This window comes from Pseudoxanthomonas wuyuanensis, assembly GCF_900215535.1.
GTDB classification, from domain to species: Bacteria; Pseudomonadota; Gammaproteobacteria; order Xanthomonadales; family Xanthomonadaceae; genus Pseudoxanthomonas_A; species Pseudoxanthomonas_A wuyuanensis.
Map to the genome: position 1 here is coordinate 1 of NZ_OCND01000014.1, position 53,660 is coordinate 53,660.

Annotated in this window: 45 protein-coding genes, 1 tRNA gene and 1 pseudogene; 12 read left to right on the top strand and 35 right to left on the bottom strand. The window is 66.5% G+C overall.

Going from position 1 to position 53,660, the window contains the following annotated elements; translation table 11 throughout:
• From CRO39_RS19090 to CRO39_RS19170, 17 genes are all read right to left on the bottom strand, one after another.
• On the bottom strand, positions 1-224 hold a 224-nt coding region (locus CRO39_RS19090; protein WP_141400868.1), incomplete at its 3' end, for a hypothetical protein.
• 110 nt (positions 225-334) lie between these two features.
• Positions 335-1,696 carry an RIP metalloprotease RseP gene (gene rseP / locus CRO39_RS19095; RefSeq protein WP_097123573.1) on the bottom strand — a complete coding sequence of 454 codons (1,362 nt, stop codon included), beginning with the start codon at positions 1,694-1,696 and terminating at the stop codon, positions 335-337.
• A 51-nt stretch (positions 1,697-1,747) separates the two neighbouring features.
• Positions 1,748-2,938 (bottom strand): 1-deoxy-D-xylulose-5-phosphate reductoisomerase, encoded by a 1,191-nt coding sequence (gene dxr, locus CRO39_RS19100; protein ID WP_097123574.1) that lies wholly within the window; start codon positions 2,936-2,938, stop codon positions 1,748-1,750.
• A gap of 1 nt (position 2,939) precedes the next feature.
• Positions 2,940-3,839, bottom strand: coding sequence for a phosphatidate cytidylyltransferase (locus tag CRO39_RS19105; protein WP_097123575.1), 900 nt, complete (start codon positions 3,837-3,839; stop codon positions 2,940-2,942).
• Positions 3,836-4,576: a polyprenyl diphosphate synthase gene (uppS, locus tag CRO39_RS19110; RefSeq protein WP_097123576.1), complete on the bottom strand. Its 741-nt coding sequence runs from the start codon at positions 4,574-4,576 to the stop codon at positions 3,836-3,838. Before uppS ends, CRO39_RS19105 begins: the two co-directional genes overlap by 4 nt.
• A 175-nt stretch (positions 4,577-4,751) precedes the next feature.
• The gene (gene frr / locus CRO39_RS19115; RefSeq protein ID WP_097123626.1) at positions 4,752-5,309 is read right to left on the bottom strand and encodes a ribosome recycling factor; all 558 of its coding nucleotides are present in this window, start codon (positions 5,307-5,309) and stop codon (positions 4,752-4,754) included.
• A 154-nt stretch (positions 5,310-5,463) separates the two neighbouring features.
• Positions 5,464-6,378 carry a cation diffusion facilitator family transporter gene (locus CRO39_RS19120; RefSeq protein ID WP_097123577.1) on the bottom strand — a complete coding sequence of 305 codons (915 nt, stop codon included), beginning with the start codon at positions 6,376-6,378 and terminating at the stop codon, positions 5,464-5,466.
• 258 nt (positions 6,379-6,636) lie between these two features.
• Entirely contained in the window at positions 6,637-7,362 is a 726-nt protein-coding gene (pyrH, locus tag CRO39_RS19125; RefSeq protein WP_097123578.1) for a UMP kinase, read from the bottom strand.
• Between the two features lie 241 nt (positions 7,363-7,603).
• Entirely contained in the window at positions 7,604-9,094 is a 1,491-nt protein-coding gene (locus CRO39_RS19130; RefSeq protein ID WP_097123579.1) for a GGDEF domain-containing protein, read from the bottom strand.
• A gap of 481 nt (positions 9,095-9,575) precedes the next feature.
• Complete coding sequence (gene tsf, locus CRO39_RS19135) at positions 9,576-10,454, bottom strand: translation elongation factor Ts (RefSeq protein WP_097123580.1); 879 nt, start codon at positions 10,452-10,454, stop codon at positions 9,576-9,578.
• A 123-nt stretch (positions 10,455-10,577) separates the two neighbouring features.
• Positions 10,578-11,390: a 30S ribosomal protein S2 gene (gene rpsB / locus CRO39_RS19140; protein WP_097123581.1), complete on the bottom strand. Its 813-nt coding sequence runs from the start codon at positions 11,388-11,390 to the stop codon at positions 10,578-10,580.
• Between the two features lie 266 nt (positions 11,391-11,656).
• Positions 11,657-12,385, bottom strand: a complete 729-nt coding sequence (locus tag CRO39_RS19145; RefSeq protein WP_097123582.1) for a fimbrial biogenesis chaperone — start codon at positions 12,383-12,385, stop codon at positions 11,657-11,659.
• 2 nt (positions 12,386-12,387) lie between these two features.
• Positions 12,388-12,747, bottom strand: a complete 360-nt coding sequence (locus CRO39_RS19150; protein WP_097123583.1) for a hypothetical protein — start codon at positions 12,745-12,747, stop codon at positions 12,388-12,390.
• A gap of 126 nt (positions 12,748-12,873) precedes the next feature.
• Positions 12,874-13,890 (bottom strand): Csu type fimbrial protein, encoded by a 1,017-nt coding sequence (locus tag CRO39_RS19155; protein WP_097123584.1) that lies wholly within the window; start codon positions 13,888-13,890, stop codon positions 12,874-12,876.
• Complete coding sequence (locus CRO39_RS19160; RefSeq protein WP_342351738.1) at positions 13,887-16,202, bottom strand: fimbria/pilus outer membrane usher protein; 2,316 nt, start codon at positions 16,200-16,202, stop codon at positions 13,887-13,889. Before CRO39_RS19160 ends, CRO39_RS19155 begins: the two co-directional genes overlap by 4 nt.
• Positions 16,203-16,206: 4 nt before the next feature.
• Positions 16,207-16,938, bottom strand: coding sequence for a fimbrial biogenesis chaperone (locus CRO39_RS21255; protein WP_097123586.1), 732 nt, complete (start codon positions 16,936-16,938; stop codon positions 16,207-16,209).
• Positions 16,939-16,961: 23 nt separating this feature from the next.
• On the bottom strand, positions 16,962-17,465 hold the full coding sequence (locus CRO39_RS19170; RefSeq protein ID WP_097123587.1) for a Csu type fimbrial protein: 504 nt from the start codon (positions 17,463-17,465) through the stop codon (positions 16,962-16,964).
• 395 nt (positions 17,466-17,860) lie between these two features.
• Here CRO39_RS19170 and map point away from each other — a divergent pair, with 395 nt between their 5' ends.
• The 7 genes from map to CRO39_RS19205 all read left to right on the top strand — a co-directional run bounded on the left by map (position 17,861) and on the right by CRO39_RS19205 (position 26,174).
• Complete coding sequence (map, locus tag CRO39_RS19175) at positions 17,861-18,637, top strand: type I methionyl aminopeptidase (RefSeq protein WP_097123588.1); 777 nt, start codon at positions 17,861-17,863, stop codon at positions 18,635-18,637.
• Positions 18,634-21,273 (top strand): [protein-PII] uridylyltransferase, encoded by a 2,640-nt coding sequence (gene glnD / locus CRO39_RS21260; protein ID WP_484565116.1) that lies wholly within the window; start codon positions 18,634-18,636, stop codon positions 21,271-21,273. The genes map and glnD overlap by 4 nt, the downstream gene beginning before the upstream one ends.
• The gene (gene dapD / locus CRO39_RS19185) at positions 21,191-22,147 is read left to right on the top strand and encodes a 2,3,4,5-tetrahydropyridine-2,6-dicarboxylate N-succinyltransferase (protein ID WP_097123589.1); all 957 of its coding nucleotides are present in this window, start codon (positions 21,191-21,193) and stop codon (positions 22,145-22,147) included. The genes glnD and dapD overlap by 83 nt, the downstream gene beginning before the upstream one ends.
• A gap of 118 nt (positions 22,148-22,265) precedes the next feature.
• Positions 22,266-22,637 (top strand): Spx/MgsR family RNA polymerase-binding regulatory protein, encoded by a 372-nt coding sequence (locus CRO39_RS19190; protein WP_097123590.1) that lies wholly within the window; start codon positions 22,266-22,268, stop codon positions 22,635-22,637.
• Positions 22,634-23,767 (top strand): succinyl-diaminopimelate desuccinylase, encoded by a 1,134-nt coding sequence (gene dapE, locus CRO39_RS19195; RefSeq protein ID WP_097123591.1) that lies wholly within the window; start codon positions 22,634-22,636, stop codon positions 23,765-23,767. Before CRO39_RS19190 ends, dapE begins: the two co-directional genes overlap by 4 nt.
• Positions 23,768-24,105: 338 nt before the next feature.
• Entirely contained in the window at positions 24,106-25,803 is a 1,698-nt protein-coding gene (asnB, locus tag CRO39_RS19200) for an asparagine synthase B (RefSeq protein ID WP_097123592.1), read from the top strand.
• 20 nt (positions 25,804-25,823) lie between these two features.
• Positions 25,824-26,174, top strand: coding sequence for a nuclear transport factor 2 family protein (locus CRO39_RS19205; protein ID WP_238394711.1), 351 nt, complete (start codon positions 25,824-25,826; stop codon positions 26,172-26,174).
• Here the strand turns inward: CRO39_RS19205 and CRO39_RS19210 are convergent.
• Entirely contained in the window at positions 26,162-28,576 is a 2,415-nt protein-coding gene (locus CRO39_RS19210) for a penicillin acylase family protein (RefSeq protein WP_097123594.1), read from the bottom strand. The two genes, CRO39_RS19205 and CRO39_RS19210, sit on opposite strands and share 13 nt — an antisense overlap.
• 230 nt (positions 28,577-28,806) lie before the next feature.
• On the opposite strand from CRO39_RS19210, the gene bfr reads away from it, so the two are divergent.
• Positions 28,807-29,289 (top strand): bacterioferritin, encoded by a 483-nt coding sequence (bfr, locus tag CRO39_RS19215; protein ID WP_097123595.1) that lies wholly within the window; start codon positions 28,807-28,809, stop codon positions 29,287-29,289.
• 92 nt (positions 29,290-29,381) lie between these two features.
• On the opposite strand, the gene CRO39_RS19220 is transcribed toward bfr, so the two are convergent.
• The 3 genes from CRO39_RS19220 to CRO39_RS19230 form a co-directional block, all read right to left on the bottom strand.
• On the bottom strand, positions 29,382-30,044 hold the full coding sequence (locus CRO39_RS19220) for a thiopurine S-methyltransferase (protein WP_097123596.1): 663 nt from the start codon (positions 30,042-30,044) through the stop codon (positions 29,382-29,384).
• 62 nt (positions 30,045-30,106) lie between these two features.
• The gene (parC, locus tag CRO39_RS19225) at positions 30,107-32,350 is read right to left on the bottom strand and encodes a DNA topoisomerase IV subunit A (protein WP_097123597.1); all 2,244 of its coding nucleotides are present in this window, start codon (positions 32,348-32,350) and stop codon (positions 30,107-30,109) included.
• A 249-nt stretch (positions 32,351-32,599) separates the two neighbouring features.
• Positions 32,600-32,686 (bottom strand) — tRNA-Leu (locus tag CRO39_RS19230).
• Positions 32,687-32,888: 202 nt separating this feature from the next.
• Here CRO39_RS19230 and rnr point away from each other — a divergent pair.
• The 3 genes from rnr (at position 32,889) to CRO39_RS19245 (ending at position 39,482) form a co-directional block, all read left to right on the top strand.
• Positions 32,889-35,399 carry a ribonuclease R gene (rnr, locus tag CRO39_RS19235; RefSeq protein ID WP_097123598.1) on the top strand — a complete coding sequence of 837 codons (2,511 nt, stop codon included), beginning with the start codon at positions 32,889-32,891 and terminating at the stop codon, positions 35,397-35,399.
• A gap of 111 nt (positions 35,400-35,510) precedes the next feature.
• A complete protein-coding gene (rlmB, locus tag CRO39_RS19240; RefSeq protein WP_097123599.1) occupies positions 35,511-36,254 on the top strand; it encodes a 23S rRNA (guanosine(2251)-2'-O)-methyltransferase RlmB in 744 nt (247 codons plus the stop codon).
• 246 nt (positions 36,255-36,500) lie between these two features.
• On the top strand, positions 36,501-39,482 hold the full coding sequence (locus CRO39_RS19245; RefSeq protein WP_097123600.1) for a ligand-binding sensor domain-containing diguanylate cyclase: 2,982 nt from the start codon (positions 36,501-36,503) through the stop codon (positions 39,480-39,482).
• Between the two features lie 84 nt (positions 39,483-39,566).
• On the opposite strand, the gene CRO39_RS19250 is transcribed toward CRO39_RS19245, so the two are convergent.
• From CRO39_RS19250 to pstS (CRO39_RS19310), 13 genes are all read right to left on the bottom strand, one after another.
• Positions 39,567-40,556, bottom strand: a complete 990-nt coding sequence (locus CRO39_RS19250; protein WP_162125915.1) for a DJ-1/PfpI family protein — start codon at positions 40,554-40,556, stop codon at positions 39,567-39,569.
• Positions 40,557-40,676: 120 nt separating this feature from the next.
• The gene (locus CRO39_RS19255) at positions 40,677-41,660 is read right to left on the bottom strand and encodes a GlxA family transcriptional regulator (RefSeq protein WP_097123602.1); all 984 of its coding nucleotides are present in this window, start codon (positions 41,658-41,660) and stop codon (positions 40,677-40,679) included.
• A 35-nt stretch (positions 41,661-41,695) separates the two neighbouring features.
• Entirely contained in the window at positions 41,696-42,328 is a 633-nt protein-coding gene (gene rnt / locus CRO39_RS19260; RefSeq protein ID WP_097123603.1) for a ribonuclease T, read from the bottom strand.
• Between the two features lie 119 nt (positions 42,329-42,447).
• Positions 42,448-43,212, bottom strand: coding sequence for an HvfC family RiPP maturation protein (locus CRO39_RS19265; protein WP_097123604.1), 765 nt, complete (start codon positions 43,210-43,212; stop codon positions 42,448-42,450).
• On the bottom strand, positions 43,205-44,056 hold the full coding sequence (locus tag CRO39_RS19270) for an HvfB family MNIO-type RiPP peptide maturase (RefSeq protein ID WP_097123605.1): 852 nt from the start codon (positions 44,054-44,056) through the stop codon (positions 43,205-43,207). Before CRO39_RS19270 ends, CRO39_RS19265 begins: the two co-directional genes overlap by 8 nt.
• A 153-nt stretch (positions 44,057-44,209) precedes the next feature.
• Positions 44,210-44,632: an HvfA family oxazolone/thioamide-modified RiPP metallophore gene (locus CRO39_RS19275; protein WP_097123606.1), complete on the bottom strand. Its 423-nt coding sequence runs from the start codon at positions 44,630-44,632 to the stop codon at positions 44,210-44,212.
• Between the two features lie 289 nt (positions 44,633-44,921).
• Positions 44,922-45,446: an RNA polymerase sigma factor gene (locus CRO39_RS19280; protein WP_097123607.1), complete on the bottom strand. Its 525-nt coding sequence runs from the start codon at positions 45,444-45,446 to the stop codon at positions 44,922-44,924.
• Positions 45,447-45,569: 123 nt separating this feature from the next.
• A complete protein-coding gene (gene phoU / locus CRO39_RS19285; RefSeq protein ID WP_097123608.1) occupies positions 45,570-46,280 on the bottom strand; it encodes a phosphate signaling complex protein PhoU in 711 nt (236 codons plus the stop codon).
• A 145-nt stretch (positions 46,281-46,425) separates the two neighbouring features.
• Complete coding sequence (gene pstB, locus CRO39_RS19290) at positions 46,426-47,238, bottom strand: phosphate ABC transporter ATP-binding protein PstB (protein ID WP_097123609.1); 813 nt, start codon at positions 47,236-47,238, stop codon at positions 46,426-46,428.
• 34 nt (positions 47,239-47,272) lie between these two features.
• Positions 47,273-48,124: a phosphate ABC transporter permease PstA gene (gene pstA, locus CRO39_RS19295; protein ID WP_097123610.1), complete on the bottom strand. Its 852-nt coding sequence runs from the start codon at positions 48,122-48,124 to the stop codon at positions 47,273-47,275.
• Complete coding sequence (pstC, locus tag CRO39_RS19300; protein WP_097123611.1) at positions 48,124-49,095, bottom strand: phosphate ABC transporter permease subunit PstC; 972 nt, start codon at positions 49,093-49,095, stop codon at positions 48,124-48,126. Before pstC ends, pstA begins: the two co-directional genes overlap by 1 nt.
• 115 nt (positions 49,096-49,210) lie before the next feature.
• Positions 49,211-50,311 carry a phosphate ABC transporter substrate-binding protein PstS gene (pstS, locus tag CRO39_RS19305; protein ID WP_097123612.1) on the bottom strand — a complete coding sequence of 367 codons (1,101 nt, stop codon included), beginning with the start codon at positions 50,309-50,311 and terminating at the stop codon, positions 49,211-49,213.
• A 190-nt stretch (positions 50,312-50,501) separates the two neighbouring features.
• Positions 50,502-51,521 (bottom strand): phosphate ABC transporter substrate-binding protein PstS, encoded by a 1,020-nt coding sequence (gene pstS / locus CRO39_RS19310; RefSeq protein WP_097123613.1) that lies wholly within the window; start codon positions 51,519-51,521, stop codon positions 50,502-50,504.
• A 528-nt stretch (positions 51,522-52,049) separates the two neighbouring features.
• Between pstS (CRO39_RS19310) and CRO39_RS19315 the strand changes: the two genes are divergently transcribed.
• On the top strand, positions 52,050-53,345 hold the full coding sequence (locus CRO39_RS19315; RefSeq protein ID WP_097123614.1) for an OprO/OprP family phosphate-selective porin: 1,296 nt from the start codon (positions 52,050-52,052) through the stop codon (positions 53,343-53,345).
• A gap of 194 nt (positions 53,346-53,539) precedes the next feature.
• On the opposite strand, the pseudogene CRO39_RS21350 reads toward CRO39_RS19315, so the two are convergent.
• A pseudogene (locus tag CRO39_RS21350) lies at positions 53,540-53,660 on the bottom strand (hypothetical protein); the annotation flags it as partial.

Consider the following 53,660-nt stretch of genomic DNA (forward strand, 5'->3'; position numbering starts at 1 on the left):
GTGGCCGTCGGGGTCACCGTGTCGCCGCGCTCAATCGGCAGGTAGGTCAGCACCGTGCCGGCCGAGATGCGCTGCAGGCCGTCTATGCGGATGTCGGCGGCGCGGAAGCTGTCGTAGCTCAGCGGCTGCTCGGTATCGGGCGCCGTCGTCTGCGACCAGGCCGGCGGTACGAGGGCCGAGGCCAGGGCAAGAGCAAGCAGGCGGCGGGTAGGCAGTCGCGTCATCATCACATCCGATTGGGGTCGTTCCTGCGGTGCAGGGGTTTGCCGGGGAAGGCGTTTCCTGGAACTGGCAGTTTCCAAGTAACGGGCCGGCGACAGGAAGTTCAAAGGCATCAGCTCACCAGACGGAGAATGTCGTTGTAGAACGCCAGGCCCATCAGCCCGGCCAACAACGCCAGACCCACATACTGCCCGGCGACCATGCTCCGTTCGCTCAACGGACTGCCTTTGACCAACTCTATAAGGTAATACAGCAGGTGCCCGCCGTCCAAGACGGGGATGGGCAGCAGGTTGATGATGGCCAGGCTCAGCGACACCAGGGCCAGGAAGAACAGGAACCAGGCCACGCCCCGTTTGGCGGTCGCATTGGCGACCTGGGCAATGGTGACCGGCCCGGAGATGTTCTTGACCGAGGCGTGGCCGGTCAGCATGCGCCGCATCATGCCCAGCGCATCGGCCGCCATCCGTCCGGTTTCGCGGAACGCGGCGGGGATGGCCGCCACCGGTCCGAACCGTTGTACGGCATCGTGGACCGCGGGCATGGCCGTTTCCGGCGGCGCCAGCCCCAGCGCCCAGTATTCCGGCCCGTCGCCGTTGTCGCGGCGCCGTACCGGTTGCAGTTCCAGCGCCAATCGTTCGCCCTGGCGGTCGACCTCGATCATCGCGCTGCCGCCGCGCTCGCCGAGCGCCTGGATGCGTGGGCCGATCTCGCTGAAGCTGCGGATCCGGTTGCCGTCGATGGCGGTGATGTGGTCGCCGGCCAGCAGCACCCCGTCGGCGGGAAGGCCGGGCACGGTCTTGCCCACCACTGCCGGCGCCATCTGGTGCTGCCAGGCCAGCCCAGCCTCGCGGCCGACGCTTTCCTGGTTGAAACCATCGGCCAGCCTGGACAGCGGCAGCACGCGCGAATGCGGCTGGCCGGCCGCGTCGACCACGGCGACTTCCGCGTCATGGCCGTCGATGGCGGCAGTGGTGAGTATCTGCAGCGCATCCATCCAGGTACGGACCGGACGGCCGTCTATCGACTCGAAACGGTCGCCGACCTGGAACCCGGCGCTGGCCGCCATGCCATCGACCTGGCCCAGTGTGGCCGAATAGTCCGGCCGGCCAATCACGAACATGCCCCACAGCAGCGCCACGCACAGCAGCAGGTTGGCGATGGGGCCGGCGGCGACGATGGCGATCCGCTGCAGCACCGGCTTGCGGTTGAACGCGCCGCTGAGTTCGGAGGTCGCCACATCGCCTTCGCGTTCGTCGAGCATCTTGACGTAACCGCCCAGCGGAATTGCGGCGATGGCGAACTCGGTGCCGTGGCGGTTGCGGCGCGACCACAGCGGCCTGCCAAAACCGACCGAGAAGCGCAGGACCTTCACCCCGCAGCGGCGCGCGACCCAGTAATGGCCGAATTCATGAAACGTGACCAGCACGCCGATGGCGACAATCATCCACCAGACCGAACCCAACAGGTCATTCATGGACGCGGGCCCGGGGAAGGGTGCGCACGGGGCGCTGGCGGAAATCTGCACTCATGCACGGGAACGGTGGCCTGCTATCGCTTGTTCGGTGAGACGGCGAGCCTGTGCGTCCGCAGCCAGCAGCGCGTCCAGCGATTCGGCGGGCGCGGCAGGTTGCGCGGCGAGAGCATCCTCGACCAGCGCAGGGATGGATAGGAAACCGATTTGGCCCTGAAGAAAGGCTGAAACTGCGACCTCGTTGGCAGCATTGAGCACCGCCGGTGCGGTGCCGCCGGCGGCCATGGCCTGCCAGGCCAGGCGCAGGCACGGGAAAACCCCGGTGTCCGGGGCCTCGAAATCCAGCCGGCCCTGCGCCAGCAGGTCCAGCCCGGCGACCCCGGACTCGATGCGCTCTGGCCAGCCCAGGCCGACCGCCAGCGAGGTGCGCATGTCCGGCAGGCCCATCTGCGCCAGCGTGGAGCCGTCGACGAACTCGACCAGCGAATGCACCAGGCTCTGCGGATGCACCAGCACCGACAGACGGTCGCCGCCGACCCGGAACAGGTGGTGGGCTTCGATCAGCTCCAGGCCCTTGTTCATCAGCGTGGCCGAGTCGACCGAAATCTTCGGGCCCATCGACCATTTTGGGTGGGCCACGGCCTGCTCCGGGGTCACTCCGGCCAGCGCATTGCGGCTGTGGCCGCGGAACGGACCGCCGGATGCGGTCAGCACGATCCGCCGCACATCGTGCTGAGCCTGCCGTGAACGCAGGCACTGGAAGATGGCGTTGTGCTCGCTGTCGATCGGGATGATTTCGGCGCCGGCGGCGTCGGCCGCGCGGGTCAGCAGTTCGCCGGCCAGCACCAGCGACTCCTTGTTGGCCAGCAGCAGGCGCTTGCCGGCGCGCACGGCCGCCAGCGTAGAGGACAGGCCGGCGGCGCCGACGATGGCCGCGACCACGGTATCGCAGGCCTCGCTGGCGGCCAGAGCCTCCAGCGCCTCGTCGCCGGCATGGGCCTGCGTGGCCAGCCCGGCGTCTTGCAAGCCGGCCTGCAGTTGCCGGAAACGTCCGCCATCGGCGATGACGGCATGGTCGGGACGGAATTTCGCGCACAGCGCGACCAGCGCATCGACCTGGCTGCCGGCGCTCAGGACGCTGGCGCGCAGCCGCTGCGGATGGCGGGCGATGACGTCCAGGGCCGAAGCGCCGATCGAACCGGTGGCGCCCAGAACCGCCACCGCGCGGGGAAGAGGCTGGCTCATGTCAGAACCCGAACAGTTCCTTGCCCAGCGCGAACGCCGGCAGGGCCGCCAGCACGCCGTCGATGCGATCGAGGACGCCGCCGTGGCCGGGGATCAGAGCGCCGGAATCCTTGGCGCCTACATGGCGCTTGAGCAGGCTTTCGAACAGATCGCCTACCACCGAAAACAGCACCGTGACGATGGCCACGATCAGCACGCCGGGCAGTTGCGCCGCTCCGCCGCCGGCCAGGAACGTGCCGGCGACGGCCACCAGCGCACCGGCGAGCAGGCCGCCCAGCAGCCCTTCGATGGTCTTGTTGGGGCTGATGCGCGGCGCCAGCTTGCGGCCCGCGAACAGTTTGCCGCCGAAACGCCGGCCGGCGAAATAGGCGCCGCTGTCGGCGGCCCAGACGATCGCCAATGCGACGAACAGCCACAGATGGCCCTGGGTCGGACGCAGGCCTTCGGCCTGCATGGCCTGGAAACTGCCGGAATGGATCAGGCTCAGCGCGCACCAGGCCGGGACCACCGCCAGGGTGCCGGCGGCCAGCTTGAACGCGCGCGCATAGGTCTGGTGATTGGAGGCGAAGCCGAAGAACCGCAGCCATAGCAGCGCCAGCAGCCACCACACCACGCCGACCAGGGTGACGATCTGGAACAGCACCGGCGACAGCCCTGCACTGGTGCGCGAGGCCCATACCAGCAGCACCATCAGCAGCAGATTGGCGGTCAACAGCACCGTGCGCGGCAGGGTGTCGTCGATTTCGGCCAGCTTGAACCATTCCCACAGCCCGACCAGGAACACCAGGGCGGCCAGCGCCGCCAGCCACTGGGTGGGCAGCAGCAGAATGGCGCCGATGGCGAACGGCGCCATGATCAACGCGGCGATGACGCGGGTGCGGGTGCCGCTGGGCTTGCTCATGCGGATGTATTCTCCATCGCCTGGCCGGCGATCTGGGCGCCGGTCAGGCCGAAGCGCCGTTCGCGCTGGGCGAAATCCTCAAGCGCGCGTTGCAGGGTGGCCGCATCCAGCTCCGGCCACAACAGGTCGGTGAACCACAGTTCGGTGTAGGCCAGCTGCCACAGCAGGAAATTGCTGATGCGGTGATCGCCGCCGGTGCGGATGAACAGGTCCGGCGCCGGCAGATCCGCCAGCGACATCCGGGCCGCCACCGCCTGTTCATCGATCTCGTGCAACTGCAGCCTGCCCGCGGCGACATCGGCGGCGATGGCGCGGGCGGCCTGGGCGATGTCCTGACGGCCGCCGTAGCTGGCCGCGATGACCAGGTTCAGCCGCGTATTGGCCTGGGTCTGGCGTTCGGCCGCGTTCATCCGCTCGCTGATGGCGGCGGAAAAACGTTCGCGTTCGCCGATGAAACGCACGCGCACGCCGCGGCGGTCCAGTTCATCGACTTCGCGCTCCAGCGCGCCCATGAACAGCTTCATCAGCGCGCCGACTTCCTCTTCCGGCCGGCCCCAGTTTTCGCTGGAGAAGGCAAACAGGGTCAGCGCCTCGATGCCGCGTTCCAGGCAGAAATCGATGCAGACGTTGACCGCGCGCGCGCCGGCGCGATGGCCGATGGCGCGCGGGCGCTTGCGGCGTTCGGCCCAGCGCCCGTTGCCGTCCATGATGACGGCGATATGGCGGGGAATTGTCATAAAGCAGGGCGTGGGGAGTGGGTGACGGGGACTGGGAAAAAGCGGAGCGTTGCGGCGGCGACAGCGCGGATGCGCCATGCATGGCGGGCCGGAGAGCCTGATGCCGATCTCCGTTTGGCCACCTGCGTTGCGGCGCCGTTGCGATTCCCCATTCCCGGTCCTCTCTTCCGTTCCTTCAGACCGCCATCAGTTCCTGCTCTTTGCCCTTGATGACCTCGTCCACTTCCTTGATCGACTTGTCGGTCAGTTTCTGGATTTCTTCCTCGGTGCGGCGCTCTTCATCCTCGGTGATCTGTTTTTCCTTCAGCAGGTCCTTGACCTGCTGGTTGGCGTCGCGGCGGATGTTGCGGATGGCGATCTTGGCGTTTTCGCCTTCGCCATGGACGTGCTTGGCCAGTTCCTTGCGCCGCTCTTCGGTCAGGGCGGGGATGTTGATGCGGATGGTGGTGCCGGCGGTGTTGGGGGTCAGGCCCAGGTCCGAAGCCAGGATGGCCTTTTCCACCGCCGAAACCATCTGCTTTTCCCACGGGGTGATGGTCAGCGAGCGCGCGTCGCTGACGACCACGCTGGCGACCTGAGTCAGCGGCATGTCCGAGCCGTAGTAGTTGACCTTCAGGTGATCCACCAGCGCGCTGCTGGCGCGGCCCGTACGCAGCTTGGTCAAATCGTGGCGCAGCGCCTCGATGCTCTTGGTCATGCGCGCCTGCGCGTCTTTCTTGATTTCGTTGAGCATCGTGCTGGTTCCGTCAATCGCAAACCCCCGATTATAGGGCGAACCGGGCGGTTTGCGGGTTGCGGACAGGGTGGCCGGGATGGCCCGGGTGCGGCGCAAACCCCGCTCGCGGCGCAAGGCGGCGGCCGCCGCCGTGCCCGCCGGCAGCAACGGTTCAATGCGAATGGTGCGGCGCGGCATCGTGCCGGTCGTGCTCGCAGGCACTGCCGCGTTCGATCTGCAGGGTCGCGTGATTGATGCCGAAGCGCTGGTTCAGCGCGTCGATGGTGGCGTCGATGAAGGCGTCGTGATCCTCGTCATCCGGCCGCACCAGATGCGTGGTCAGGGCGATTTCGCCGGCGCCCAGCGACCAGATGTGCAGGTGGTGCAGCGCGGCCACGCCAGGTTGCGCGGTCAGGAAGGCTTCGACCTCGGCCTGGTCGATGCTGCGCGGCACCGCATCCATCGCCGCACCGAAACTGTCCTTCAACAGTCCGTAAGTGCCGACGGCGATCACCACGCCGATCAGCAGGGCGATGGCCGGGTCCAGCCAGGTCCAGCCCAGCGCCAGCATGCCGAGGCCGGCGACCACCGCCGCCAGCGATACCGCCGCGTCGGCCATCAGATGCAGGAAGGCGCCGCGACGGTTCAGGTCCTGCGCATGACCTTCGCGTACCAGCCAGGCAGCGCCCAGGTTGACCAGGATGCCCAGGCTGGCCACAACGATGACCGGCATGGCGGGAACGGCAGGCGGCGCGCTGAACCGGCGGATGGCTTCCCAGCCCAATGCGCCGGAGAACACCATCAGCAGGATGGCGTTGGCCAACGGCGACAACAGGGTGGCGCGGCGCCAGCCGTAGGTATGGCGGCCACTGGGCGGACGCCGCGCCAGCACCGCCGCCGCCCAGGCCAGGCCCAGCCCGAGCACGTCGCCCAGGTTGTGCAGGGCATCGGACAGCAGCGCCAGCGAATTGGTATAGAAGCCGTACCCGGCCTCCAGCGCCGTATAGGCCAGATTGATCAGCGTGACCAGCGCGAACGCGCGGGTGTTGGAGCCGTGATGATGATGAGGGCCGTGCGAATGTGCCATGGGGCGTCAGGTTGCCGGCTACCGCGAGGGGACACTATTACAGCTTGGAATCGGGAGTCGGAAGTCGGGAGTCGGGAGTCGGGAGTCGGGAGGCAGCGTCAGGAGCAGGCCCATTCCTGAGCCGTTGGGTAACAGCCCTTTTGCGGCGCTCTGACCAGCCATCCGGCTGTTGAAGAGCGTTGCAAAGGGGGAGGCAAGGCCTGAGCCTTCTCGTTTCTCGTTTCTCGTTTCTCGTTTCTCGTTTCTCGCTTCCCGCCCTCAGCCGCGTCCCTTCACCAGCGTGCCGATATTCTCGCCGCGCAGGATGCGCATCAGGTTGCCCGGCACCGACAGATCGTAGATGCGCAGCGGGACGTTGCTGTCGCGGCACAGCGCGAACGCGGCGGTATCCATCACCTGCAGATCGCGGGCCAGGACTTCGTCGTAGGTCAGCTGGTCGAAGCGGACGGCGTCGGCGTGCTTGCTGGGATCGCGGTCATAGACGCCGTCGACCTTGGTCGCCTTCAGCAGCAGGTCGGCGCCGATTTCGATGGCGCGCAGCGCGGCACCCGAGTCGGTGGTGAAGAAGGGATTGCCGGTGCCGGCGGCGAAGATCGCAATCCGGCCTTTTTCCAGGTGGCGCACGGCGCGGCGGCGGATGTAGTCCTCGCAGACGTCGTTGATTTTCAGCGCGCTCATCACCCGCACCTTGGCGCCTAGCTTTTCCAGCGCGTCCTGCATCGCCAGTGCGTTGATGACCGTGGCCAGCATGCCCATCTGGTCGCCGGTGACCCGGTCCATGCCGCCGGCAGCCAGGCCGGCGCCGCGGAAGATGTTGCCGCCGCCGATGACCAGGGCGATTTCAGCGCCGGCTTCGCGGGCTTCGATGATCTCGCGGGCGATGCGCCCGATCACCACCGGGTCGATGCCGTAGTCCTCGGCCCCCATCAACGCCTCGCCGGACAGTTTGAGCAGGATGCGGCGATAGGCGAGGGGCGCGGACATAGGGGATCTCGATGTGGGGGCAAACGGGAGGATTCTAGCCGAGCCCGCGCGATCCGTCAGGAATGGCTGCATCCAGCGGGCGCGGGCCCGATGCAGTCGGGAGCGTTGCGCTCTGTTTCCAGGCGCTGCCATGCTTCGGCGCAGGCTTGCCGCGGCGGCAGGGCCGCTGGGCGTCAACCGCGTCGCCGGCAGGCGCTGCGCGCTTGCGCCGCGCAGACGCAACGGGCGAAAACGGTGGGCTTCAACTGCGGATATTGCCGGCGGCCACGCGGTTGCGGCCTTCGCGTTTGGCGCCGTACAGCGCTTCGTCGGCGGCCTTGAGCAACTGTTCGGCACTGGCGAACCGTTCCACCGAGCCCTGCGTGGCCAGGCCGGCGGAGAAGGTGATGTGCAGCGCGACGTCTTCGAGCTGGACCATCGCGATGGCGGAAACCTCCGAGAGAATCCGCTGGATGACCGCCAGCGCGGCACGCTCGCCGGTGCCCGGCAGCACCGCCAGGAATTCCTCGCCGCCGTAGCGGGCAACGATGTCGCTGCCGCGCAGGCGTTGCTGCAGCGTTTGCGCGAACTTGCGCAGGACCTGGTCGCCGACCTGGTGGCCCCAGCGGTCGTTGATCTGCTTGAAGTCGTCCAGGTCGATGAAGGCGATGGAAAGCGGCCAGCCGTGCCGGGTGGCGGCTTCGAACTCCTTTTTCAGCACCTGTTCCAGTTGCGCGCGGTTGTAGACCCCGGTCAGCGGGTCGCGCCGGACCTCTTCGGCCAGTTGGCGCACCCGGCTGGCGGACTCGTCGGCGTCCTTGCGCGCGCGCGAGGCATCCTGGATTTCGCGCAGGTTGCGCAGCACCAGCAATTCGCGCGCCTGTTCCAGCATCGCACTGATACGTTCGGGCTGGCTGATGCGGATGTCGAACATGGCGGCGATGTCCGGCAGCACCATCGTCATCTGCTCGATCACGCCGTCGAACGATTCCCGGTCCACCCCCAGGCGGGTGTGCGCCTGCGCCATGGCCAGGTCGCGGACAGTTCCGGTGTCTTCGTTGAACCACAGCTCGGCGATATAGCCGGATACCGCGACGCAGGCATCGAACGGGGTTTCCGAAACCGGCGACTCGCTTGCGCCGATGGCGTTTTGCAGCAACACGGGCAGGTTCCAGTTGCGCGCCATCCATTGGCCGATTTCGGCGTGGTCGCAACCGAAGCTGTCGCGTTCCCGCATCAGCAGTTCCTCTGCGCCGGGCGCATCGTCGAGGATCCGCCGGTAGGCATCGGGCTCCAGCTGCAGCAGCACCAGCGCACCGATATCCTGCAGCAGGCCGGCCAGCATCAGCTCTTCCAGCTTGTGCAGGCCCAGCCGCTGTCCCAGCAGGCGGCTGGCCAGCGCCGAAATCACGCTGCGCCGCCAGACCTTTTCCTCGCAGGGCGCCTCGCCATGCCCGCTGGGACGCAACCCCGAGGTCAACGAGAACCCCAGCGCCAGCGTCAGCGTTGCGTTCAGGCCCAGCAGGGTCAGCGCCTGGCTGAGATTGTCGACCCGGCGCCGGCTGGCATACAGCGGCGAATTGGCGATGCGCAGCATCCGCGCGGTCAGCGCCACGTCCAGCCCGATGGTGTCGGCAGCGGTCGACATCACCACATCCGGATCCTGGGCCATCGCCAGAATCTGCATGGCGATGCCCGGCGGCGAGGGAAGATCGCGGCAACAGGACAGTCTGGCTTCGAATTCGGCGCGCATCGGGAACGCAGCGATCCTCAAGGACGGGAAGGTCTAGCCGGCGGGCGCGCGCTGGCTTCGCTTTCTTGTCGGCCGGGACGGAGAGAACTTTAGGGGCGAGGGGCGAGGGGCGAGGGGCGAGGGGCGAGGAGTGAGGAGTGAGGAGTGAGGAGTGAGGAGTGAGGAACGGGACTCGGGACTCGGGGCTCGGGAGGCGGGAGGCGGGAGGCGGGAGGCGGGAGGCGACCTCAGGAACAAGCCTATTGCTGAGGCGTCAGGTAAACAGCCCCCTTTTGCTAGGCCTTTCAACAATCAAATAGCTGGTCAAGGGATAGCTAGGGCCTGAGCCTTTCTCGTTTCTCGTTTCTCGTTTCTCGTTTCTCGTTTCTCGTTTCTCGTTTCTCACTCCTCACTCCTCACTCCTCACTATCCCGCGCCCAAAAGAAAAGCCGCGGCAGGCCGCGGCTTTTCGATACAGCAAGAGACCAGGCGTTGCGGTGGCTTACGCCAGGCCGGCCTGCTTCATCACTTCGGCGGCGTAGTCTTCCACCACCTTCTCGATGCCTTCGCCCACGGCCAAGCGCTGGCTGCTGACCACGTCGGCACCGGCGGCCTTCAGCACGGCTTCCACCGACTGGTTGGTGTCCAGCACATAGGGCTGGCCGTACAGGGTGACTTCGTTGACGATCTTGGCGATCTTGCCGCTGATGATCTTCTCCAGGATGTCGGCCGGCTTGTTCTTGTCCTTTTCGGACATCTTGGCCAGTTCGATTTCCTTTTCCTTGGCCACGAAATCGGCCGGGACGTCGGAGGCCTTGATGTGCGGCGGGTTCATCGCCGCCACATGCATGGCCAGGCCGCGGGCCAGGTCGGCGTCGCCGCCCTTGACCTCGACCAGCACGCCGATACGGCCGCCGTGCACGTAGGCAGCGACGTTGTTGCCGCTGTCGATGGCGGCCAGGCGACGCACCTGCACGTTCTCGCCGACCTTGGCGATGACCGCGGCGCGCGCTTCTTCGACGGTTTCGCCGGAAGCCAGCTTGGCGTTCTTCAACGCTTCGGCATCGGCGGCGCCGGAAGCCAGTGCGGCCTGGGCGACGGCTTCGGCGAAGGCCAGGAAGTTGGCATCCTTGGCGACGAAGTCGGTTTCGGAGTTGATTTCGACCAGCACGGCCTTGCTGCCGTTCTGGGCCATGGCGATGCGGCCTTCGGCAGCGACGCGGCCGGCCTTCTTGTCGGCCTTGGCCAGGCCCTGCTTGCGCAGCCACTCGGCGGACACGTCGATGTCGCCGTTGTTTTCGGTGAGCGCCTTCTTGCACTCCATCATGCCGGCGCCGGTGCGCTCGCGCAGTTCCTTGACCAGGGAAGCGGTGATTTCCACGGGATTACCTCAATCGATACGGATAGGGCGGGCCTTGGCCCACCGTTGGGATACATCGGCGGGCCAGGCCCGCCCTACGGATGAAGCAGCCGCGCAGCATGGCGCGGCTGCATGGCAGGCCGGTTACTCGGCGGCCGGTGCGGCTTCGTCGGCCTTCTTGGCCGGAGCCTTCTTGGCCGGCGCGCGGCGCGCGCCCTTGGCGTCGTCGCCGGCTTCGACAAACTCTTCCTCGCGCACAACGGCGGCGTTGGGCGCAGCGGCCTTGCCTTCCAGCACGGCATCGGCAGCGGCGCGCGCGTACAGCTGCACGGCGCGGATGGCGTCGTCGTTGCCCGGGATGGCGTAGTCGACCAGGGCCGGATCGTAGTTGGAGTCGACCACCGCAATCACCGGAATGCCGAGCTTCTTGGCTTCCTTGATGGCGATGTCTTCATGGCCGATGTCGATGACGAACAGCGCGTCCGGCAGGCGGTTCATTTCCTTGATGCCGCCCAGCGAGGCTTCCAGCTTGTCGCGCTCGCGGCGCAGGCTCAGCACTTCGTGCTTGACCAGCTTGTCGAAGGTGCCGTCGGTTTCGGCGGCTTCCAGTTCCTTCAGGCGGGCGACCGACTTCTTCACGGTGGCGAAGTTGGTCAGCGTGCCGCCCAGCCAGCGCTGGGTCATGTACGGCTGGCCGCAGCGGATCGCTTCTTCCTTGATGGAATCGCGCGCGCTGCGCTTGGTGCCGATGAACAGGATGGTGCCGCGCTTCTGGGCCACGCCCGAGATGAAGTTCATCGCGTCGTTGAACAGCGGAACGGTCTTCTCGAGGTTGATGATGTGGATCTTGCCGCGGGCGCCGAAGATGTAGGGGGCCATCTTCGGGTTCCAGTAGCGGGTCTGGTGGCCGAAATGGACGCCGGCTTCCAGCATCTGGCGCATGGTGACTTGGGGCATTGCAGTAACTCCAGAAAGGGAACCGGCCGCCACGGTTGGTGGTATGGGCGACATGCCCGCGAGGGCGTGGTTCCGGGGTTGGGCCTCCCTGCGGCTCTCGTGACCGAACCCTTCCGCGAAGGGCACCCCGGCACGGGATATGGCAGCAGGTGTGGATTCGTCGCTGTCGGAGCCTGGGCTCCGGCACGCCCGACGTGGACGGCCTTGCCCGATGGCAGGGCAAAGCCTGCGGAGTATAACCTGGCGGCGCGGGTGGCCGCAAACTGCTACTGCGCCGGTCCGCCGGGGAGCGTCTGCGGACCGGGGGCGTCATTGATGCGTGCGCGGAATCGACCCCCGGCATACCGGCTGCCGCTGCCGGGAAGCGGCCAATGGCGGTATTGGCCGGGCAGTACATAGCCGGCCAGGTTTTCGGCCAGCCATTGAAGCCGGCCGTCGGCGGCCACATAGGCCAGATCGGCCAGGCGCGCATGGCCGCTGCCATGGTTGTCTACCCGCAACAATGCGCGATCGCCCTGTTGGGACACGCTCGCCGTCAGCTGGTGGACCGATGCCGAACCGTCCGCGGACGCCACGAACACCGGTGCCGAGTAGCGCAACAGCGGCGCATTATCCCGGCCCTCCGACGCGCCGGGGAGTTCGTCGACGACGAGCCGGTAGCCGGTTTCCACCGTTTCGGATGTAGCCGTCAGCCGGACCAGGCGGACGATGTGCTGGGTATGCGGCGGGATCTCCAGCACCTGCGGACTGACCGCCAGATCCCGCGCCGGACTCAGCCTGTCCTGTCCCTGCTGCTGGGTCCAACGGTACAGGCGCATCTGCGCCCGCAGCGGACGGTCGCCCAGATTGCTGAACGATATTTCGGCGTCATGCTGGTCGCCGGCAATGACCAGCGAGGTCGGGTTGACTCTCAGGTCGGCAGCATCGGCCTTGGCAGTTGGCAGCGACAGGCATAGACAGCCCGCGCATCCCAGCCAGAGACGCAGTATCCGCATTCTCAGAAAATCACCGTCGTGGTGGGAATATCGTCCGGGCCACGCAATTCCTGCCGAGGAGTCTCCGCCGCCACCGGCCGGTTTTCAGGCGCGGCGGAAACCGCCGGCGGCGGCGGCACTGTGGCGTCGGCGGACGGCGCCGGATGCGAGGACGAAAGCTGATACGGCGTGTCGGCGGCGCACTCGATCCGGGTATCGCCATCGTCCGGCTGCCGTGTGCCGGTCCCTGCATGGATATCGCAACTGTCGACGATGACCAGCCTGACGCCCAGACGGGTCTGCGCGTCGCGGGCATGGGCGGGGCAGGTAACGGCAAGGCACAGCAGCGCCAGCGAAGCGCGCCAATAGGGGGAGGCGGACATTACGGTTCCTGGACTTTCCAGGTAACGATATCGGCCAGCTTCGTCAAAACTGAACATCGCCCTGGCAGCGCTTGTCCGAAAATGCGACTTCGGTCCGCCCGCCACCCTTGCGGCCGTTTTTATCGCTCAGTACGTCAACGTGACCGTGATGGTGTCGGAATAGCTGCCGGCCGGCACTGCCGGCTGCGCAGGCACCCGGCCATACACGCTTTCTGTCTGCAGCGCGCCGGTGCCGGTGCCGGTCACGGTATCGCTGTTAAGCGTATTGCCCCAGCGCTGGGTGCGCGCGGCGTCGCGATACAGCTCATAGCTGACGTAGCTGCCGCTTGCGCCCAGACGCATGCGGCGGACATCGCCATCGGCGTTCTGGCCGTCATCCAGCCCCAGTTGCCAGGCGGTGCGGCCGGTACAGGTCAGGCCGATACTGGAGACCTGATCCCGATTGGCGTCGATTGCTCCGGCAACGCTGCCGAAGGACAAATGGGTCACCACATCGAACTGGCACTGGTTGGCTACCGTGGCGGTGGCGATGAAGGGGAAGCTGGTGCTGGCGCCGGCGGTGCCGCCGCTGGTGCAGGAAGCAGGAAACGGTGGGGTGCCCAGCAGTTGCTCCGCATAGCGGTATTCGATGGCGGTATGGATGCCGCTGAAATCATTGCTGAAACTGCCGGCGGCGGCGGCCTGCGCGGGAACCCGGCCGTAGAGGGTGAAGTTTCGGGTCTGGCTGCCGCCCAGCACCGGGACCGAATAGTCGAAATCGGCCAGGACCGGATTGGGCACGATGGCATTGCCGCGTTGCCCCCAGATCTGCGTGCGTGCCGGATCCGAATAGATCTGGAACTGCAGCGGGTCTGCGCTGGGATTGAGCATGCGGCGGGGATTGAAGTTGCCGCCGCCGGAAACGCCCGCCCCGATGCTCAGGCACATCCTGACCCGGGCGCCTGCCAGCAGCGACAATCCGAAGGTATTGCAGGTCACGCTGAAGGAGCCCTGCACATCGGTCATGCCGGTTGCCGAAACGGCGCCGAAGCTGAGCGAGGGCTGGGTGGCCGTGCAGTTGGTGGCCGCCGTCGCCTGCGGCAGCCACAGGCACTGGAAGAACAGCGCCAGAATCAATGCCGAGCCGGTTCTGAGCCATTTCATCGTGCGCTCTCCATCAGGCAAGGCAACGGGCCTATCCGCGCAATGCCTTCCGCACTGGCAGGGTAATCGAACCGCGCCCGGCAACTGCCCGCCGGCAACCTTACCTGCAGGGTATTGCGGTCCTGCAGCGCATCCAGATAGGTTTCGCCGTCATGGCCGACCCAGGCTTCCAGGTCGCTGCCCAGCAGCGTTACCTGGCTGCCCAGCGGCAGCGGCCGGCCCGCTTCATCCACCAATACCAGCACCGCCGCGCGCACCGGCGTCATCGCAAAATGCACCAGGCTGCCGGCGCGGTCGCTGGGGGTCGCCAGCAATTCGACCTGGCCCACCCGCATGTTGGCGGGCAGGTCCATCGGGTCGATCGACAGCTTGTTGCGCTGCCATGCATTCAGCGGCGTCACCAGCAGCATGCCGCGGGCATCGGTGGCGCCGATGGAGCGGTTTTCCAGTTTGACCGGCACGCCGGGCACGCCATCGGTGGAGACCACGGCGAAGGCATCGCTGATATTGCGCGACGCGAAGGCTTGCCCGCCCATCAGCACCAGTCCGCCGCTGGCGCTGGCATAGCCGTATCCGTTGCCGGAGAAACTGGCCGCGCCTGCGTTGAGCCGTCCGTGATCGCCCAGCCAGCCGACTTCGGCCAGGCCGCCGCTGCGGCCGTCGTCGTTGCGCAATTGCGCGCGCCAGCCGAACCCGCCGTCGCCCGGCACCGGACGCGAAACATCCACGCTGGCGCTGTGGCGATCGCCATTGCGTTGCAGCGAGGCATTGACCGAAGTACGCGAATCGAAACTGTAAGCCAGTCCGAGATAGGCGTTGCGGTCGCGGTTGTCGTCGAGGTTCTGGTTCAACGACAGGCTGGCGTACCAGCGGTTGCCGAAGCTGCGCGACCAGAAGGCGCTGGCATAGCGCGCCGGTGCTTGGTCCGGATAGGCCAGCCGCAGATAGCTCAGTCCCAGGCTGCCGAACCGCGGACCGTTCATGCCCACCAGCGCGCGTTCGCTGATGCGCGCCGGCCGCAGGCCGTAGAGCGAGGCGATATCGCGGTAGGCGCCGCGGGTGCGCTGGGTATCCAGCGCGATATTGAAGCGGCCGTTGTTCCACTGGTATGCCAGCGCATACTGCCAGCCGCCATCGCCGTCCAGGCGGCTGCGCGTGGCCGAGGCGCTGGCCACGCCCGCCAGTCCCAGCAGCCAGACGCTGCCTGCGCCGGCGTTGCTCAGGCCGCCGCCGGTTTCGGCATGGGTCTCCAGCGTCCAGCGGTCGTTGATGCCGTAGCGAAAGTTGCCGCTGGCGACCGGATCCCCGGCATAGGAAAAAGAACGCAGTCCATAGTCTTCGCGCACCATGCCGATACTGGCCGACCAGTCGCTCAGGCCCTGGGCCAGCAGTTGCTGCGCGGCGTAGAACGGGAAGTCGATGGTGCTGACGCGGCCGTAGGCGTCGGTGACCACCAGTTGCGCGCTGCCGGCGCCGCTGATGCTGGGCAAGGTGGTGAGCTGGAAGGGCCCCGCCGGCACCTGGCCGCTGTACTGCTTCATGCCGTTGACGTAAAGCTCGACCGCCGAGGGCACGCTGGCTTCGCCGAGAAACGCGGGCAGCGGCGCGGTGATGCGATAAGGCTGCAGGCCGAAGTTGCGCCCCAGCTGCACGCCGCCCATGCGTACCGGCCGGGTCCAGTTGAGATAGCCGCTGAAGGTGTCGCCGACGCTCAGCGTCAGCATCGATTCGGGAAACGACTGCTGCCAGCGGCTGTCCAGGCGCACCGATTCGCCGCGCCAGGACTGGCCCTGCGCGCGATAGGCGCGGGTGACTGCAGTCTGGCTGAATACGCCGGCGCGGCCGCCGAAAGCACGCAGCTCCGCGAATGCGGTGGCAGTGCCGGCGTCGCCGTCGTGGCTTGCGTACAGATCGTAGTTGAGCAGCAGGCCCGGCGATGCGCTTGCGCGCGGGATATCCGTGGCGGGCGCGTTCAGGACGGTGGTCGCCAGCGAGAGCCGGTCCAGCGGAGCATCGATGCTCGCTCGCTGCAGGTTGGGTTCGTAGCTGACTGCAACACCGGCGATGGCGGCCAGGTCCAGCCGCTCTTCGGCTTCATGCGCGGAAAGCTCGAAGCCAAGTCGCCGCAAGGTTTCCACGCTGGCGTGCAGTCTGCCGTCGATCAGGAAAAACGGATAGAGACCGGCCAGCGGGGTCCGGTTCAACACGACTTCCAGGTACAGCGGCATAGCCGAATCGGTCGTCGGTTCGGAGCGATCCGGTACCGGTTGCGCCAGGATCGTGCCCGCCTCGGCTGGGTCCGCGTACAACAATGCGCTAGCGAGCAGCGGAAGCCAGCGACAGGGACTGTTCTTCCGCTTCACCGTTGATCCTCGCTTTGAGGGTGCCGCCGGGAGGGAGCTGAGCGGAAGGCCGGGCCAGCGGCCAGCGCATCCGCTGGCCGGGAAGTACGTAGCCGAGCAGGCCGGGCGCCAGCAGATGGCGCCTTCCGCCGGCATCGACGTAGGCAAGGTCGGCAATCTGCGCACGGAGTCCGCCGCTGTTGCTGATTTCCACCTCCACATCGGGCTGCGAGCGGTCCAGCGTGGCGTGCAGCACCGGCGCTGGCGCTGCCTCCCCGGCGGACGACAGAAAGACCGGAATCGAGTAGCGCAGGACGAACTGCAGTCCGCTGCTGTTGGGCGCTGCCGCGGGCGGCAGTTCGTCGACGATGACGCGATAGCTGGTTTCCGCCTCCTGCGGCGGCGCTCCCAGCCGGATCAGCCGCACCAGTTGGCGCTCGCCCGGCGGCAGTTCCAGCATCGGCGGGCTGATCGCCAGGTCGCGGGTGGGCTCCAGCTTCTCCTCGGCGTTCTCCTGGGTCCAGCGGTATACCCGCAGTTGCGCGCGCAATACGCTGTTGCCGGTATTGCTCAGCCATAGACCGTCGGCATTGCGCTCGGCCGGCAGGGTCAGCGTGGTCGGCGATACCTGCAGACCGCTGGCAAGCGCCGGGACAGCGCTCGCCAGCCAAGCCAGGCAAAGGATGCCGCACCAGCCTGAGCGCATTGCGGGCCTCACCGGCGCTGCGGTCAATAGATGACGGTGGCGGTTATGACGTCGGCATAGACGCCGGCCGGAAAACTGGCGCTGGGCACCCGGCCGTAGACCGGGAAGGCCTGGTTGGCGCCGTCGCCGGTGCCGGCCAGGGTGTTGGTGCCGATGGTGCTGCCCCAGACATCGCCGGCACCGCGTGCGGCTTCGCGATAGAGCTGGTAGGGCACCAGCACGCTGCCATCGGTCATAGCGCGGCTATCGGCATCGGCGCCGTTCTGGCCGCTGTCCAGCGCGATGTTGTAGGCGGTGCCGGGAGTGCAGTTGACGGTCAGCGAGCCGGAACTGTCGATGTTGACGGCGCTGGAAGCCACCGTGCCGAAATCGACGTCGGTAGCGGCTGCGGCTTCGATATCGCAGGTGGCGGTGATGGTGATGGTGACGTCGAAAGTGGTGGTGTCGGCGGCACTGGCCGTGGCGGCGGCGCCGACACCGCAGGCCAACAGGACGGCGATCAGCAGGCGGGTCTTGGATGCATTCATGATGGGTTGCTCCGGTGGCGGTTGGCCGACGAAACTGTCGGATGGAGGTTAATGCAGCACAATGCGCGCCAACATTCCCCAAAACAGGGAAAAGCAGCCATCCCAGTAGAAAAATGTGATGAAAATCACATTAAATCAGTAATATTGCGTGACGTTCAGCAATATTGAAACTTGAATTACATCCGGAATGGTGACGTGGCCAGTCAACATGTGACGGGCAGGCGAGCCGAGGGTTTCTGGGGGGCAGGGCATCGGGTCATCAGCTGCCGGGCAGGCGCGAAGCCAGCGGAGAGCGGCATCTGTGGCGGGCTTGGCCAGGACGAAGGCCGGTTCTCCGGCAGCGCACCGGACGGCCGCGCGTTCAGGCCGCCGACGAAATCGGCGATAATGCGCCGATGGCAATCAACCTCAAAACCCCCGAAGACCTTGAGCGGATGCGCGTGGCCGGCCGGCTGGCCGCCGAAGTGCTGCAGGTGGTCGCCCCGTACGTGAAACCGGGTGTGACCACCGAGGAACTGGACCGCATCTGCCACGATCACATCGTCAACGTGCAGAAGGCCATTCCAGCCAATGTGGGCTACAAGGGCTTTCCGGCCACGGTCTGCACCTCGGTCAACAACGTCATCTGCCATGGCATTCCCAGCGCCGGCAAGGTGCTGAAGGAAGGCGACATCCTCAACATCGACGTCACCGTCATCAAGGATGGTTGGCACGGCGACACCAGCCGCATGTACTACGTCGGTACGCCATCGGTGATGGCCCGCCGGCTGGTCGAGACCACCCGCGAGGCGATGTTCCGCGGCATCCGCGCGGTCAGGCCGGGCGCGACCCTGGGCGATGTCGGCCACGCCATCCAGCAACTGGCCGAATCCGAACGCTTCAGCGTGGTGCGCGAGTACTGCGGCCACGGCATCGGCAAGGTCTACCACGACGAACCGCAGGTGCTGCACTACGGGCGCCCGGGCGATGGCGTGGTGCTCAAGCCGGGCATGACCTTCACCATCGAGCCGATGATCAACGAGGGCACCCGCTATACCCGGGTGCTGCCCGATGGCTGGACCGTGGTCACCAAGGACCGCAAGCTGTCGGCGCAGTGGGAGCATACGGTGGCGGTGACCGAGGACGGCGTGGAGATCCTCACCCGCCTGCCCGGCGACGACAACGATCTGTGAACGCCTCGGTAGCCGCGAACGAGCCTGCGACGCGGCTGCCCGGTATCGGTGCCGAAGCCGGCGACGATCCGGCCTGGTCGGCGGCCGCGCGGGCAGCGATGGCGCAGACCGATGCGCGGCTGGCGCGCCGCTACGACCAGAACGACAGCATGGACCGGATCCTCGCGCTGCGCGCGCGCGCGGTCGATCACCTGCTGAAGGACGCCTGGTTGCGCTGTTTCGCCAGCGGCGCGCCGTTGGCGCTGTTCGCCGTCGGCGGCTATGGCCGCGGCGAGTTGTTCCCGCAATCTGACGTCGATGTGCTGGTGTTGGCCGACAGCCATGCCCAGCAAGAGCACCATGCGGCGCTGGCGCGATTCTTCGCGATGCTATGGGACGCCGGATTGCCGATCAGCCATGCGGTGCGCTCGGCGCAGCAATGCACCGATGCCACCGCTGGCGAGCAGACCGTGCTGACCGCGCTGATCGAAGCGCGCCCGCTGGTGGCCGAAGCGCAGGACGAGGCGATGCTGATCGACGCGGTCGCTGCCGCCCGGGTATGGCCGCCGCGCGACTTCTTCGTCGCCAAGCGCGAGGAATTGCGCATCCGCCACGCCCGCTTCGGCGACACCTCCGAGAACCTGGAACCGAACATCAAGGATGGCCCCGGCGGCCTGCGCGACCTGCATACGCTGGGCTGGATGGCGCTGCGCACCTTTGGCGTGCGCGATCTGGAGCCGCTGGTGGGCATGGGCCATCTGGGGCCGGACGAAGCGGCCGCGCTGGCGCGCGAGCGGCGCGCGCTGGGGCGGCTGCGCTACGGCCTGCATCTGGTCGCCGGCCGGCCGGAAGAACGGCTGCTGTTCGACTACCAGAAGACCCTGGCCACGCGCCTGGGCTTTGCCGACGATGCCGAGAACCTGGGCGTCGAGAAGATGATGCAGGGCTTCTACCGCAGCGCGGCCATCGTGCGCCGGATCAGCGACCGCCTGCTGCAGCGTTTCGAGGAGCAGTTCGACGGCGAGGCGCTGCCCGAACCGCTGGACGAGGATTTCGCGCTGCGCCGCGGCTACCTGTCGGCGAGCAGTGCGGCGTGGCCGCAGGCCGATATCTCGCAGGTGTTCGCCTTGTTCGCGATGTGGGCCTCGCAGCCGCAGGTGCGCGGCCTGCATTCGCGCACCGCGCGCGCGCTGGCCGAATCGCTGCCCAGGTTGCCCGCGTACGCGGCGGCCACGCCGGCGCAGCGCAGCGGATTCATGGCGCTGTTGCGCGGGCCGCGCGCGGTCGAGACGTTGACCCGGATGGCGCGGCTGGGCGTGCTGGGGCAGTGGATTCCGGCGTTCGCGCGGGTGTCCGGGCGCATGCAGTTCGATCTATTCCATGTCTACACCGTCGATCAGCACACGCTGATGGTGCTGCGTAACATCGCCGCGTTCGCTTCCGGGCGCGCCGACGAGCGCTTCTCCATCGCCCACGAAGTCTGGCCGCGCCTGCGCAAGCCGGAACTGCTGCTGCTGGCGGGCCTGTTCCATGACATCGCCAAGGGCCGCGGCGGCGATCATTCCGAACTCGGTGCGGTCGATGCGCGCGAGTTCTGCGCGGCCCACGGCCTGAGCGAGTCGGACACCGAACTGGTGGCCTGGCTGGTGGAACAGCACCTGCGCATGTCGGTCACCGCGCAGAAGCAGGACATCGCCGACCCGGACGTGATTCTGGCGTTCGCTACCCTGGTCAGGGACCGCGAGCGGCTGGACTACCTGTACCTGCTGACCTGCGCCGATATCGCCGGCACCAGTCCCAAGCTGTGGAACGCCTGGAAGGACCGCTTGCTGGCGGACCTGTATTTCGCCGCCCGAAGGGTGTTGCGCGAAGGCCTGGAGCATCCGTTCGCGATCGACGAACGCCTGCAGGAGGGGCGCGACTCGGTGCGCGCCCTGTTGAACCTGCAGGGTCATGACGACGCCAGCGCCGATGCGCTGTTCGCGCTGATGCCGGAAGAAAGCTTCCTGCGTTTCCGCCCCGAACAACTGGCCTGGCAGGCGGCCGCCATCCAGGGCGTTGGCAGCGGCGAAACCCGCGTGCGCGTGCGCCATATCGCCGACGATGCCGATGCGATGGAGGTCTTCGTGCATTCGCCGGATCGCGATGGCCTGTTCGCCGCCATCCTGGCCACGCTGGACCGGCTGGGACTGGGCATCCACCAGGCGCGCGTGCTGGTGGGGCCGCACGGCACCGTCTTCGATACCTTCGAGGTGCTGCCGACCGACAGCTATGCGTGCCGGGAGCCGGCGGAAATCGAGTCAACGCTGGCCGGCGCGCTGGCCGGCGCGCTGGACAAGGTGCGGGCCTCGCGCCGCGCGCTGCCGCGCCAGTTGCGCCATTTCCGCTTCTCGCCGCGTATCGAATTCGGCGCCACGCCGGACGGCAGGCATACCGTGCTGGGCCTGGTTGCGCCGGACCGTCCCGGATTGCTGTCGGATGTGGCGCATGTGCTGCGCGCGCAAGGGCTGCGCGTGCATGACGCGCGCATCGCCACGTTCGGCGAACGCGCCGAGGACATCCTGCAGATCACCGATGAGCGCGATCTGCCGCTTACCGAAGAAGCGCAGCAAAGCCTACGCAGCGCGCTGCGTGCGATCCTTGAAAACACCCCATGAACGACAGGAACCCCGATTGATGACGCAACAATCCGCCTCGGCCAGCGAAGAACTCAGGTTCACCATCGACAGCGCCTTCGAGCGCCGCAGCGAACTGACCACCACCGAAATCGAAGGCTCCACCCGGCCTGCGGTCGAGCGCGCGATCGAAGGCCTGGAGTCGGGCGAATTCCGCGTTGCCGAACCGGACGGGCAGGGCGGCTGGAAGGTCAACCAGTGGCTGAAGAAAGCGGTGCTGCTGTATTTCCGCGTCAACGAGATGGAAGTGATCGAAGCCGATCCGGCGCCGTTCTGGGACAAGATTCCGGCGCGCTTCGAGGGCTTCGACGAGCCGGATTTCCGCAAGCTGGGCGTGCGCGTGGTGCCGGGCGCGATTGCGCGGCGCGGCAGCCATTTCGGCAGGGACGTGGTGCTGATGCCGAGTTTCGTCAATATCGGCGCTTACGTGGGCGAAGGCACGATGGTCGATACCTGGGCCACGGTGGGTTCGTGCGCGCAGATCGGCAAGCACTGCCACCTGTCCGGAGGCGCCGGCATCGGCGGGGTGCTGGAACCGCTGCAGGCAGGCCCGACCATCATTGAGGACCATTGCTTCATCGGCGCGCGTTCGGAAGTGGTGGAGGGCGTGATCGTCGGCCACCACAGCGTGATCGGCATGGGCGTATTCCTGGGCCAGTCGACCCGCATCTACAACCGCGCCACCGGCGAGATTTCCTACGGCTACGTGCCGCCGGGCAGCGTGGTGGTGTCCGGGTCGCTGCCGTCGGCTGACGGCAAGTATTCGCTGTATTGCGCAGTCATCGTCAAGCAGGTCGACGAGAAGACCCGCAGCAAGACCAGCGTCAACGAACTGCTGCGCGGATTGGCGGATTGAGCTAAGAGCGAGGAACGAGTGGAGAGGAACGAGAAACGAGTGAAGAGGAGTGAGGAGGTGCTGCCTTTACTCGTTCCTCACTCCTCTCCACTCGTTCCTAGCTCCTAGAGGAAGCACGATGACGGTCACGATCTACGGACTGAAGAACTGCGACACCTGCAAGAAGGCGACCAAGTGGCTGGACCGCTTCGGCATCGCTTACGCGTTCGTCGACTACCGCGACAACCGGCAGTCGCCGGAGACGCTGGTGGAATGGGCGCAGCATGCCGGCGGCTGGGATGCGTTGATCAACAAGTCGTCCACCACCTGGCGGCAGTTGCCGGACAACCGCAAGGCGCCGGGTTCGGACGCCGAGTGGAAGCTGCTGCTGAAGGAATACCCGCAATTGATCCGGCGGCCGGTGGTGATTCGCGATGAAGACGATGTACAGGGATTTTCACAGGGCTTCAGCGACAATGGCTTCAAGAAACTGTTCGGAGTGGGCCAGTGAGCGACGTACTCGAACTTTCCAGCGAACTGATCCGCCGGCATTCGGTGACGCCTGACGACGCCGGCTGCCAGCAACTGCTGGCGCACCGGTTGCAACAGGCGGGCTTCCATTGCGAGCACCTGCGCTTCGGCGAGGTCGACAATCTGTGGGCCACCCATGGCCAGGGCGCGCCGGTGCTGGTGCTGCTGGGGCATACCGACGTGGTCCCGCCGGGGCCGTTGGAGGCCTGGAGCAGCGATCCGTTCGTGCCGACGGTCCGCGACGGCGTGCTGTACGGGCGCGGCACCGCCGACATGAAGTGCAGCGTGGCCGCATGCACCATCGCACTGGAGCGCTTTGTCGATGCGCATCCGGATCATCCGGGCACGGTCGCCCTGCTGGTTACCTCGGACGAGGAAGGCGATGCGCTCGATGGCGTCAAGCTGGTCGCCGATGCCTTTCGCCAGCGCGGCCAGCGCATCGACTGGTGCATCACCGGCGAGCCGTCCTCGAAGGAGAAACTCGGCGATCTGCTGCGGGTCGGCCGTCGCGGCACATTGACCGGCACGCTCAGCGTGCGCGGCATCCAGGGCCATGTGGCGTATCCGCACAAGGCGCTCAACCCGATCCACAAGGCCTTGCCGGCATTGGACGAACTGGTCGCGCGGCAGTGGGACGAAGGCTTCGAGACCTTTCCGCCGACCAGCCTGCAGATTTCCAACATCCAGTCCGGCACCGGCGCCAGCAACGTGATTCCCGGCGAAATGCAGGTGGTGTTCAACCTGCGCTTCAATCCCAGTTGGACCGCGCAGGGCCTGGAACAGGAGATCGAGGCGCTGTTGCAGCGGCATGGCCTGGACTACAGCCTGCACTGGCACCGCGGCGGCGAACCGTTCTATACGCCCGAGGGCCATCTGCGCGCCACCGCACGCGCCGTGCTGGCCGAATTCTGCGGCGCCGAGCCGGAGGAAAGCACCGCCGGCGGCACCTCCGATGCCCGCTTCATCGCCCCGCTGGGCGCGCAGTGCATCGAGATCGGGCCGGTCAACGCCAGCATCCACAAGGTCGACGAGCATATCGATGTGGCCGAACTGGACGCACTGCCCGGCCTGTACCAGGCGCTGCTGCAGCGGTTGCTGATTACGGCCTAGGTCGGACTGGAAAGATGGTTGCGCCAGCAACCATCGGGCGGCCATTCTCTCGGCCGGGGCCGGCGGCGGAGCACGATGCGCGCGGGCGAAAAAAAGACTTGCCAGAGGCCCGGTGTACCGGTTAGTTTCAACCCATGCCTCGCCTTTCCGCCAACGCCCTGATTAATTCGAACCGCCGCAATGATGCGCGTGCGAATAATCGTGCGCGGCCGATGCGGGTCTGCGACTAGGCAAGATACAACCAGCCGAGTTACCAGAAAAACCCGCATCGCAAGGTGCGGGTTTTTCGTTTTCTGCCATCCCGGATTTCCACCGTCCATCCACCAGGAGCTTTCCCCATGTGTTCCATCTTCGGCATCTTCGGCCTGCAGCCGGGCGACGATCTGCAGGGCCTGCGACGACAGGCGCTCGAGCTTTCCCAGCGCCAGCGCCACCGCGGCCCGGACTGGAGCGGCGTCTACGTGGATGACGGCGCCATCCTGGTGCATGAGCGGCTGGCCATCGTCGACCCGGCCGGCGGTTCGCAACCGCTGCGTTCGGGCGACGGCCGGCTGGCGCTGGCGGTCAACGGCGAGATCTACAACCATCGCGAACTGAAGAAGGAACTGCGGCAGCCGTATGCATTCCAGACCGGTTCGGACTGCGAGGTGATCAATGCGCTGTACCTGGAGGACGAACCGGCATCGTTCCTCAACCGGCTCAACGGCATCTTCGCCTTCGCGTTGTGGGACCAGACCAGGGGCAGGGCGCTGATAGCGCGGGATCCGATCGGCGTCTGCCCGCTTTACTGGGGGCACGATGCGCAGGGCAGGTTGCGGGTGGCGTCGGAAATGAAATCGCTGGTCGATACCTGCGCCGATGTGGCGCAGTTCCCACCGGGCCATTACTACGACAGCGCCAGTGGCGAACTGGTGAAGTACTACGAAAAATTCTGGCGCGACTACGATGCGGTGCAGGGCGTGGAGGTGTCGAAGCAGGAACTGCGCGAGGCGTTCGAACGCGCCGTGCACCGCCAGCTGATGACCGATGTGCCGTACGGCGTGCTGTTGTCCGGCGGGCTGGATTCGTCGCTGGTGGCGGCGGTGGCGGCGCGTTTTGCCCGCAAGCGGGTCGAGGAGGACGACCAGTCCGAGGCCTGGTGGCCGCGCCTGCATTCGTTCGCCATCGGCCTGAAGGGCTCGCCGGATCTGGCCGCGGCGGAAGTGGCGGCGCAGTCGCTGGGCACCGTGCATCACGGCTTCGAGTACACCTTCGAGGAAGGCCTGGACGCGCTGCCGGAAGTCATCCGCCATATCGAAACCTACGACGTCACCACCATCCGCGCGTCCACGCCGATGTACCTGCTGGCGCGCCGGATCAAGGCGATGGGAGTGAAGATGGTGCTGTCGGGCGAGGGCAGCGACGAAATCTTCGGCGGCTATCTGTATTTCCACAAAGCGCCGAACGCGCGCGAGTTCCACGAGGAACTGGTGCGTAAGCTGGACGCGCTGTACAACTACGACTGCCTGCGCGCCAACAAGTCGATGATGGCCTGGGGTGTGGAGCCGCGGGTGCCGTTCCTGGACGTCGAGTTCCTGGACGTGGCGATGAAGATGGATGCGCAGTACAAGATGACCGGCGTGCGCGCCGACGGCAGCAAGCGCATCGAGAAGGCGGTGCTGCGCGAGGCGTTCGAAGGCTACCTGCCCGATTCCATCCTGTGGCGGCAGAAGGAGCAGTTCAGCGATGGCGTCGGCTACGGCTGGATCGACGGGCTGAAGGCGCATGCCGAGGCGCAGGTCAGCGACCGCGAACTTGCCGCGGCTGCCAAGCGCTTTCCGATCAACCCGCCGCAGAGCAAGGAAGCCTACTTCTACCGCACGTTGTTCGAGCAGTGCTTCCCTGGCCCGGCCGCAGCCGAGACGGTGCCGGGCGGCAAGTCGATCGCCTGTTCGTCGCCAGCGGCGATCGCCTGGGACGCGAGTTTCGCGGCGGCTGCCGATCCGTCGGGCCGGGCGATCGCCGGCGTGCACGCCGCCGCCTTTCAGGGGACGTGACGGTGTCGCCGTCCGGGGTAGTGCGCGAATGGGTCCGCCGCTTCAATGCGGCGGATGTCGAAGGATTGGCGGCTCTCTATGCCGAGGACTGCGTCAACCACCAGGTGGTGACCGAGCCGCTGTACGGCCGGGAGGCCATCGCTTCGCTGTTCCGCCGCGAGTTCGCGCGCGCCACCATGGTGTGCGAGGTCGAGCAGATCCTCGAGGACGGCGAGTGGGCCGTGATGGAATGGCGCGATCCGCTCGGCCTTCGCGGTTGCGGGTTCTTCCGCGTACGCGATGGTCGCATCGTTTTCCAGCGCGGCTATTTCGACCAGCTCAGCTTTTTCCGGCAGCAGGGGCTGCCGGTGCCGGAACATTACCTGGGCTGAGCGGTGGCCGGACGCAGGGTAAGGGAGTGCACGGCTTCGCCGGGCAGGAATGGCGTCGGCCGGCCCTGCACCCAGTCGTCATGGCCGGCGCCCCAGAACGGCGACAGCGGGTGGCCGCTCTGGCCGCCGGGCATATGGGCGATGCCGTCGGCTTCATGCCCCGGCGCCACCACCATCCGTTGCGAGGCGCCGAACTTCGGTCCCTGCACGCGCGGCATGTTGTTGTCGCCGGGCAGCGGATCCGGCGGCATGCACAGCCAGCGCTTGCCGAGCAGCGGAACCGCGCCGGCCAGCGGATGGCAGATGGCCGCGGTGTTGCGTTCGCCCCAGCTGCGCTCGCCAAGCTCAGGCCCCTGTTCGGACAGCTCCGCCTCCAGTTTTTGCGCGGCCTCGACCAGCAACGCCTCCCAGCTCTCGTACTGCGGCGAAAGCAGATGCGCGGGACGTTCGCTGACCAATGGCCACAGCACGCCTTCGAACTGCGGCAGCTTGGGCTCGATGAAATCCTCGCCCAGCGCGGCCCTGGCCGGGGCGATCAGGCCGGCATAGGCCGCGTCCAGCACATGGCCGCGAAAGCCGCGCGCCAACCGGTAGCTGGCCGATGCGGTGACGGCGCGGCCTTCCCATGTCCGGCTGGCCGCCTCGATGCGCTGCAAGGCCGGATCCTGGCTGTTTTCCACCACCTGCCGCAGCAGCCGGTACCAACGCTCGAGGAACAGCGCGCGGTCGTCCAGTTGCACCGCCAGCAGGTCGGTTTCGCTGAAACGCTCACGAGCGAACAGGCCATCGCGGATCTGCTGCGCGCGTGCGCCCAGGTCGTAACCGCCATCGCCGACCCGGGCCAGCACGGCATCGTCCACGACACGGCTGTTGGCCGTCCAGACACGGCCATCGGCGGGATCGATCACAGCCGGAGCATGGTCGAAGCTGGCATTCCAGTGATCGCACGGATCGTGGCGTTGATCGGTCGGCGGGCTTGGCGGCGGCAGCCCGGCGCTGGCGGCAGCGACCGGAGCATTGGCGATTTCTTCGGGACGACAGCCATTGCTGCGTCCCGGACGCCCGCCGATCAGGCGCCAGGCGATCCGCCCCTGACTGTCGCCGATGACCAGGTTCTGCGCCGGCATGCCGATGCGGTCGGCGACCGACAGGGCTTCATCCAGGCTGCCGGCGCTGGCCAGCCCGGAAAACGCCAGCCCGATTGCGCCCGGCAGGTGCGCGGTCCAGCGCAGCGCCAGCGCGCTGCCGTCTTCGTTCTGCTGCAGGATCGGTCCCCAGGCGGATTCCTGCACGGTGATCCGCTCGGGCGCGGCACCGGCAACCTGGATGGTTTCCGGATGCTCGGCATGGCCATCGCCGGCATCGGGTCCGATGGCCGGCAGATAGGCGAAATCGGCCGTGTCGATGTAGCTGTTGGTGAATCCCCAGGCCACATGGCCGTTGCTGCCGACAATCACCGCCGGCAGCCCGGGCAGGGTGAAGCCGGAAACATCGACCCGGCCGCCGGGGGCGGCGGCATCCGGATAGCGCAGGCGGGCACGGAACCAGACATTCGGCGCGCGCAGGCCCAGATGCATGTCGTCGGCAACGATGGCGCGGCCATCGGCGGTCAGCGCACCGGCAACGGCGAAATTGTTGCTGCCGGGGACATCGGCCTCCTGCAGCCCCGAAGCCGCCGCAACGCTGGCGAGCTTGCGCAGATCCAGCTCATCGGCGGTAGGCAGCGCCGCATCGCCGCGCGCCGGGCCCGACAACGGCGCATCCCAGGCGCTGCCATCGTGGGCCAGCAGCCGGTACAGCGCGGGCGGCACCGCCTGGCGGATTTTCCACAAAGCCAGTTCGCGGCTGTTCCTGGCATCCTGCAGGTCGAAATACATCGCATAACCGGCCAGTGCCGAGTCCGCCGGTTCCCAGCGGCGCGGCGATTGCCGCAGCAGAAGATAGGGCCAGGGACGCACCTTCAGGTCCGCCAATCCGGCGTTGGCGCCGTCGGTATAGGCCTGCAGGATTGCCTGCTGTCCGTTGGCGAACGCATCCAGGTCCGCCATCACCCGCGCGCGCATCCGGTGCATGCGATGCTGCCTGTCGATATCGACGGCGACAGGCCCGAACAGCTCGGCCAGCTCGCCAGCGGCCGTGCGCCGCATCAGGTCCATCTCGAAATAGCGCTCCTGTGCGTGCACGTAGCCCAGCGCGCGCATCGCATCGGCCTGGCTGGCCGCATCGATGGTGACCACGCCCAGCGCATCGCGCTGGATGGTCGCCGGCGCCGCCAGTCCGGCCAGCGCCGCCTCGCCTTCAAGCTCCGGCAGGCTGCCGCGCAGCAACCAGATAGCCGCCAGCAGCGCAATTGCGGACAGCGCCAGTACCATCAGTCCGGCGCGTTTGAGCCATTTCAGCATGTTGCATTCCCCTGCGTTGGGTCGTTGGAGCGTGGTATGCGCGTTGAGACTTGCCTCAAGGCGCATAACGCGCTCCAGGAGCGCCGGATTATTCCATGAAGACCTGACGGTTCCGTTGCGCGTGGAGCCGGCGCCGGACGCCGCCTCCGGACGCAACTGAAACTGATTCCGATTAGAACATCCTGCGAGTGGTTCAGGCACCATGGCGCCTTTCCCAAGGAGTGCCACGGGTGAAAGGCCATCCCGAAGTCGTCGATTACCTCAAGCAGCTGCTGCGCGGCGAACTGGCCGCGCGCGATCAGTACTTCATCCATTCCCGGCGCTACGAGGATCTTGGGTTGCACGCGCTGTACGAGCGCATCGACCACGAGATGCAGGAGGAGACCGAACATGCCGATGCGCTGCTGCGCCGCATCCTGTTCCTGGAAGGCGAGCCGGACATGAGCCCGACGCCATTCACCGCCGGCCTGACCGTGGCCGAGATGCTGCAGCGGGATCTGCACGTCGAGTATGAAGTCCGAGCCAACCTGGCCAAGGGCATCGGCCTGTGCGAACGCCACGGCGATTTCGTCAGCCGCGACATCCTGCTGGCCCAGCTCAAGGACACCGAAGAAGATCATGCGCACTGGCTGGAACAGCAACTGGGATTGATCCAGCGCATCGGCATGGAGAACTACCAGGCTTCCAAGATCGGCGGAAAGCTGGCGGATTGATGGATTGCTTCCGGTAGTGCCGAGCTTGCTCGGCTGCCGTTGGGCGTCGGACGCAGGTTCAGCCGGGCAAGCTCCGGCTCTACAACACGGCGTCAGCTTTGGCGGCGTTGTAACCGGTACACCGTGGTGGACAAGGCGGTCACGCCTTCGGCGACGAACGAGGGTTCATTGGCAAGGATGTCCCGGCGCTCCAGCCGTTCCACTTCCCAGTGTTCGTCGTACAGGCCGTGCACTTCGGTTTCGTCGACCGAAAACGGCGGGCCGCTTTTCTCCGCCTGCGGATATTCCAGCGTGATCAGCAGGCCGCGACAACCTGCCGGCAGCCGTGCGTACAACTGTTCGGCATAACGTTGGCGCAGCGGCGGCGGCAGCGCGATCAGCGCAGCGCGGTCGTAGACCGCCGCGCAATCGACAAGCGCGGCTTCGTCGAGCGCGAACGCGTCGCCGCAGATCAGCTCGATGGCACCGGCACGGTGGTGTATGCCATAGGGCGAGCGATGGATTTCCGGCTGCAGGCGGTTCTCGGCGAAGAACTGTTCAACCGCCAGCGGCGACAGCTCCACCCCGAGCACGCGGTAGCCTTGTGCGGCCAACCACAGCATATCCAGCGACTTGCCGGCCAGCGGCACGAAGACCTGGCTGCCGGGCGGCGGCGCCAGCGCCGGCCAGTATTGGGTCAATAGCGGCATGACCTCATCGCGGTGGAAGCCGATGCGGCCCTCATGCCAGCGCTGTTGCCAGAAGTCAGGTTCCACGCGCCACCATGGCGTTTGCCTGTGAGGTCGACGGACGCGCCGCAGCGCGTCCAGTTGGCGAACTATTGGACATCCAACCCATCCACCTTCTGCCACCCCCTCGGCAACAATCCCCCCCGACTCGCCCTGGCCCCCACGTAAGCATCCAGATCCTTGAACGACAGGCTCATCGTGCGCTGCCCGCTCTTCACCAGCAGCGTGCCGCCCGGCGCCACCGCGGCCGTGGCGACCACGCGCTCGGTGCCCAGCTTGGCTTTCGGGATTTCGATGATCTTGTTGCCTTTGCCCTTGTCCAGTTCCGGCAGTTCGCTGACCGGGAAGGCCAGCAGATGGCCGGCGCTGGTCACCGCGACGATGCGGTCGGCTTCGGGATTGCCGACCGCCGCCGGCTGCAGCACCTTGGCGCCCGCGGTCAGGTTCAGCATCGTCTTGCCGGCTTTCTGGCGGCTGGTCAGGTTTTCGAAGCGGGTGACAAAACCGTAGCCGTGCGAAGACGCCAGCACGAAGCGCGCATCGTTGTCGCCGCTGGCCAGCGCCTGGAACGAGGCGCCGGAAGCGGGCGAGAAACGTCCGGTCAGCGGCTCGCCGTTGCCGCGCGCCGAAGGCAGCGTATGCACCGCGGTGGAATAGCTGCGCCCCTCCGAATCCAGGAATGCCACCTGCTGGGTGCTGCGGCTGCGCACCGCGGCCAGCAGGCCGTCGCCGTCGCGATAGGACAGCGTGGCGGCGTCCACGTCGTGGCCCTTGGCCGCGCGGATCCAGCCCTTCTCCGAAAGCACCACCGTCATCGGTTCGCTGGCGACCAGTTCGGTTTCGGCCAGCGCCTGGGCGGCGCCGCGCTGCACCAGCGGCGACATGCGTGCATCGCCGAACTTCTTGGCGTCGGCCATCAGTTCGTCCTTGATCAGCTTCTTCAGCTTGGCCTTCGAATCCAGGGTGGCCATCAGCTTCTCGCGCTCGGCGGCCAGCTCGTCCTGCTCGCCGCGGATTTTCATTTCTTCCAGCCGCGCCAGCTGCTTCAGGCGGGTGTCGAGAATGTAGTCGGCCTGTTCCTCGCTGAGCTTGAAGCGGGCAATCAGCGCCGGCTTGGGCTCGTCCTCGCTGCGGATGATGCGGATCACTTCATCCAGGTTGAGGAATGCCACCAGCAGGCCTTCCAACAGATGCAGGCGCCGCTCGACCTTGTCCAGCCGGTGCTTGAGGCGGCGGGTCACCGTATCGGAGCGGAACACCAGCCATTCGCTCAGCAGCGCCTTCAGGTTCTTGACCTGCGGCTTTCCGTCCAGACCGATGATGTTCAGGTTGACCCGGTAGCTTCGTTCCAGGTCGGTGGTGGCGAACAGGTGCCCCATCAGCTGATCGGTGTCGACCCGGTTGGAGCGCGGGATCAGCACCACCCGCACCGGGTACTGGTGGTCGGATTCGTCGCGGATGTCTTCCAGCCACGGCAGTTTCTTGGCCCGCATCTGCGCGGCGATCTGTTCGATCACCTTGGACGGCGAAACCTGGAACGGCAGGGCGTTGATGACGATGTTGCCGTTTTCCTTGAAATAGGTGGCGCGGGCGCGGACGCTGCCGTTGCCGGTTTCGTACATCGTGCGCAGGTCGGCGGCCGGGGTGATGATCTCGGCGGCGGTAGGATAGTCGGGACCGCGCACATGCTCGCAAAGCTCGGCGACGCTGACGTCCGGATCGTCAAGCACGCGGATGCAGGCGCTGACGATCTCGTTGAGGTTGTGCGGCGGCACGTCGGTGGCCATGCCGACCGCAATCCCGGTGGTGCCGTTGAGCAGCAGGTGCGGCAGCCGCGCCGGCAGCCAGGTGGGTTCTTCCAGCGTGCCGTCGAAGTTGGGCGTCCAGTCCGCGGTGCCCTGGCCCAGCTCGCCCAGCAGCACCTCGGCGATCGGGGTCAGCTTGGATTCGGTATAGCGCATGGCCGCGAACGACTTGGGATCGTCCGGCGAGCCGAAGTTGCCCTGGCCCTCGATCAGCGGATAGCGGTAGGAGAACGGCTGCGCCATCAGCACCAGCGCTTCATAGCAGGCCGAATCGCCATGCGGGTGGAACTTGCCGATCACATCGCCGACGGTGCGTGCGGATTTCTTCGGCTTGGCGCTGGCGTTGAGCCCCAGTTCGCTCATCGAATAGACGATGCGGCGCTGCACCGGCTTGAGCCCGTCGCCGATGAACGGCAGCGCGCGGTCCAGCACCACGTACATCGAATAGTCCAGGTACGCGCGTTCGGCGTACTCGCGCAGCGGAATCTGTTCGAAGCCGTGGAAGGTGGAGCGGATGGTTTCGGTCATTGCGGATAATCGTTCGATGGCGCAGAAGGGAATTCTAACCGGCGGCGGGCGCTGCCGACGGTTCGTCGCCGGCAGGCCAATCCGGCATTGGCGCCGGCGCGGAAAGCGGCGGCGCATACGCCTTTCCACGCCGCCGCCGCGGGAGGGAATTTATCGGCAGGCCGGAAAAGCAAAACCCCCGCTTGCGCGAGGGTCTTGTTTGCGAATCCGCGCTACCGGCCGGATTCGTGCAGATGGAATCTGCGTATGTGGTGCCCAGAAGAGGACTCGAACCTCCACGAAGTTGCCCCCGCTAGCACCTGAAGCTAGTGCGTCTACCAATTCCGCCACCTGGGCAGGTGAGGCGCGCATTTTGAAAGCTGCGCGAACGATTGTCAACGCCTTTGCGCGCGGCATTGTTTAGAGCGCGTTTGGTCTTTGGGGTGAGTGCGAAGGCCGCTGTCGCGGCGCGCGCCGCCGGTCAGGCGGGGTGGCCGGGCCAAGGCGCACAACGCAGCAAAGGCCATAACTCGCTCTAACCCGGGTGTACCATGACCGGATGACCAGAAGAACGACCAAGGGCACCGGCAAATCCGGTGCAGGCAAGAAGTCCCCGCCGGCTGCCGGCTCCCGCGCCGGCAAGCCCGCAGCGACCGCTAAACCGGCCAAGGCCGGCAAATCCGCACTGCCTCCGTGGATGCCGGATCTGCCGGCCGGCAAACCGGCGACCAAGCAGGCCAGCAAGCAGGCCGCCAAACAGGTCCGGAGCAAGCGTCCCGCTGGATCTGCCGGCCCGGCCCGACCAACTCACCCGCGCGGCGGCAGCGGATTCACCGACCCGTACGCCAAGCGCGAAGCGGAACGCTACGCCGAACCCATCGCCAGCCGCGAATCGATTCTGGCCTTGTTGGAGGCCGCCGAAGGTCCGCAGATTGCCGAAGACATCGCGGCGCAGTTGGGCCTGACCGCCCCCGACCGTTTTGACGCATTGGGCAAACGGCTGGGCGCTATGGTGCGCGACGGCCAGTTGGTGCAGAACCGCCGCGGCGGCTTTGCGCCGGTGCAGCACACCGATCTGATCGCCGGCGTGGTGATCGCCAATCCGGACGGGTTCGGTTTCCTGCGCCCGGATGCCGGCGGCGACGACCTGTTCCTGCCGCCCTACGAAATGCGCAAGGTCATGCACGGCGACCGCGCGCTGGCCAATGTCACCGGCGTCGACCGCCGCGGCCGTCGCGAAGGCAGCATCGCGCGCGTGCTCGAGCGCGGCCTCAACCGCCTGATTGGCCGCTTCAGCATGGAGGCCGGCATCGCCTACCTGGTGCCGGACGACAAGCGCGTGCAGCGCAACGTGCAGATTCCGCCGGACGCCACCGGCGGCGCGCGCGACGGCCAACTGGTGGTCTGCGAACTGACCATGGCGCCGGACACGCGGCGCCCGCCCATCGGCCGCGTCATCGCGGTGCTGGGCGACAAGCTGACGCCGTCGCTGGTGGTCGAGGCGGCCATCCACGGCCACGACCTGCCGCACGAGTTCCCGCAGGAAGCGCTGGACCAGGCCGCCGCAGTGCCGCTGGTGGTGGAGGAAAAGATGATCGGGGGCCGGGTCGACCTGCGCGACATGCCGCTGGTGACCATCGATGGCGCCGATGCCAAGGATTTCGACGATGCGGTGTATTGCGAAAGCAATCGCCAGGGTTTCCGGGTCAAGAACCGCCAGGGCTACCGGCTGGTGGTGGCCATCGCCGACGTTTCCCACTACGTCAAGCCGGGCACGCCGCTGGACGAGGAAGCGCAGAAGCGCGCGACCTCGGTATATTTCCCCGGCTTCGTCGTGCCGATGCTGCCTGAGACGCTGTCCAACGGCATCTGTTCGCTGAATCCCAATGTGGATCGCATGTGCTTCGTCTGCGACATGCAGGTCAACAACGAAGGCGAAGTCGTCCAGTCTCGTTTCTACGAAGCGGTGATGCGCTCGCACGCGCGGCTGACCTACGAGCAGGTCTGGCAGGCGGTAGGCGAGGACGATGCCGAGGCCAAGGCGGCGGTGGGCAAGCAACTGCCGCAGATCCAGCGCCTGTACGATCTCTACCAGCTGTTGGCCAAGGCCAGGACCAAGCGCGGTGCGATCGAGTTCGAGACTTCGGAAGTGCGCTTCGTGCTGGACAACCGCGGCGAAGTCACCCAGGCCGGCATGCTGCCGCGCAACGACGCGCACAAGCTGATCGAGGAATGCATGATTGCGGCCAACGTCGAAGCGGCCAGGTATCTGCTTGGCGCGCAGATTCCCGCGCCGTACCGCGTGCACGACCGCCCGCCGGAATCCAAGTACGCCGACCTGCTGGAGTTCCTGAAGGAGTTCAAGCTGAGCATGCCGGCCTGGGCCAAGGTGCAGCCGCGCGATTTCACCCAGTTGCTGAAGAAGATCCGCGAGCGCCCGGACGTGGCGCTGCTGGAATCGGTGGTGCTGCGCAGCCAGAGCCTGGCGGTGTACACGCCGGACAACGCCGGCCATTTCGGCCTGGCGCTGGCGGCCTACGCGCATTTCACCTCGCCGATCCGGCGCTACCCCGACCTGCTGGTGCACCGGGCGATCAAGCATGCGCTGGCCAAAGGCAAGCCGGACAAGTTCCTGTATTCGGCGCGTGAGATGGCGGTGCTGGCGCTGCAATGCTCCGAGCGGGCGCGCCGCGCCGACGAGGCCGAACGCGAAGTCGACGAGCGTTACCGTGCCGCGTGGATGGAACAGCACGTCGGCGGCCAGTTCGATGGCGTCATCAGCGGCGTGACCAGCTTCGGCCTGTTCGTGGAACTGGACCAGTCCAAGGTCAACGGCCTGATCCATGTGACCCAGCTGCCGCACGACTATTACCACTTCGATCCGATCCGCAAGACGCTGTCGGGCGAACGCCGCCACCGGGAATTCCGCCTGGGCGACCGGGTCCGCATCATCGTGCTGAAGGCCAGCCTGGAAGAGCGCAAGATCGATTTCCGCCTGGCCGAGGAAAAGGAAACCCCGGAGCTGCCGCCGCGCGGCGCGCCGGCCAGGCGGCAGAAAAAGAAATACTGAGAGCAGTCAGCAGTTTGCCTGTGGGAGCGACGTGAGTCGCGAACTCGAACAATCTGCGGCCCTGAAAAGCAAGAGCATCGCGACTCACGTCGCTCCTACACATAGCATTCCATGAGCAAACAGAACCAGTGGATCGTCGGCGTCAACGCGGTGTCGTCCGCGGTCGAGAACGATGCGGACAACGTCCGTGAAATCCTGATCGAAGGCGGCAGCAAGAATGCGCGCCTGACCGAGATCGAGGAAAACGCGCGCCGCAAGGGCATCGAGGTGCGCCGCGTCACCGGCCAGGCGCTGGACGGTGTTGGCGGTTCGCTGCGCCACCAGGGCGTGGCAGCGCGCTATGCGGCGGCAAAGACCTGGGATGAGGGCGAGTTGCAGGCGCTGGTGGAAGCGGCCGAAGGCAAAGCGCTGCTGCTGGTGCTGGACGGCGTGCAGGATCCGCACAACCTTGGCGCCTGTCTGCGCAGCGCCGCCGCCGCCGGCGTCACCGCGGTGATCATTCCGAAGGACAAGTCGGTCGGCGTCAATGCCACCGTGCGCAAGACCTCGGCCGGCGCCGCCGATCGCATTCCGGTGGTGGCGGTGACCAACCTGTCGCGCTGCCTGCGCGATCTGCAGCAGTTGGGGGTATGGATCTACGGACTGGCCGGGGAGGCCGACGCTTCGCTGTATTCCATCGACCTGCGCGGCAATGTGGCGCTGGTGCTGGGCGGCGAAGCCGACGGCCTGCGCCGGCTGACCCGCGAACACTGCGACGGACTGGTGAAGATTCCCATGCCCGGCGATATCGAGAGCCTCAACGTGTCGGTGGCCGCCGGAGTGACGCTGTTCGAGGCGGTGCGCCAGCGGCAGTAGGGACTCCGGCGCAGCGGCGATTGGCCGCAACGGCAGCGACGGCACGGTTCTTGCCTTGCGAGGGTGGACCGGGCGAATCGTCGAGGCGGTCCGTCACATCATTGCGAAGAGCATCATGAGTCTGGCTGACAATTCGCCGTATTGCCGTGGCGGTCGAGCGATGGCGTTCGAGCTCGCGGACACGTTCGACCGCTGCCGTGCCGATGCCTGCTGCCGGCGCCGCGGCCGGTTTCTCCGGAATCGTCGATGAAGCCGGCGCTGTTGGCACGATGGCTGCTGTGCCTGCTTCTGCTGGCACCGTGGCATCCCTTGTTGGCCGCACCGCCAGGTGCGGCGACGGCACCGCCGTTGCGCGACTACGTCGGCGATCGCTGGACCTCGCGCCAGGGCCTGCCGCACAACTCGCTGCGCGACATGGCGCAGACGCCCGAAGGCCACCTCTGGTTCGCCACCTGGGAAGGGCTGGTCCGCTACAACGGCGTGGAGTTCGAGGTGTATGGCCGCGGCACCGAGCCTTCGCTGCCCGACAACGGCGTCGGGTCGCTGTACGTGGACGCGCAGGGCGCGTTGTGGCTCAGCGACAGCCGCGGCAATCTGGGCCGGCGTACCGCCGACGGCCAATGGCGGTTCTGGAACAGCGGCGATGACTGGCCGCAGGCGCTGATCCATGCGATGACGATGGATCGGCAGGGCAGGATGTGGCTGCTGTTCGAGGGACACGGCCTGGGCTGCCTGCATCCGGACGGCCGCTTCGAATATTTCGGCTCTTCCGACGACGTGCCGCTGCGCCAGAGCTTCCCGAAGATGGCGGTCGACGATAAGGACCGCATCTGGATCGGTGGCCTGAAGGGATTGATCTACCGCGACGCGGCCGGAAGTTTCCATCGCGCGCCGGCCGCGTTCGGACTGCCGCCTGGCCTGGCCTGGCCGTACCGTGCCCCGGACGGCACGATCTGGATCGTGGCCGGCGAAAGCCTCTACCGCATCCGCGGCGATGCCGCCGAGCGGCTACGCCAGCTGCCCGGGCACGGCCACTTCACCGCGATGCTGCAGGACCGCCGCGGCGATCTGTGGCTGGGCAGCGAGAACCGCGGCTTGCTGCGCATCGGGCCGCATGGCGTGGAATACCCGCCGGCCGGCGAGATGAATCCGCCGGGACGCATCGTCAGCCTGCTCGAGGACGCCGAAGGCAGCATCTGGGCCGGTGCCAACGGCGGCCTGTTCCGGCTGCGCGAAACGCTGTTCGGCCGCTACACCCGCCGCGACGGACTCAGTGGCGACTATGTGCGGGCGCTGCTGGAAGATCGGCATGGCCGGTTGTGGGTGGGCGGTGCCAACGGACTGGACCGGATCGATGGCGACGGCCAGGTGCGGCCGGTGGCGTTGCAGCCGGGGCAGGTGCCGCCTTCGGTGCTCAGCCTGGCCGAGACCGGCGAAGGCCAGCTGTGGGTCGGCAGCTATGCCGATGGCGTCTTCCAGTTGCGCGATGGCCAGCCGGTGCGCCGCTACGGCCCGGCCGAGGGCCTGCCGGCCGGGCATATCCGCGCCATCGTTCCGGCCGACGGCGGCGGCGTATGGGCCGGTACCCAGCGCGGCCCGGTGCTGATCGAATCGGGACAGGTGCGGACGCCGCGCATCGATGGGCTGCCGCAGGCGCTGGTCACCGCGCTGGCCAATATCGACGGCGCGCTGTGGATCGGGTCGGTCGAAGGTGCCAGCGTACTGCGCGACGGGCAGGTGCGCAGAGTGCCGCTGGAAACGCTGAGCGGCGCGCGCAGCGTGTTCGGTTTCCAGCGCATCGGCAACGACGTATGGATTGCCACCGACCGCGGCCTGTACCGCGAACGTGCCGGCACCCTGGCGCGGGTGGGTCTGGAGCAGGGCCTGCCGGTGGATACCGTGTTCCAGATCGTCGCCGATCGCATCGGCAACGGCTGGATCAGCAGCAACCGCGGCGTGCTGCGCGCGCGCATGGCGGATCTGGACGCGGTGGCCGATGGCCGCCTGGCGAGGCTGCCGGTCGAGCGCTACGACGAGACCGACGGCATGTCCAGCGCACAGGGCAACGGCAGCTCGGCGCCGTCGATGATCCTGCGCGGCGATGGTACGGTGTGGCTGGTGACCGCCGCCGGCGTCAGTCTGGTGGACCCGCAGCGCTGGCGAAGTTTCAGCAGCCGCGTGCCGCCGCCGGCCGAGATCGAGAACGTAACGCTGGATGGCAAGCCGTTCGCCTGGCGCCAGCGAGCCCCGCACCACCCGCTGCCCGGCGGTAGCCGGATATCGGTCTCCTATGCGGGACTGAGCTACCTGCTGCCCGAACGGATCCGCTATCGCACCTGGCTCGAAGGGCTGGATGCGGGCTGGGTGGAGCGCGGCCGCCAACGCAGCGTGGATTTCGTCGGCTTGCCGCCGGGCGACTATGCGCTGCACGTTGCCGCCGCGCATCCGGAAGGCGCGTGGAGCGAGCGCGAAGCGGTGTGGAAATTCTCGGTGGCGCCGTTGTGGTGGCAACGCGCCAGCGTGAGGATCGGCGGCCTGGCGCTACTGACCCTGGCGCTGGCCGGCCTTTTCCGCTACCGGTTGATCCGCTACCGGACACGGAACCGGAGACTGGCGCGCCTGGTCCAGCAGCGCACCGAGCAGTTGCAGGCGCAGACCGACCAATTGCTGCAGGCCGACCGCGACAAGACCGAACTGCTGGCGCAGCTGCGGCGGCAGGCCGAAACCTTCGAGCGGCAGGCGCGCGAAGATGCGCTGACCGCGTTGCCCAACCGCCGGCACTTCGACGAGGTGTTGCTGCGCGAGTTCGCGCGGGCCCGCCGCGGCGACCGCCCGCTGTGCCTGATGATCCTGGACATCGACCACTTCAAGACGATCAATGACGGCCACTCGCACGCGGTCGGCGACAAGGTGTTGCGCGAAGTCGGCCAGTTGCTGGCGACGATCTGCCGGGCTTCGGATTTCGCCGCGCGCGTGGGCGGCGAGGAATTCACGATGGTGCTGCCGGATACCGGCATCGACGAAGCGCTGTCGGTGGCCGCACGCCTGCGCGAGCGCTTCGCGTCGCAGCGGGACTGGGGCGGTGTGGCCGGGCTGGCAGTGACCTTCAGCGGCGGCATGGTGCAGTTGGAGCCCACGGACAATGCGCCTGCGGAAATGCTGCGGCGGGCCGACGAGGCGCTCTACGACGCCAAGACCTCCGGCCGCGACCGCATCTGCACGCAGTGAGGCTGTTCGATGCGATGCGGCAACGGCAATCGCCGAAACGGATGGGATGGCAGGCGCCATGGCTGCCGCTGCCGACGAATGCCGTCACTCGATGCGGATTTCCGCTTCCAGCGTATAGCCCGCACCGTCGCTGGCGGGGCGCGTTGCGAACGTCAGCCGCCCCATTCGTCCATCGATACGCTTCTGCCAGCCATGCCCGCCCGCCGCCGCGTCCGGTTGCCAACCTTCCTCCACCAGATCGTCATGCATCAGCGCCAGCAGGGCATCCGGCGGAGTCGCAGTGGCGATGCGGTAGCGCTTCCGCCAGCTTTCGGCGTCGCCGACGGAGATGAGCCGTTGCAGTTTCATGTCTTGCGGCCAGGCGACGTTGCGCAGTTCTGGAAGATGCCGGTCGGCCATGCGCGCGCGGACGAATCCACCTTCGGGATCCCAGTCGTATTCCAGGTGCAGGGCAACTGCGCGCGCGGCTTCCTCGTCCCTGAGCTTGGCCACGATGTGCAGCGCCGCATCGATGCCCGAGGACAAACCGGCGGAGGTGACGATCTTGCCGTTGTCGGCCCAGCGGACGTCATCCACCACGGTAACTTTCGGATAGGCCGCGGCCATCGGTTTCAATGCGTTGTGGAACGTGGTGGCTTTCAGCCCGTCCAGCAGCCCGGTGGCCGCCAGGATGGACGCGCCGGTGCAGACCGTCAGCACCTGTCTGGCCTGCCCGCTGCGCGTCCGTACGAAGTCCAGCAGGACGGGATCGCGCTCAGCGTGCCCCACGTCGCCACCGGGAACCAGCAATACGTCGAATTGCGGCGCGTCAGCGAAGGAGGCATCCGGCGTGACCTTCAGGCCCATGGCGGTGGTGACGGCCTTGCCGTGCGCCGAAACCGTGCTCACCCCGAATCCCGCCTGGCCGAATACCTCATAAGGGGCGGCGAAATCGACGATCTGCACGCCGTCGAACAGCAGGATGCCCACCTGTATTTCGGGCTGCGAGTGCGGCGCGTGCGCCGCCTGCACGGGCGCGGCGGCAAGCCAGGGCAGCAGCAAGGCGAGGGGGCGGATGAAACGATGGATAGCCATGGCAGGACGATTCGCGTTGGGAACGCGATGAAGATGCCGCAGTGCGGCCGGCATAAGACGCCAATCGGCCGTTTTTTTCGGACATCCTCCGCCCTGCGCCGGCTGGCGCACCAGGCCGCCTCAAGCGGCGCCGAACCGTTCGCGGTAGGCGCTGGGACGAATGCCCAGGTGGCGGAGAAACGCTTGCCGCATCGCATCCTCGGAGGCGAAGCCGCAGTCCGATGCGATGCGCTTCAGGTCGCGGGCGCTGTTTTCCAGCAGCGATTTTGCCGCCTCCACGCGCAGTTGCTCGACGTATTTCTGGGGAGTGCTGCCGAATGCCTGCTGGAATCGCCGGCCGAAGTGGCGCGGGCTCATGCAGGCCTGCCCGGCCAGGATGTCCACCGACAGCCGGGACCGCAGATTGCCGCGTATCCATTCTGCCAGCCGGGCGAAAGCGTCGGGCACGTCGAGATCTGCCAACTGCGAACTGAACTGGCTTTGCCCCCCGGAGCGCTTGCTGACCATTACCATCCGCTTGGCCACTTTCAACGCCAACGGCATGCCATGGTCGTCTGCCACCATGGCCAGCGCCAGGTCCATCCCCGCGGTAACGCCGGCCGAGGTCCAGACCGGCCCGTCGCGTGTGTAGATGGCATCCGGGACTACCCGGACCTGGGGATAGCGCTGCCGCAGCTCCGCCACGTCGCGCCAGTGGGTGGTGGCCTGGCGTCCATCCAGCAGACCCGTCTCGGCCAGTAGCAGCGCGCCGCTGCAGATCGAACCGACCCGCCGTATCCGGGATGCGCTGCTGCCCAACCAATCGACCAATGCCTTGTTCGCGCGGGCCCGGTCCAGCGCATCGCCCATTCCGCCGCTGATCAATAGGGTGTCGATGGCGGCAGCATCCACTTGCGCGCAGGCCAGGTCGGGAACCACGCGCATGCCGGAGGAGAGCGCGACCGCGGCGCGGTCATGGGCGACCAACTGCAGCCGGTACAGCGGCGCACGGGACATGCCGTCCTCGTGCGCTTGGCGGTCCGCCAGCGCAAACACCTCCAGCGGTCCACTGATGTCCAGCGATTGACCGCCGGCATAGATCAACATGCTGATGGTGCGGGTCATGTGGCGGGCAGTTTGATCAATCGCCAGCGCTTCTTTCAACCAGGGATCGTTGACGGCCAGGCGTTGGCGATCTTGCAGAACAGCCGTGCGGTCTGCTCGGTGTCGTAGACGGCCGAGTGCGCGTCCTCGGCGTTCCATTCGAAACCGGCGGCCTGCACCGCGCGCGCCAGTACCGTCTGGCCGTAGGCCACGCCGGCCAGGGTGACGGTGTCGAACACGCTGAAAGGATGGAACGGGTTGCGCTTGTGGCCGACCCGGGCGACTGCGGCGTTGAGGAAGCCCAGGTCGAAATGCGCGTTGTGGCCGACCAGGATGGCGCGCTGGCAGCCATGCTTGCGCACCGCCAGGCGGACCGCCGCGAAGATGTGATCCAGGGCTTCGCGTTCGGGCTTGGCGAAACGGAACGGGTGATCCAGCACGATGCCGGTGACTTCCAGCGACTTCGGATCGATTTCGGTGCCGGGCGCCGGTTGCAGGTGCGCGCTGGCGGTTTCGCCCAGCACGAAACGGCCGTCGTCATCCAGGTCGATCGGCACCGCGGCGATTTCCAGCAGCGCATGCCGGTTGCAGTCGAAGCCGCCGGTTTCCACGTCGACCACGACGGGCAGGTAGCCGCGGAAGCGGCGGGCCATCGGCGTGGCGGCGGGCATTTCGGCAGGATTGGTCATGCCGCAAAGGGTAGCAGAGGGCGCAAGCGCGTCCGTGGCAGGGTGAAGGATGCGAGCCGCCGCCGCTAGCTTTGCTCCACGTCAGGAACAAGGAAGCGCTCGCGGCCGGGAGGCGGCTCCTACGCGAGCGGCCTGCCGGGCTGGGTACCCAGCAAGGTGCCTTCCTCGCGCATGCGTTCGAGCATGGCCGCGCCCTGTTGCAGGAACGGCGGCAGGTCGTCGACGCCGGCTTCCGCGGCCAGCGCCGCCAATGCCTGGCGGCCGGTACTTTGGCCATCGCCGAGCAGTTCGAGCAGCCGGTAGACCAGCGGCGAAATCTCGGCGAAGCGGACCTGCTGATCGCGGTCGCGGCGCACCAGCACCAGCGTGGCGGCATCAGGCGCTAGCTCTGGCCGGTAGTCCGGCCCGATGCGGTGCACCGGCCAGCGGTAGGCCAGCGCCCAGGCGGTGGCCGAGACGACCGGCACGCCGTCCATCAGCGAGCCGTTGGCATCGTGCGCCGGGACAGGCTCGTCGGAAATCTGCAGCGCCAGCTCCACCCATTCGTAGTGCGCCAGTTCCGCCAGCCATGGCGGGTCGCCAGCGCCGTTTTCGGCGCGGGTTTCCAGGTAGCGGATGAACTCGCGCGCGATTTCGGCAAACAGCGGCGTGCGGCTGCGGTGCTGCGCATAGAAGGTGCGCACCAGCCGCTTCCAGTCCGTATCGCCCAGGGTCTTGCGGATGACCGGGAAGTTGCCCGACAGCAGCCCTTCGATATTGTTGAAGAACAGATCGCGGTAGATCGCCAGCCGGCGTTCCTCGATGCCCGGTGGTGGCGGATTGGCCTGCGGATCGCGCAGGTGCCGCGCCAGCCGGAACTGCTGTTCGCGCAGCGACTCAGGCATGCGCGGCGCTCGGCGAAACGTCCCGCGCGGCATGCTGCAGCGAGCGGATGCGGCTTATTTCCGCCAGCAGGTCGGCCAGCGGCGGGAAATTGAAATCGCGTTCGAGCAGGGTGGGGCGCACGCCGTGCCGCTGGTAGGCTGCTTCCAGCAGCCCCCACACGTCCTGCTTTACCGGCGCGCCGTGGGTATCGACCTTCAGATCCTCGGCTTCGTCGTAGTGGCCGGCGATATGGTAGGAGGCGATGCGATGGCCCGGCATGCGGGCCAGGAAATCGTAGGCATCGTAGCCGTGGTTGATGGCATTGACGTAGATGTTGTTGACGTCCAGCAGCAGATCGCAATCGGCCTCTTCCAGCACGGCATTGATGAAATCGACCTCGTCCATCGCCTGGTAGGGAGCCGCGTAGTAGGAGACGTTCTCCACCGCGATGCGGCGCCCCAGCAGGTCCTGCGCCTGGCGGATCCGGGCCGCGACATGCCGCACCGCTTCCCCGGTGAACGGGATTGGCATCAGATCGTAGAGATGGCCGTCGTCGCTGCAATAGCTCAGGTGCTCGCTGTACAGCGCTACCTGGTGCTGGTCGAGAAAGCGGCGGGTACGGGCAAGGAAGGTCTGGTCCAGCGGTTCGCTGCCGCCCAGCGACAGCGACAGGCCGTGGCAGGCGATCGGGTGGCGTGCGGACAGTTCGGCCAGCGCTTCGCCGTAGCGGCCGCCCACGCCTATCCAGTTGTCCGGCGCGCACTCCAGGAAATCGAAGCCGCCGTCCGGAGCATTCAGCAGCACATCCAGCAGGGCGCGCCGCAGGCCCAGACCGGCGCTGGCGTTGCCTAGTGAGGCCTTCATCGTCGCATCCGTCGTTTGTGCGGCAAGCCGCAGGATTGCAGGAACAGTTGCGTCAGGCCGCGCAGCATTGGCCTGTCCGGCCATCAACGGCCGCCGGCCGCGCGGCGTTTCTTCGCAAGCCCTCCCCCGCAGACGGGGGAGGGCGTTTTCAAATCAGGCGGTGCCGCCGCACTTGCCCTCGCCGCACTTGCCTTCGTGCGCGGCCTTGTCCTTCTTTTCGGCGCCGCACTTGCCCTCACCGCACTTGCCTTCGCCATGGGCCTTCATCTCGGCGTCATCGATGAAACCGTCGCCGTTGGTATCGATGCCGGCGAACTTGTCGGCCATGTCAGGATGCGCGGCGGTGAATTCGGCCTGCGACACCTTGCCGTCCTTGTCGGTATCGGCCTTGGCAACGCCGCATTTGCCTTCACCGCATTTGCCCTCGGCTGCCTTGGCCGCTTCGCCTGCCGCCAGCAGGTAGCCCTGGGCCATCGGCTGCATCGCAAAGGCGGATCCGGCCAGGGCGATGCCGCCGGCCAGCGCGGCGCTGACGGCGAAAGCGGTGGGTTTGTTGCGGGATGTGGACTTGGACATCGTGCTTCTCTCCAGTGGTGGTGCGGGTATCCCCGCACGGGGGTGGTGCCAGTGTAGTCGGCGTCCGTTAGCCCTTGGTAAGCATTACGGCGTGCCGGTGGCGGTCATCTTAAGCTTCATGCCGCAATCGCTTTGCGGCACTGCGGCAATGGTTGGGGGCAGGCCCAGGAACCGAATCGGGGCAAGGGCCGAAGTGGTGCCGGCCCATCGACGACAGGCCGGCGTGCAGGCGGCCGACCAGGACCGCATGCTGGAAGGGCGGTGCGAAAGGGCGTTCCGGGACAAGCATTCAAGCGCTGAGGTACTCGCGGGCCAGCAGGCGGGCGCGGTGCAGGCGCGATTTGGCTGCCTGCGGCTGGATCCGCAAACGCGCGGCCAGCTCATCTATCGACAGGCCTTCCAGATCGCGCAGCAGGATGATTTCGCGATAGTGGGGCGGCAGCGCCTGCAGCGCCGCGATTACATCCTGGCGCAGTTCTGTGGGCTCGAAGCGAACGCAGGCAAGCAGGTCTTCGCTCACCGCCTCGCCGGTCAACAGGCGCATGCCGCGCTTGAGCCGGTTGCATTCGCGCTTGACGATGCGGAACAGCCAGGACGCGAAGGCTTCGATGACGCGCAGATCGGTTATCCGGCGCGAGACCAGGATCAGGCTTTCCTGGACGGCGTCTTCCACGTCGTTGACCACGCAATGGTATTCGGCGTAGCGGCGCAGATTCTGGCGCGAGTACGCCAGCACCCGCTGCAGCGCTTCGCAATCGCCGTCGCGCGCGGCCTGGATGTCGTCGTACTCGTGCGTGCCGGCAGTGGTCTGCATGGTCCCTCCGTTGGCGATCCTGGACGCCTGTCGTCCGGTCTGCCAAGAGCCAAGAGAGGGAAAGGGGACGGAACGGTTCGGGCCCCGGCGGTTCCAGTTATCCTGGATTCACCGAACCGGCGTTCAGACAGCGCCGGTGGTGCTGGTTTCGTCGCGCTTGTCGCGCGGCGGCAGCGGCTGGTCGCCGTGGGTCAGGAACCAGACGTTCTCGGCGATGTTGGTCGCGTGGTCGCCAATCCGCTCCAGGTTCTTGGCCATGAACAGCAGGTGCGTGCAGGGCGTGATGTTGCGGGGGTCTTCCATCATGTAGGTCAGCAGCTCGCGGAACAGCGCCGTGTAGTGGGCATCCAGCTCGGCATCGCGTTCGCGCACCTGCAGCGCATAGGTGTCGTCGCCGTTCTGGTAGGCGACCAGCACGTCGCGGACCTGGCGCACGGCCAGCTTGCCCAGCGCGCGCAGGCCGGTGATGTGCGGCATCGGCGGCGAGACATTGAGGGCGATGGAACGCTTGGCGACGTTGGCGGCGTAGTCGCCGATGCGCTCGATGTCCGACGGAATGCGCAGGGCGGCCAGGATTTCGCGCAGATCGCGCGCCATCGGACCGCGCAGGGCCAGCTGCATCACGTCGTGGCTGATCTGGCGCTCCAGCGTATCGATGGCTTCATCGTTGGCGACGATGCGCTGGGCGGCGCGGTCGTCGCGGCGCTCCACCACGTCCAGCGCGGCTTCCAGCTGCGCCACGGCGGTTTCACCCATGCGCACGATTTCGCCGACCAGGCGGCGCTGCTCTTCGTCGTAGCTCTTAACGATGTGGTCGTGGGGTTGGGTGGTCATGTCGAAGTCCTGGGATGCGTCGGTGTTCGGTTGAATGGCGGTCGCCTTCCATGGCGCAACGATGTCGGTTCCGGAGAATCCGGCCCGGCCATCCGTGGCCGGGCGTTCGGCCGTCCGCGCGGCAGTGCCGCGCAGACGGCCTGCCTCACCCGAACCGTCCGGTGATGTAGTCTTCGGTCTGCTGCTTGCTTGGCTTGGAGAAAATCGTCGCGGTGGCGTCATGCTCGATCAGCTCGCCCAGGTACATGAAGGCGGTGTAGTCGGACACGCGGGCGGCCTGCTGCATGTTGTGGGTGACGATGGCGATGGTGTAGTCGCTCTTCAGATCTTCGATCAGCTGTTCGATTTTGCTGGTCGAGATGGGATCCAGCGCCGAGGTCGGCTCGTCCAGCAGGATCACATCCGGGCGCAGCGCCACCGCGCGGGCGATGCACAGGCGTTGCTGCTGGCCGCCGGACAGGCCCAGCGCGCTCTGCTTCAGTTTGTCCTTGACCTCGTCCCATAGCGCGGCCTGGCGCAGCGCCTGCTCGACCCGCACTTCCATCTCGGCCTTGCCCAGGCGTTCGTGATGGCGGATGCCGTAGGCGACGTTCTCGAAAATGGTCATCGGGAACGGAACCGGCTTCTGGAACACCATGCCGACCTTGCTGCGCAGCCGGTTCATCGGGTACTTCGGGTCCAGCACGTTGTCGCCGTCCAGCAGCACCTCGCCGCGCGCTTCCTGCTTGGGGTAAAGCGAGTAGATGCGGTTGAAGATGCGCAGCAGCGTCGACTTGCCGCAGCCGGAAGGGCCGATCAGCGCGGTGACGCGCTTTTCCGGGATCTCCAGGTTGATGCTCTTCAGAGCCTGCGAATCGCCATAGAAAAAGTCGAGATTCTTCGCCGCCAGCTTCACCGGCATGGTTTCGGTCGAGGCGGCGCGATCGGGCATGGCAAGGTGGATGCGGGCGTCGTTCATGGCCGGGGTCCGGGCAACGGTGGGGGAGGTCAGGTCATTCATGGGTCATCTTGTTCCGCAGGACGATGGCGCGTGCCAGCAGGCTGATGACCAGCACGAACAGGGTCAGGATGAAGGCGCCAGCCCAGGCCAGCGTGTGCCAGTTCTCGTACGGGCTCATCGCGTACTGGAAGATCACCACCGGCACGTTGGCCATCGGCGAAAGCACATCGGTGGTCCAGTACTGGTTGTTGAGCGCGGTGAACAGCAACGGGGCGGTCTCGCCGCTGATGCGCGCCAGCGCCAGCAGGATGCCGGTGACGATGCCGGGCAGCGAGGAGCGGTACAGCACCTGCACGATCACCTTCCACTGCGGCACGCCCAGCGACAGCGCCGCTTCGCGCATCTGCGAGGGCACCAGCCGCAGCATCTCGTCGGTGGTGCGGACAACGACGGGCAGCACGATGAACGCCAGCGCGATGGCGCCGGCCAGCGCGGAGAAGTGGCCCATCTGCGCCACCACCAGGGTGTAGACGAACAGGCCCAGCACGATCGACGGTGCCGACAGCAGGATGTCGTTGACGAAGCGCACCGATTCGCCGATCCAGCTCTTCTGCGAATACTCGGCCAGGAAGGTGCCGGCCAGCACCCCCACGGGGGCACCGATGGCGATGCCCAGCAGGCTCATCACCGCGCTGCCGAAGAAGGCATTGAGCATGCCGCCGGAATCCCCGGGCGGCGGCGTCATTTCGGTGAACAGCGCCAGGTTCAGCGAACCCAGGCCCTTGCTCAGCGTGGTCCACATGATCCAGATCAGCCAGAACAGGCCGAAGATGGTGGCGGCGATGGCCAGCACCTGCGCTATGAGATTCTTGGCGCGGCGGATGCCGTACAGCGAAGCGCTCATCAGTTGCCCTCCCGCTTGGAAAGCTGGCGCAGCATCAGCCGCGCGAACGCCAGCACGACGAAGGTCACCAGGAACAGCACGAAGCCCAGCGCAATCAGCGAGGACAGGTACATCGGCGAATCGGCTTCGGCGAATTCGTTGGCGATGGTCGCGGCAATCGAGTTGCCCGGCTCCAGCAATGACACCGTCAGGCTGTGCGCATTGCCCAGCACGAAGGTCACTGCCATCGTCTCGCCCAACGCGCGGCCCAGGCCCAGGAAGATGCCGCCGATCACCGCCGAGCGGGTGTAGGGCAGGATGATGTCCCACATCACTTCCCAGCGGGTGGAACCCAGCGCATAGGCCGATTCCTTCAGGCGTCCGGGCACGGTCAGGAACACTTCGCGCATCACCGAGGAGATGAACGGAATCACCATGATGGCCAGCACCAGTCCCGCCGTGCCCATGCCCAGGCCCAGCGGCGGACCCGAGAACAGCGCGCCGGCCAGCGGGATCTGGCCCAGGTTTTCATCGACCCACGGATAGACGTGTTCGGCCAGGAACGGCACCAGGATAAACAGGCCCCACATGCCGTAGATGATCGACGGGATGCCGGCCAGCAATTCGATGGCCGCACCCACCGGCGTACGCAGCCACTTGGGCGCGATTTCGGTCAGGAACATCGCAATGCCGAAACTGACCGGCACCGCGATCAGCATGGCAATCAGCGCCGTCACCAGGGTGCCGTAGATCGGCACCAGCGCACCGAAGTCCTGCAACACCGGGTTCCAGGCATCGCGCCACAGGAATTCGATGCCGAACTTGGCGAACGCGGCGCGCCCGCCCCACAGCATGGACAGCGCGGCGGCGGTCAGCGACAGCAGCACCAGCACGCCGGCGCCGGTGACCAGCCAGCGGAAACTGCGATCGGCGCGGGTGTCCTTGACGTCGCGGCTGCTGATTTTCGCTACGGGAAGAGTGGCGGCATTCATCTTGGGGACGTGGACCGGTTCGGGGGAGTCTCAGGAGCTACGCCAGGTGCGGCACGCTGCGCTTCCAACGGCCGGAACACCGGCGCCGCTGCGCCGGTGCTCCGGAAGCGGAAGTTCAGAGCTTGATTTCAGCCGCCCAGTACGCCTCGATCTGATCGACCAGCGGCTTGGGCAGCGGCACGAAGTGAAGTTCGTCGGCCTGCGGCTGGCCTTCTTCCAGCGCCCACTTGAAGAAGTCGAGCGCATCCTGCGAGCGCTTGGCGTTCTTGGGCTGCTTGTACATCAGGATGAAGTTGGTGGCGGCGATAGGCCAGGCATCGGCGCCGCTGGCGTTGGTGATGACCAGGCTGAAGTCCTTGGCGTTGGCCCAATCTGCGGTGGCGGCAGCGGCCTGGAAGGATTCGGCGCTGGGCTGCACCCAGTTGCCGGCGGCATTCTGCATGGCGGTGTAGGACATGCCGTTCTGGGTGGCATAGGCCAGTTCGACATAACCGATCGAACCCTTGATCTGCTTGACGTAGGCGGCCACGCCTTCGTTGCCCTTGCCGCCAATGCCGACCGGCCAGTTGACCGAGGTGCCTTCGCCGACCTTTTCCTTCCACTCCGGGCTGACCTTGGACAGGTAGTTGACGAAGTTGAAGGTGGTGCCCGAACCGTCCGAGCGCTTGACCACGTTGATCTTGGTAGACGGCAAGGTCACGCCGGGATTGACCGAAGCGATGGCCGGGTCGTTCCAGGTGGTGACCTTGCCCAGGTAGATATCGGCCAGCAGCGGGCCGCTCAGGCGCAACTTGCCCGATTCCACGCCATCCAGGTTGACCACCGGCACCACGCCGCCGATCGCCGACGGGAACTGCGCCAGGCCGGCTTCGGCCAGCTCTTCCGGCGGCAACGGCTTGTCGGAGGAACCGAAATCGACCGTAGCGGCCTTGATCTGGGCGATACCGCCGCCCGAGCCGATCGACTGGTAGTTGATCTTGGCCCCGGTGCTCTTGTTGTAGTCGGCCGACCAGCGCGACAGCAGCGGGTAGATGAAGGTCGCACCGGCGCCGGTGATTTCGGCGCTGATACGGTCCGCGGCCGGAGCGGCTGCGGCGGCTGCCGGGTCGGCGCCGTTGGCGGCGACAGGCGCATCGCCAGCGGGTTTGCAGCCGGCCACAAAGGCGGCGGCGGCGACGGCGAGCAGGGCAAGACGGACCGGCTTGGCGACTGACATGGTGGACTCCAGCGTTCTGAATGAATTCGGTCCCGCTATGAAATGATGTTTTTGTTACAGCGTGATGACATGCGTGTCTCACGCAGCGAAGAGATGAATCAGGATGGTCTCCACAAAAAAAAACGGGCCATGTGAATGGCCCGTTTTCCTAGGGACCGCGCGGGAGAGCGCGCGGATCCTGGGGAGGTGCTCAGTACTGCAGGTTCTGCGACCAGTAGGTTTCGATCTGCTTGACCAGCTCGTCCGGCAGCGGCACGTAGTCCAGCGACTTGGCCTGGGCATCGCCATTGGCGTAGGCCCAGCGGAAGAACTCCTTGGCAAGCTTGGCGCGGGCGAGGTTCTTCGGCTTCTTGTACATGATGATGAAGTTGGTCGCGGCGACCGGCCAGGCGTTCTGACCCGGGGCGTTGGTCATCACCAGGTAGAAGTCCTTGCTCTTGGCCCAGTCGGCGCTGGCGGCGGCGGCCTGGAAGGTCTCTTCGCTGGGCAGCACGAAATTGCCGGCGGCGTTCTTCATCTGCGCATACGACATCTTGTTCTGCAGTGCGTAGGACAGTTCGACATAGCCGATGCCGCCCTTGATCTGCTTCACATAGGCGGCCACGCCTTCGTTGCCCTTGCCGCCGACGCCGGCCGGCCAGCTGACCGAAGTGCCTTCGCCGACCTTGCTCTTCCATTCCGGGCTGACCTTGGACAGGTAGTTGACCCAGTTGAAGGTGGTGCCGGAACCGTCGGAGCGGTGCACGACCGTGATCTTCTGCGCCGGCAGCTGCAGACCGCCGTTGAGTTCGGCGATGCGCGGGTCGTTCCACATCTTGACCTTGCCCAGGAAGATGTCGGCCAGCAGCGGGCCGTCGAACTTCATCGCGCCCGGAGCCACGCCGGCGATGTTGACCACCGGCACCACGCCGCCGATGGCGGAGGGGAACTGGCCCAGACCGTACTTGGCCAGTTCTTCCGGCTTCATCGGCGCGTCGGAAGAACCGAAGTCCACCGTGCCCGCCTTGATCTGTGCGATACCGCCGCCGGAGCCGATCGACTGGTAGTTGATCTTGTTGCCGGTGGCGGCGTTGTAGTCGGCCGACCACTTGGACAACAGCGGATAGATGAAGGTTGCGCCGGCGCCGGTGATGTCGGCGGCGAGCACGCCCGTGGACAGGGTTGCGGCGAACGCAACGACCGCAACGCGGGATTTGAGTGACTTGAACACAGATGGCTCCTAGGGTGTAGGGACGACGGCAGGCAATACCGTTGCCGCGCATTTCACGACGCTTGCATGACAGCGCGGTGTCGTCAGCAATACAGAAATATGACGGCCCCCGCGCCCTGCCGGCGCGGCCATCGCTTTTCACGGCGCCGAAAATCCGCCGATGGCACCCAACGCCGGCTGCGTTCCTGGGGATGGCAGGCGGCAGGGATTCGCATGGCCGGGCGCACGCCGGCGGAACGAACGACAGAACCGGGAACGCCGGCTTCCCAGCGGAGCCGATCGGCACGCAATCACCATATATGTATAGGGAAGCAGCAGGAGGCCAGGATGGCCCTGTTCCAGAACACTGGCCGGAATCGCCGCAGCGACGCCGCATTGTCATATTTCAGTCATCTAAATCACATCTGACTGTCAGATTGCAGTCCCATCCTTAGCGCATCTTTGACGAGCGCTTAGCGATTTCTGTACGGAAAAGCGCCTCCAAAGCCAGCGTCATCCACACGTATCCACCCATTGGAGAGTTATCTCATGCGTTATTCCATCCTGGCCGCCGCGCTTGCCGTCGCCATGGGCAGCACCAGCTTTGCCGCCTCCGCGCAAAACCGCGATGCCGAAATCGCTGAACTGAAGGCGCAGCTGGCCGCGCTGCAGGCCAAGGTCGTTGAACTGGAAGAGCGCAGCGACGCGCAGTCGGACATCAATATCAACACCCAGCAGAACCTAGATACGCTGGCGACCAGTTCTCCCAAGGTGGAAACCAAGGGCGGCCTCAAAGTGACCTCGGCCGACAAGAAGTTCGAAGTGTCGCTGGGCGGCCGCATCCACTTCGACACCTACGCCTTCGATCGCGACCTGGCCGATGTCACCGGCACCACCGAATTCCGCCGTGCGCGCCTGACCCTGGCCGGCAAGGCGCTGGGCTGGGAATACAAGATGGAGCAGGACTTCGCCGGCGGCAGCAACCTGGACGGCATGCGCGACATGTACATCGCCAAGAGCGCGCTGGGCGGCAAGTTCACCATCGGCCACTTCAAGCCCTACCGCTCGATGGAGGAGCTGACCAGCTCCAACGAAATCACCATGATGGAGCGCCCGTTCGCCTCCGCCACCGGCATCTACAACGGCCGCCAGTTCCAGCAGGGCGTCGGCTACCTGACCGCCGGCGACAACTACACCTTCGGCGTGGCCGGCTTCAACCTGCGCGGCGCCTCGGGCAGCCGCAACGAAGGCGTCGGCGCTTCGGCGCGCTTCACCTATGCGCCGATCAACAACGACAACAACACCTTGCACTTCGGTCTGTCGGCCAGCACCGAGAACGCCAACAAGGGCTCGGCCAACATGACCGCCGTAGCCAACTATGCCGGCCGCCGCGGCCCGTCGCAGACCATCGCCACCACCACCGGCGCCAGCGGCGATTCCATCGACACCGTGGGCCTGGAAGCGGCCGGTGCGTTCGGCCCGCTGTACTTCCAGTCCGAGTTCGCCCGCGCCAAGTACGGTAGCCCGGCTGGCGATGAAGATGTGGAAACCTTCTACGTGATGGGCAGCTGGATGCTGACCGGCCAGCACAAGGTCTACAAGTCCGGTACCGGCGTGTTCGGATCGCCCAAGCTGGGCGATGCCGGCGCGTGGGAGCTGACCGCGCGCTACGACACCATCGAAAACAAGGATGTCGCCAATCTGGAAGCCACCGCCGCCACCCTGGGCCTGAACTACTATGTCAATCCCAACGTCCGCTTCATGTTCAACATGACCCGCGGCGACAACGAGCTCAACGGCGACAAGACCAACCAGTTCGCCCTGCGCACGCAGCTGAATTTCTGATTTCCGTCTTCAATCGCTAACACGAACGTCCCCGGCATGCCGGGGACGTTTTTTTTATCTCCTTGTAGGAGCGACGTAAGTCGCGATGAAGCTTTGCCGACGGCTTCATCGCGACCGACGGCGCGGGCATGCCTGCGCCACTCCCTCAAGACTCTCATCGCAGTCCGCCACGGCAAAAACATCTCTGCCCGCGCTCACGCCGCCGGCGTCTTGTCCGGAAACCGGCAGATGTCGCGGATGATGCATTGCGGGCAATCGGGCTTGCGCGCCTTGCAGACGTAGCGGCCGTGCAGGATCAGCCGGCCCGCGGCGGCA

Bases quoted from the DNA above. Each gene is read 5' to 3' on its own strand.
- CRO39_RS19155 (WP_097123584.1), bottom strand. From the start codon at position 13,890: ATGAAATGGCTCAGAACCGGCTCGGCATTGATTCTGGCGCTGTTCTTC.
- uppS (WP_097123576.1), bottom strand. From the start codon at position 4,576: ATGACAATTCCCCGCCATATCGCCGTCATCATGGACGGCAACGGGCGC.
- CRO39_RS19120 (WP_097123577.1), bottom strand. From the start codon at position 6,378: ATGGCACATTCGCACGGCCCTCATCATCATCACGGCTCCAACACCCGC.
- CRO39_RS19190 (WP_097123590.1), top strand. From the start codon at position 22,266: ATGACGGTCACGATCTACGGACTGAAGAACTGCGACACCTGCAAGAAG.
- dapD (WP_097123589.1), top strand. From the start codon at position 21,191: ATGAGCGCGATCTGCCGCTTACCGAAGAAGCGCAGCAAAGCCTACGCA.
- pstB (WP_097123609.1), bottom strand. From the start codon at position 47,238: ATGAACGACGCCCGCATCCACCTTGCCATGCCCGATCGCGCCGCCTCG.
- CRO39_RS19245 (WP_097123600.1), top strand. From the start codon at position 36,501: ATGAAGCCGGCGCTGTTGGCACGATGGCTGCTGTGCCTGCTTCTGCTG.
- frr (WP_097123626.1), bottom strand. From the start codon at position 5,309: ATGCTCAACGAAATCAAGAAAGACGCGCAGGCGCGCATGACCAAGAGC.
- CRO39_RS21255 (WP_097123586.1), bottom strand. From the start codon at position 16,938: ATGCGCTCAGGCTGGTGCGGCATCCTTTGCCTGGCTTGGCTGGCGAGC.
- CRO39_RS19280 (WP_097123607.1), bottom strand. From the start codon at position 45,446: ATGCAGACCACTGCCGGCACGCACGAGTACGACGACATCCAGGCCGCG.
- phoU (WP_097123608.1), bottom strand. From the start codon at position 46,280: ATGACCACCCAACCCCACGACCACATCGTTAAGAGCTACGACGAAGAG.
- CRO39_RS19265 (WP_097123604.1), bottom strand. From the start codon at position 43,212: ATGCCTGAGTCGCTGCGCGAACAGCAGTTCCGGCTGGCGCGGCACCTG.
- CRO39_RS19250 (WP_162125915.1), bottom strand. From the start codon at position 40,556: ATGGCTATCCATCGTTTCATCCGCCCCCTCGCCTTGCTGCTGCCCTGG.
- pyrH (WP_097123578.1), bottom strand. From the start codon at position 7,362: ATGTCCGCGCCCCTCGCCTATCGCCGCATCCTGCTCAAACTGTCCGGC.
- map (WP_097123588.1), top strand. From the start codon at position 17,861: ATGGCAATCAACCTCAAAACCCCCGAAGACCTTGAGCGGATGCGCGTG.
- CRO39_RS19210 (WP_097123594.1), bottom strand. From the start codon at position 28,576: ATGCTGAAATGGCTCAAACGCGCCGGACTGATGGTACTGGCGCTGTCC.
- pstC (WP_097123611.1), bottom strand. From the start codon at position 49,095: ATGAATGCCGCCACTCTTCCCGTAGCGAAAATCAGCAGCCGCGACGTC.
- parC (WP_097123597.1), bottom strand. From the start codon at position 32,350: ATGACCGAAACCATCCGCTCCACCTTCCACGGCTTCGAACAGATTCCG.
- dxr (WP_097123574.1), bottom strand. From the start codon at position 2,938: ATGAGCCAGCCTCTTCCCCGCGCGGTGGCGGTTCTGGGCGCCACCGGT.
- CRO39_RS19270 (WP_097123605.1), bottom strand. From the start codon at position 44,056: ATGAAGGCCTCACTAGGCAACGCCAGCGCCGGTCTGGGCCTGCGGCGC.
- CRO39_RS19315 (WP_097123614.1), top strand. From the start codon at position 52,050: ATGCGTTATTCCATCCTGGCCGCCGCGCTTGCCGTCGCCATGGGCAGC.
- rlmB (WP_097123599.1), top strand. From the start codon at position 35,511: ATGAGCAAACAGAACCAGTGGATCGTCGGCGTCAACGCGGTGTCGTCC.
- rpsB (WP_097123581.1), bottom strand. From the start codon at position 11,390: ATGCCCCAAGTCACCATGCGCCAGATGCTGGAAGCCGGCGTCCATTTC.
- CRO39_RS19275 (WP_097123606.1), bottom strand. From the start codon at position 44,632: ATGTCCAAGTCCACATCCCGCAACAAACCCACCGCTTTCGCCGTCAGC.
- CRO39_RS19255 (WP_097123602.1), bottom strand. From the start codon at position 41,660: ATGACCCGCACCATCAGCATGTTGATCTATGCCGGCGGTCAATCGCTG.
- pstA (WP_097123610.1), bottom strand. From the start codon at position 48,124: ATGAGCGCTTCGCTGTACGGCATCCGCCGCGCCAAGAATCTCATAGCG.
- rseP (WP_097123573.1), bottom strand. From the start codon at position 1,696: ATGAATGACCTGTTGGGTTCGGTCTGGTGGATGATTGTCGCCATCGGC.
- rnr (WP_097123598.1), top strand. From the start codon at position 32,889: ATGACCAGAAGAACGACCAAGGGCACCGGCAAATCCGGTGCAGGCAAG.
- CRO39_RS19170 (WP_097123587.1), bottom strand. From the start codon at position 17,465: ATGAATGCATCCAAGACCCGCCTGCTGATCGCCGTCCTGTTGGCCTGC.
- pstS (WP_097123612.1), bottom strand. From the start codon at position 50,311: ATGTCAGTCGCCAAGCCGGTCCGTCTTGCCCTGCTCGCCGTCGCCGCC.
- CRO39_RS19105 (WP_097123575.1), bottom strand. From the start codon at position 3,839: ATGAGCAAGCCCAGCGGCACCCGCACCCGCGTCATCGCCGCGTTGATC.
- CRO39_RS19145 (WP_097123582.1), bottom strand. From the start codon at position 12,385: ATGCGGATACTGCGTCTCTGGCTGGGATGCGCGGGCTGTCTATGCCTG.
- CRO39_RS19130 (WP_097123579.1), bottom strand. From the start codon at position 9,094: ATGCGCGCCGAATTCGAAGCCAGACTGTCCTGTTGCCGCGATCTTCCC.
- CRO39_RS19150 (WP_097123583.1), bottom strand. From the start codon at position 12,747: ATGTCCGCCTCCCCCTATTGGCGCGCTTCGCTGGCGCTGCTGTGCCTT.
- asnB (WP_097123592.1), top strand. From the start codon at position 24,106: ATGTGTTCCATCTTCGGCATCTTCGGCCTGCAGCCGGGCGACGATCTG.
- rnt (WP_097123603.1), bottom strand. From the start codon at position 42,328: ATGACCAATCCTGCCGAAATGCCCGCCGCCACGCCGATGGCCCGCCGC.